This window comes from Ahrensia sp. R2A130, assembly GCF_000179775.1.
Lineage (GTDB): Bacteria > Pseudomonadota > Alphaproteobacteria > Rhizobiales > Rhizobiaceae > Pseudahrensia.
In genome coordinates this window covers 345,852-403,522 of sequence record NZ_AEEB01000022.1, presented here as the reverse complement: position 1 = coordinate 403,522, position 57,671 = coordinate 345,852, and the positions used below count along the sequence as shown (strand labels likewise).

Genomic DNA, 57,671 nt, shown 5'->3' with positions numbered 1-57,671 from the left:
CACACTAACCTGGTCTGAATAAGCGTCTGCAAAAAACAGTTCGGCACCGCCTTGCACGTCTGGCAGCACCACAGTGTCGAGACCGCCCCCGCTCTTGAACGTGACCTTGGTGTCGGCACCCATGAGAACGAGATCGTTACCAAAACCGGGAGCCGCTTCCGGCGCGGCAAACGGCGATGTCAGGTCAATGATGTCAGAACCGATATTGGTTGCACCCTCGCGCGCGATCGCGATGATATCGGTAAGCGCCAACACGTCACCGGATGGGAAGGCGAACTCTTCGACCAACCCACCAGCTTCACCGAGCATGGCGCCGCCAAGCACGACGATTGTCTGCCCGCTGTTCACCAGCGTCATCATCAGATCGCCATCGACTTCGCGGAAACTGATCTGGTCGCGGGTAACACCGGTACCAAATTCTATGCGGTCGATCCCACCTGTTTCGCGGATAACAGCGTTACCCTGACCGAAGCCGAAGGTGTACGTGTCGTCGCCCAAGCCGCCTTCCAACGAGTCCGATCCGGCACCGCCTTCGATCCGGTCGTCACGACCGTCAAAGCCCACGATGCGTTGGCTGGTTTCATCGCCGATCAACAGATCATCGCGGATTTGGTCCAGCGTTAGAACCGAACCGTCTGCGAATTCAAAATGCTCAACCGTCGTTGCACCCAGACCATCCACGATGGTCAACACATCGGTGCCATTGCCGATATCGATCAACAGGTCGTTATCGTTGCGGCGCAGGATGAGGCCATCGGCGTTCACCGACTGCCCGAAGACAATTCTATCGATCACGCCAGCCGCATCTGCGCGCTCTTCTATAGTGTCGAAATCAGAACCGATGCCAAAGGCATAGGTGTCAGCAGCTAGTCCACCGATCAGCAGATCATCGCCTTGGCCGCCGTCGAAAGAGTTGGGCTGGTTTTCAAGACCGGTGATTATGTTGTCACCACGGTTGCCCGCTTCAATCTGCAGAAGTTCTTCAATGTCTCTGCGATCAAGGAAACCATCACCGACGAATTCAAAACGCTCGATGCCGTTAATCTCGTCGGCGAACTGGTTGCGGATGCGCAGAATATCCGTGCGTTGCTCCACCGTGATGACGAGGTCATCACCACTGCGTGTGAATACGACATTGTCGCGAGTGATCTCATCACCGAATTGAACCACATCATCGGTGGGAACATCCGTACCGCGCCGGTCTTCCCAGCCCGAGCGTTCCTGCACATCAATGATGAGATCTTCACCGTAACCGACATCGAATCTATAGATGTCGCCGCCGTCCCGCCCGATCAGCGTGTCGTTGCCGGCACGTCCGTCCAGCACTTCGGAGAAATTCGACCCGGTGATCGTTTCGTCAGCTGCGGTGCCAACAAGGTCGATATCTTCCGGATTGAAATTGGAAAACAGAAGTGTCGCGTCACTGAACTCAAAGCGTTCAACAGCGTGTGTTTGCTGTTCTGCACGCACATACTGATCGCGAATGGTGATACTTTCACCAGTGTCGCGAACCGTGATGATAAGATCGAGATCGGTGCGGGTGAAGTCGACATCGGAGGCCGAAATGCCGTCGAAGACAAGCGTGTCTTCACCGGCCTTTTCAGTGCTCAGCGGTCCCTTGTCATAGGTGTCTTCATAGATCGTGTCGTGACCGCTGCCGCGCGAGAACAGATAGGTATCATTACCACCGTGCCCTTCCAGCGTATCGTTGCCGAGGCCGCCTTCGATGACATCATCAGAACGGAAACCGTAGATTGAATCGTCGCCATCTGTACGTTCGGCATCGATGAACTTCTGCAACAAATCGAGATAGGACCACTCGACATCATTGTCGAAGGTGATGGTTTCGATGACATTGACGAAGCCGATGAACTCGAAGTTCAAAAGGAAGTCGACCAGCGTGACCGCATCTTCCGTACCCACGATGGTGATGGTTAGCGTGTCTGTATCGCCATCGCGACTGAATTCGAGGTCAGTCCAATCAATTCCACCACGGAATTCCAGAGTGTCGGGCGTGTTGCCAAACAGTTTGCTGGCCGTGTCATTGTCTTCGATGACATCGTGCCCGTAGCCGCGCTCAAAGACGTAGGTGTCAGAACCGAAGAAGCCGGTGAGATAATCGTTGCCAGCGCCGCCATCAAGCACGTTGTCATTGACCATGCCGTAGATGGCATCGTCACCATCAGTTCGGGCGTTTTCCAGTACCCGATCAGCAATTTCGGTGAACTCCAGCGATGTGCCATCGCCGAATATAAAGCGCTCGATGAGTGCCGGAGAAACGTAGGTAACGCCTAGGCCAGGCGAGACTTGCTCCCAAGCCTGCAGATTAAGTTCGATGCCACCCAACTGCCCTACAACCTTGATCGTATCGCTGGTCTCGACGCCGTCCTTATCGAGCAATGTGATTAAGAGATCATCGCTTGCGCCATCGCGCACGAGCTTGAGGTCGCTAGAAGAAATGTCACCAACGAACTGGATGAAGTCGATACCAGCTTCTACCGGACCAAAGGAGAAGTTGCCGCGATCATTAACGACATCCTGCCCGTCACCACGAGTGAAGATGTAATAATCTCCACCGGCTCCACCGGTCAGCGCATCGTTGCCCTTGCCACCAAACAGCACATCGCCTGAGCCCGAACCAACATAGGCATCATCGGTATCGCGTGGATCAGCAACTTGGATTGCCATCTCGAAGCGATCCCAGATCTCGCCATCGGCGAACACGATGACGTTGACCCCGGTTTCCGCCTGCTCGCCCGACGAATAGTACTCATTCAACTCTCCCAGGAACTGGTCGATCAGCCGGATTTCTTCGCCGGTTTCAGTCACGGTGATGATCATGTCTTCGCCGTCGCGAAGGGACGTTACGTCATCGGCAGACAGTGATGAGAAGCGCAGATCGTCAAACGAACCCTGATCAAGATCGCGAATGATATCGCGGCCGAAGTCCTGGCCCACAACATAGGTGTCACTGCCGAGACCACCCGTGAACGTCTGGTCGCCTGACGAGATGTGGAACAGGTCCGTTCCATCGGTGCCAGCAACTTCGGTAGCATCCGCCAGATGTTGGCGCAGATTGCTCTCGTCTACCGCCAGCGCGTTCAGTGCTGCAGGTAGGTCGAGTTCTGTGTCTGTGGCCTCAAAGGCCGGCAGCATCATCTGTAATATGAACCGCTGGTCGATGGACACGCCCAGGCCACCGGCATTGGCGCCGCCTGCCGTTTCAAAATGTGAATAGACTTCGAAGAGAAGCTCGTTCCAGTCGGTCAGATAATCGAACGCCGCATCGTAGCCAGCTGGCATCGTTTCGAAGATCGCTTCGAACATGGGCGCAAGTTCACGGCCATCGCCACGGAAGACATCATCAGCTGCATCATACGTCACGCCACGAGCGTATTGAGACAGACCTGTCGCCAGTGCGGCGCGAACCGCGAATGAACTTTCGATAGCAAGATAGCCGTCCATCATCGTGCCCAACAGACCGATCATGGCGTCGATGCCCGACGTGTAGCCGACGTCAGACAGGCTAACGTCACCGCTGGAATTAACGGAGTAGGAAATGGCCCCCGTCACGTCATCAATCTCACCGGACAACATCGCAGGCTGGAAATCGATTCCAATCAAAGATGTGGCCAGGTGAAACTGGTTTGGAGACAGCAGTTCGACGCGGAATCGACTATCGGAGGTGGAATCCACCTCGTCCAGACGGTCGAAATCCACCTCGTAGTTGCGCAGGTTGAAATTGTTGTTCTCGCCCTTGAGAACCTGCAATTCCAATGCCCGATCAAGATTGCGCGCCCAGACGTAGAACGAACCGTCCTCGTCCGTCATCTCGACGGTGTAATCGACCACCTCACCATCAAGGAACCGCACTCCGATATTCTCAATATCGATGGCGGCAAACGGGTTGAAGCTAATCTCTTCGACGCGCCATTCCTGACCGTCGGCAGTTGCCTGAGCGGTGATGTCCGCCTTCGTCGCAGCTTCGATGATTGTACCCTGGGCGTCCAGAATCGGGGTGCCGCTCGCAAGCGTCCAGCTGCCATCAACGCCGCGAATACCATGATCGAGAACCACCGCACGCCCATCAACGATTTCGACCAAATATGGCACTTCGGTACGGTGTTGGAGATTATCCTGTCGGGAGGATGGCGAGAAAAGCTGTTCCAACTGCCAAACCGATCCGTCCGCAGTGGCTTGCGCCAGCACATCTTCCAATGTGGGTTCAGCAATAGCTACGCCGTTAGCATCGAGTATCGAAGCATCGGAGGCCAGCGTCCAATAGCCGGAGGCGTTGTTTTCGACGTAGACCGCACGATCAACCAGTTGGACCGTGTCGCTGTTGGTGCTCAATAAGACTGGCGTGAGTTCGCGGGTCTGCTCCAGCGTCACGCTCCACCGGTCAAGCACGGGGCCGATGGCTTCACGCAACGTTTTCAGATTTGGGATTGTAAGATCGGAAGAAGCGGCGCGCAGCGCGTCGGCCATATCCATGTCGTTGGATAGAGATACGGCCAGATCGGTAATCCGTCCAAAACCTTTGGCGTTGACCGGCAGATCGGCCAGCCAAGGCGCGATGCCGGTCTCGCCGAGATATTCCGTACGGATATCGTCTGTCGGGAAGATGGCTTCCAGCACTTCGTTGCGCGTGCCATCGCCATATTCGAAGCCACCCGCGCGGCGGATTTCGGTGCCCTGCGGAGTGAAACCAGTCAATTCGACCGAAGCGAGGTCGATGGTGACGATGTCGAGCTCATCCAGCGTGCTCAATTCGTCCTGATCGCCATCTTCGATGGTGCCGGATTTCCCGTCCTGATTCAGATCCTGCCAGATACGAAGATCAGCCCAGACCGCATCCGCCGCCGTGATCGCCCCATCACCATCACTGTCATAAACCGACAGCGCCTCGAAGCCACCGATGGTCTCGTCACCGAACAGTTCCTCGATCCCATCGATCCGACCATTGCCGTTCAGATCGATCGCCAGGAACCCATCATCCGCTGACAACCACCCCGTGCCTTCTCCGAACAGATCGCTATCGATATCGAAAGAAACACCGCTGGATCGAAGCGAGACGGATTCCAGACCGTCGCCATCCAAATCAAAAACGAGCGGGTCTTTGTCAGGTGACCACTTAGTAGCTTTGGCAAAACGTTTTGCTGCTTCTTCAAGAAACAGTGCGTCGTCAACAGCTGGGAGAATGTTGAACAGGCCGCCGGTACCCGGCAAAGGAGGCAACAGATTCAAAATTTCATAGAACGGATTAGCGTTCTTGAAGAACATATTGAATGTTCCCGTGCGATCGTCGCTCAAAAAATTCGCAGTTACTGGGTTCACAAAAGGGTTGAAACCAAAAACGTACCGAGGAACTGAAAAATTATCGATCGCCATCGCACCCGAACCGGTGCTCTCAATCGCGGTACCTTCGACGTCGCCGAAAGTATCCTCCGAAACGAAAAGCTTTGCGATCCCACCGAGAACACCTGATAGGGCGTTGACGACTGTCATCACACCGCTTTTTTCATCACGAACGTAGTAGATAAACGGAAACAGGTGGTCGAGAAAGATCGACTTGTCGAACGTTTCACCGCCGGCGCTCAAGCCGAGAGCACGGCTGGCTCCATTGTACAGAACAGGCAAGCTATTAGAGCCGCCCGTCAGCGGCAGACCGAAGAACTTCAAAAGGTCGTTGTGTGCCGCATCCCGAACTACGACATCCGGCCACCACCAGATTATGTCGCTGTCTCTAGACCAATCTCCAGCCGGTGTCTTCGCATACCGATCGCCATCGCGTTGCTGGGAAGGGAGGAATGGAGATGGCCCGTTCTGGCCTCGTGTCTCAGAACGGCCGTCGATTGTATCGCCATAGATCTCTGGGCGAGCGATAACGTTGCCACTCTCATCGAATACCGGACTCGTCGCATTGAATATCCAGTCATTGCCCTCGCCGCCGATGAGACGGGCAGCCTTCCCGTTACCCGCAATCAGCCAGTCATCATCAACACCTCCGTCGAGCGTCAGACGCGTGTCCGTAAACGCCTTTGGGCCATCGATAGGAACCTCCTCGCCATCAGGCAGGTCTGCGTTCCGCGTCGCTTGTGCGCGGTCGGCTTCATAAAGATATTCGCCTGCGGCCGCGAAATCCGAGTTATAAGCGAAAAGCCAGTCGTTCCCCGCACCACCACGTGCAGTTCCCAGCCCATAATGAACAAGGATGTTTCCTTGCTCATTGCCAAATAGCTCCGACGCGTCATTCCCGATAAGCCAGGCATTTTTGCCGGAACCGCCCGCAGCTATGTCAACTGTCATGGCGCTTGAGCCATCGACTGTGGCAACGGCAAAAACCGTGGCGTCAACGATCGGATTGATAACCTTCTTGACGCTCTCAGCGATGTAGCTGACCAAAGGCTGCTTCTCGATCCAGTCCAGACCGTTCAAAGTGAGCTGAATCATAGCTATGGTCGGTGCCAGTTCAGCGTTTTCGGCTTCTACTTTTACAAAATTCTCGAGCGCCTTCTTCATCGTCGGAAAGGCCGCAACCAGGCCAAATGCCACCAGTGCCATACGCGCCTGCGGAACATACTTTGCTATTCCATAGACAGCGCCTCCGAGTGGCACCACTAGAGGCAGAGCCGCCACCGCTTCGGGTGTCGACTCCACAGCCCAGTCAACGAACGACTTTTCGGGTGTATCGATTGTACTCGCGCGGTATTCGTAATGGACGGCAAAAACACTGGCTGCCAGCACCGCCAGAGACAACGCCCCATTCACTGAGACACTACCATTTTGATCGCCGAGAAAGTCTTTGACGTTTTGTCCAATGGAATTCGTATCGGCGAGCATTCGTGCATACGAAATCGGGTCGGCTTTCTCAAATAGATCTAGCGTCCCCTGAATAGCATTCGTGACCAATACTGCTTTTCCGGGCGCGTCGAGATCGGCAGAATTTTTGATCTGATCAAAATAATCCTCAATTTGGATCGGAAGATTATTTCTATCCGCAAAGAAATCCTTGTTGTTCAGATCTGATAGAATTTTGTCCCGAAGATCTCTGAATTTGTCCGAGTTGATAAACTTGCGGGCCTGATCGAGTTCTGCATCTGAGCGATCATACTGCCGCACGATTGCATCGCGCGCCAAAACGTCCGCACGTATCTTTAGTGCCTCAGGAGTGTCTTCGACCATCCATTTGAATTTACCCGCATCGTCACCGTCAGTGATTGTCGCCATACGGTCATTCGGCAAATCTTCGCCCGCAACACCCGCTCGAAATGCCGCGGTGCCGGTGTCGCCATCGACATAATTAAGCGGGTCGCCGGGCTTTTGCCTGCCTGCGATGTCGTCCATCGTAAAATTTTCAGCAGCCAACGCATTATGTTGATTGGCCCAGTCTTTACCTGCACCAGACGGCTTATGCGCGCTATTATTGTTGAAGACGAGGAGAGGTCTGCCGCCGCTATATTCAGCGATCCCTCCAACTTGGGTCGCCATCTTGAGATGAGCGTTTAGGCCTGCTTTTTCTCTTGCCATGTATTCTGTTGCGGTTGCCTCGGACAAACGTTCGGCTTCGACGTCGCTGTAGCCTTCTGCTTTCAGACGATCAAACTCAAAGCTTTCAACTTTACTCCCACGCCCTATAATCTCGCTGTCTTTTGCTTGAACGTAATTATCGTAGGCTGGGTGAGAGCCGTCATGGTTATCTACACCCATTCTGATAGCGTCAGATTTTTCCCGAACTACAAACTGACCGTTTTTTATAAATTCATTATGGATGTAACGGTAATCACCCGCATCGACTGACGCTATTCTAACGTACAGCGCTTCGGAATTTAAACCATCTTTAATATTACTTGGGCTGGTGTGGTGTGCCTGCGTTAGACCGGCGCGTTGAGACCCTTTTCCGGGACCGGCTGAAGTGTCTGGAATTTCCGGAGATAGGAAAAAATAATCATCCCCAAGTTGATAGCCCAGAACCTTATATTGCGGGCGCGCTGGAATATTAGTGAATAGATTACTTTCTGGTTGATCGGTCATTGTGTTGCCCTATATCTCTTTCCAGTGATGGACGACGTAGAAACCTTCCATGCCCTCGGCTTCGATGCGCGCCATTAGGGCATCGGAATAAAATGTGCGGGGTAACCGGCTGTCGATCCATGCCGCACGTCCGGCAACGCGATCCTTGTAGACGGCGAGTTTCTTGCTTGGGTTCATCGTGTAGGGATTGTACGGGTCGCTATCGTCCGGCTCAGGAACGCGACCCGGCAACCAGCCAGATTTTATATTCCATGTGAATTTTTCGTATTTTTCTTCGCGATGGTATTCCCATTCCTGCTTGTAGACACCGCCCAACTCGGGGCTGATGGAATCAACCAGCTGGCAAATGTTGAAAAACCACCATGGCTCGGAATATGGTTCACCATCGACGCCGATGACCTTCACCGGCAGGAATTGATGGACGCCAGGTTCAATTTCCTCGACCGCCTGCCGAAACCGTTCACTGAAAAGCGGCACGCCAACAAAGATGTTGCTATCGTAGAGCTTACCACCTTGCGTCAGGTGCACAGTGTCTGGTGCGATGTCTAGTGGGACAGGAACGCCATGAGGATATCTCATTTTGTGGCGGCGTTTGTAGTCCTTGTGCCAAGCAGAGAGGCCATCCTTATAACGCTCGCCCTTGACGTTCAGGCATTCACCCTTCGTTCTGTAAAACTTCCCACTATGTTGTAATTCAACCGTTGCAGCCATTTTGGTTTTACCCGTTCGAAAGAAAATGAAATCAGAGTTTTTGGGCACCGAGACGCTCAATTGTCTCACGATCGATAGTTCGCGCGACTGCAGGGTGAAGTTTCAAGTTACCTGAGGATGTCAGTTGCCCAAAGTTTGAAAGAACGGCGGTCGCGGCTTGCTCACTTGGAGCCACGATATCCAGCAACCAGTTGTTCTCCCCACTCACCCACTCTTCCCCACTTAATCGCACCGGAAAAGTTCCCGCCTCGATTTGCTCGCGTATTTTCGCGTCCACCTCATCCGACACGCTCGCCCAGATCGCGAAGCCGACCATGTCGCCAGTGGCATCGTCGGCTTTGCCCGGATAGGCCATCGCGATGCGGTCGCGGATGAGGGGTTCGAGCACTAGGTGCTGGAGGTCTGCGATGGACTGGTTGCGGTAACGCGGCAGCATCATCATTGCCATGGCGATCTTGCCGAAGCTTTCGCGCACATGCGACCGCAGCTTGGCGATTTTCTCCATCACCTCAGGGCTAGGCTGTTCGCCGCCTGAATTGTCGTCAGTCGCGCTTTCGCCGGATGGTTTTGAATTTTTCGTGGAAGTCATGGTTGCCCCAATTAAATTAGAGGCTGACGGCATAATGCCTTGTAGGAGCCCCCGCCTACGAACCGCATCTGTGTGAGACATCCCCCCGGACGCTACTGCGCTGCAGCTTCACAACGACATTATCCTATTTGCGGGGCTTGTTACAAACTAATCAAAGTAAAAAACACGGTGATTTCGCCGCAGTGCCAATATCGCAACATGATTAACTTTCGTTTGCACACAGGTTGAGGATTGATGCGGAATCTCAACGTCAAAAACAGCACAGCTCATCAAAAATAGAGTCGCGTGACTTTTAATTCGTCTCAACTTGTGACGTCGGTGTGGTCCAAATCCTCTCGAATAAGTTGCGATAGTCGCACGCGCGATGTGCCCAGCATCGGTCGATTGAGATCAATTGTCAGGTAGGTATCGCAGACGAGACGCAAAACGGCTGCAAATGCTTGTGCACGATCAGTTTGAGTCCTAGCAATCTCATCAATTACCAAATCACCGCCGTTCTCGACCAAGTGATCTATTATCTCAATCCGTTGAGAAACGGAGACGTGATTGGCATGGTGGTGCCAAATAGCACGAGCGTTGGAATAACGAGGTTCGTTCAGGACGAGGCTTCTCGACATCGAAAACTGAACGGGCCCATCGGCCTTCAACTCGATTGCATCCATCCAATCATCTTCAGTCAGATGAATGACTGCCGGTTGGCCTAGTCGATGAGCCAGAAGTTGAAGTCTCTGATCTTCCGATGGCCATCGTTTCGATGGAGCCGGAGACAACTCAGTGATTTCTGGATCAAGTGTTAGCTGAATCAACGCGTCCCGATGCCATCTACGCTGATAGAAAATAGTATCTCTAGTTTTCTAACTGCGAAATTTAGATCCACGCACAGAATGTTCATCGCATTTGAAGTCGGCTTTGGAGTTCATGACAGCCTCGTTTCATGGGGTAGCCAAGCAAACCAATGAACAAGCCTGTCGATCGCGATTGAGGCCCCTTCATTGACAAAGCCAAGAACCGATGAGTTCGGCTAGGGCCAGCCAAGTGCAAACTGATACCGGCGCCGATGCCAGCATCAAGGCGTCTGGACGTCCAAGTGCCTGCTGCCCTCTCTATGTTACGCCGCCATATTCGACATAAAACTGCTATCTGCTAATCTTAAAAAATGATGATCTGAAACCTACGTAAGTGAGATTGTATTGAGCACGGCCGCCGAGAACTCGACGAGCAGGATGAGCACTTTAAAGAACGGACGTCAGCCGATGACGATCTATCTCCGGACCGATTTAGCGAAGCGTCTCAAGGTGCTTTCAATTACGGAACGTAAGCATGCTTATCTGCTCATCGAGGAGATGATCGAATCCTCGTTGGGACCGGAATAACTCGGCTCTGCCATGTTCCACCAAATTTCCGTTAGGTTGGGACGTGCATGACAAGCGCTAAACATGCTTGACATTTATTCTTTTTTTATCTCGCAGTGAGCAAGCCTCCTCTGCCGATTGCTGAGGTTTGCCGGAAGCATGGTGTCAGCACGGCGTTGTTTTACAAATACAAGGCGAAGTTCGGCGGTATGGATGTGTCTGACGCCCGCAAGTTGAAGGCCTTTGAAGACGAGAACGCCAGGCTAAAGAAGCTGCTGGCGGAGCAGATGCTCGATAATGCCATGCTGCGAGGCATCAACGCAAAAAATGTTGACGCTCGCCGCCAGAAGGCAAGCCGTGGCGCACCTGTGCGAGACGCACGGCGTGAGCGGGCGGCGGGCGTGTTCCATTTTGGACATCGATAGGTCGACGGTGCGCTACACAAGTGTGAAGCCGAATGACGCCCATCTGCGTGAGGCCATGAAGGCGGTTGCGGCGGAACGCTGCGACAGCTGTATCGCGAGGAGAAACTTCAGGTGCGCAAGTGTGGCGGCCGCAAGCGGGCGTTGGGGACGCGTCGACCGATGGTCGTGCCAAGCTGTGCCAATGAACGGTGGAGCCTCGATTTCGTGTCGCACGCCTTCACCGATGGACGCAGGTTCAGGGTGCTGGCTGTAGTTGATGACTTCAGTAGGAAATGCCTGGCGCTCGTCGCTGATACGTCGCTGATACGTCGCTGTCCGGCCTGCGGATGACACGTGAGCTGGATGCGATCATCCAGCGGCGTGGACGACCACGCACGACCGTCTCTGACAACGGGACTGAGATGACCAGCATGGCGGTCCTCAAGTGGTGCCAAGAGACAGGGGTCGAATGACACTACATCGCGCCCATCGAGTTCGCCATGAAGACGGCATTGCAAAACCAGGCCGCATAGGGCCAACAATCAACCGACGAATTCTCCATATGACTGGAGGAAAGTCGGGTCGCAGGTCAACGGGCGATGCCGTTTGAATTACACCATGCTGCAGGTGTTTCTTGAATAATGTCACGTATTGAACGGAAGCGTACTTCATTGAGCACTGCCTTCAGCGATAGCTTTCGGAATCGGATTTAAAGTGCAAAAATTGCAGCATAAGCTGACAATGTAATCGGAAAATTTCCATCAGAAAAGACATTCATAATTCCGATATTCCCGTCCTCTGCCTGTCGTGCGAAGCGCGGCATAAGGGAATTTGCGGGGTGCTGAATCCCGAACAATTGCAGCGGTTAGCGAAGCACACTGTAAAAAGCGCGCATCCGCCCAAAACCGATTTGCAAACAAAAATAGATCCGCGCGAAACCTACTCAAATGTTCTCAGCGGCGTGGTCAAACTCACCAAGACCGCGCGTGATGGTCGCCAGCAAATTGTTGGTCTGCAATTCGCACCTGACTTCATGGGCAGGCCGTATTCAGACAATGACGACATGACTGCCACGGCATCAACCAATGTGCGGCTTTGTTCGTTTCCAGCCTCGGTACTTGCCGAGCTCATAGAAGAAACGCCAGCTATTGAGCGGCGTATGTTTCAACAAAAAATGGCTGAACTGGATGAAGCGCGTGACTGGCTGTTCGCTTTAGGACGCAAAACCGCACCGGAGAAGGTGGCGAGTTTTCTGTTGCTTATTGCCACCCACGCTGAACCGGAACGAACCGGCAATGAAGCTTTCGAAATTGATCTGCCATTGAAGCGGGCCGAGATCGCTGACTTCCTAGGTCTGACCATTGAAACCGTAAGCCGTCAGATGACCAAGCTGCGCCACGCTGGTGTCATTGATGTGCGGGACCGGAACACGATCCATATTTACCGCATAGACGATTTACGTCAGGCCTCTTGTGTCGAAACAGGTTAGCCGATCAAGCCGGTGCCTGTGACATTGCTTCTGCATCAAGCATCGGCAGAAATTGATCTGTTTCGTAGGCGATGTGCCGCCGTACACCACTGAAGAATCCGCGCAGCAACCAAGAAACTTTGTCAACACTTCCAACAGGTTCGCCACGCCCAAGCAGGCCTAGTGTCTGGCTGATTTCTTCAGCGTAGTCTTCGTCTTCCCAATGTTCGTAACGCAACCGTTCGATGCCCTTTGCCACACTTTCGCGGCCAGCACGCTGCTCCAGAAGGGGGAAAAGGCGACAACCAATTGATGGATTCTCCAATTGGCTGGAGGGAAATCGGATTGTAGGTCGCAAGTGCAGTTCACCAAGAACAACTGGTTCAACCTCGACATAATCTTTGGAAAAACCGGTGGACAATGACGAACTATCCCGATCAAGACATACAGCGAATTCAGCCAATCTGTTGGTACCCCGAGAGAAAATTGCCTGATTTGTGAGTTACAATTCCAGTTGCGCTACGTTTGAGTGGAGCGCGGAATGGGAAAGATGCAATAAACGACTGAGAAGGTTGAAACGCCCGGCCGAAGGTTCGTCACTACGGTACGAAGAGTGGAAAGTTGCTGCATCTTCACGGACAATCGCGTTTGACATGAAGAGACGCATCACTTTGCGGTGTAGCCACCATCCACACTTAATATCTGTCCGGTGACGTAGTTGGATGCTTCCGACGCGAGGAAGATTGTTGGTCCGGTAAGGTCTTCCAGCCCTCCATTGCGTCCGATGCATGTCATGGCTGCATGGTGACTGGCGACCGCATCATTTTCAAAAACAGCGGCAGTCAATTCGGTTGGAAAGAAGCCCGGCGCGATTGCATTGGCGTTGATACCTTCTTTCGACCAAGCTTCAGCCATGGCGCGGGTCAATTGGCTCACACCGCCCTTCGATGCCCCGTAGGCGATGCCGTTGGTAAAGGCGCGGGTGGATTGCAGCGAGGCGATGTTGATGATGCGGCCCCAGTTGTTTTGCTTCATGTGGGGCACGAAAATTTGGGAGAGAAAGAACGGAACGTTCAGATTCAGCTGAATGGTCTGCTGCCACTGTTCGGGGCTTATATCATCTGCATGTTTGCGCGGATTGAGGCCCGCTGCGTTGATGATGATGTCGGGTAGGGCGCCCGCATCGGCACAAGCATCATAAATTGCTTGCGGCGCAGCTGCAGCCAACAAGTCGGCGGCGATGACCATCCCGTCTCGCCCTTCCAAAGCCTCCTGCAGCAAGGCTTTGCGCCGTCCGACCAAAATGATAGACGCGCCTGCATCAGAAAGTGCATGTGCCATTGCTTTACCGATACCAGACCCGCCACCGGTGATGAGTGCGCGTTTGCCTGAAAGGTCAAAAATATGGTCGGTGGTCATCGTTAGATTGTTCCTCGGCTCAGCCATGTGAGCGGTGAACATGCACCGCACATTTGGCGTGACGTACGACCCATGCGGCGGTCGAACCGAGGAAGTAGTCTATCAGCCCTGGCTTATGTGAACCAATGACGATGCAGTCGATCTTGTTGGCTTTTGCAAAGTCGATGATCGAACGGGCCGTGTGACCTTTAACGATCTGTGCGGAAACATCACTCACGCCCTCAAGCTTTTCCTTCAGGAGATTTTCAGCGCGTTCGAACCCGGCTTTCACGGCTGTTTCGTCCACATAAGCACTCACCGAGCCTTGCAGCGCTTCATGAACGTGCAGCGCAATGATCTCTCCATCTGCAGCAACCAGCGATTTAGCGATCTTCAAGGTTGTTGGCGAAATTTGATGGTCGAGCGCCATGGGAACCAGGACTTTTTGATACATTTTGAAATCTCCTTGGTTGGCAGCATCACGTTTCAGTTTTTTCAAAACCAAAGCGTGTGCAGCAACACATGTGATTATTCGCTGGCTGAAAGATCGAAATTTTCGCCCGGAAAATACTTAGCCAAACGAACATCGGCGGCACGGGCATGGCCCTCCATGCCTTCCAGACGCGAGATGCGCGCTGTGGCCTCGGCAACAGGTTTTGAACCTTCGCGGGTCGCACGCTGCCAGGTGATGATTTTCATGAACTTGTGGACGCTCAAGCCGCCTGTGTAGGTGGCAGCGCGGGACGTCGGCAGAACATGGTTGGTGCCGGTTGCCTTGTCGCCATAGGACACCGTGGTTTCTTCACCCAGAAACAACGAGCCGTAACAGCTCAGGCGTTCCAGCCACCAATCCAGATCTTCGGCCTGCACTGTCAGATGCTCCGGCGCATATTCGTCGGACGTGGCTGCCATCTCTTCGCGGTCAGCGCACAGAATGACTTCGGCGTAATCGCGCCACGCTGCAAAAGCGTTCTCGCGGTTCGTATCAGGCAGATCGTCGATCAGGCCAGGCACGCGAGCCATGACATCTTCTGCCAATGCACGATCATCGGTTACGAGCCAGACCGGCGAGTTGTAACCGTGTTCCGCCTGGCTGACCAAGTCTGTCGCGACGATGTGCGGGTCGGCGGTTTTATCAGCGAGGATAAGGCTATCCGTTGGACCGGCGAACATGTCGATGCCGACGCGACCGAACAGTATGCGTTTGGCTTCCGCCACGAACTGGTTGCCGGGGCCGACCAGAATGTTGGCTTTTGGCAAACCGAACAGGCCGAAGGTCATCGCAGCAACGCCTTGGACACCGCCCATCGCCAGAATTTTATCTGCACCGCAAATGTGGGCGGCATAGATGATGGCAGGCGCTACGCCGATTTCCGGACGCGGCGGTGAGCAGGCTACGATGTTCTTGCAGCCAGCCACTTTCGCAGTCGTCACGGTCATGATCGCGCTGGCAATATGGCTGTAGCGACCGCCGGGAACGTAACAACCAGCTGCATCGACAGGAACAACCTTCTGGCCAGCAATCATGCCGGGTACGATCTCGAGATCGACGTCCGACACGGTGCCTTTTTGTGTTTCGGCAAAGCGTTTGACGTTGTCATGGGCGAATTGAATATCGCGTTTGATCTTTTCAGGAACCAATGCAGTTGCCGCTTCGATCTCTTCGGCAGTGAGAAGAACATTGCCTTCGTATTTGTCGAATTTCGCAGCGTATTCCATCGCCTTGGCGTCGCCACCAGCTTCGATGTCATCAAGAATATTCTTGACGATGTCGTGCACTTCATTGGCGTCGGACGTAGCGGTCAGGGCGGCCGTTTTTAGGTATTCACGAGACATGAATTGGCTTTCTATTGGTAGATTTCTGGAAGCAGGCTTGTCGACAAAGCCGGCACATAGGCGATCAGCAAAACGACGACGAACATGCACAACACAAACGGCACCGCGCGGGCCGCGATTTTTAGTATCGACTCCCCCGTTATGCCGGAGACGACGAACAGGTTGAGACCCAGTGGCGGCGTTATGAAGCCGACACCCAAGGCGGTGATCATCATGATGCAGAACTGGATTTCGTTCATGCCGATATTGTCGGCCAAGGGCTTCAGGATCGGTGCAAGGATGACGATGTTCGGCGTTGTTTCCATCACGCAGCCTGCTGCGATCAGGATGCCGATCATCAACAGGATCAGGATGTAAGGATCTTCGGTGAGCGCGGTAACGGAAGTCACGAAGCCCTGCGGAACACCCATGATCGCCAACGCTTCCGCCAGCGGCGCGGAGAAGGCGATGATGGGCAAAATGACACCGTTCACCTTTGCAGACGTCACCAGCATGGCGGGGAAATCGGACAGTCTCAGCGTCTTGAGAATGAAGCCCATGATGATGGTAACGACCACGGCCAACGCGCCAGCTTCGGTGGGCGTAAGCCTGCCCGAAAAGATGCCGTAGAAGATGATGCCGGGAACGATGAACGCGTACCAGCCCGACTTCAAAGAACGGCCCAGATTGGAAAGCCACTCACCAAACGACAGCGTGCCACCACCTTCATAAAGGTAGATGCGATTGACGATCAGGTTCGTGATGAGAATGGACAACAGGATCGCAATGCCGGGAATAACTGCAGCAAGGAACAGGGTCGAGGCGGATATGCCGAGGACCAGACCGATGATGATGTAAGCGATAGAAGGCGGGATAAGGATGCCGGTACACGCACCAGCTGCAACGAGCGCACAAGCGTAAGGGCGGGGGTAACCGCTCTCGACCAAGCGGTCGATGGTCATGCGGCCAACTGCGGCAGCGCCTGCAGCATCGGACCCCGAAATAGCAGCAAACATGCCGCAAACGAGAACCGTGGCCGAGCCGAAGCCGCCTTTGGTGAAGCATGTCAGCGCTTCGGCAACGTCGAGGAATTTTCGCGATAAGCCCGTTCGCACCAACACGTCGCCGGTCAAAATGAACAGTGGCACGGCGGTTAGTGCGAAGGCGTCGATGCCGGTGAACAGACTTTCACCAACAAGGCTGAGCGGCAGGTCACCGGACATTGTGAGCATGAGAATCGCTGTCGCGCCGATGGCAGCCCAAACGGGCACGGCCAATGCGATGAGCGCAACGAACAAGATGACAGGCAGGTAGAAATCCCAGCCCAATTCTACGGTTTGATTAACGGTGGTCCAGAGCATTTTCTATTCCTCAATCAAACAGTTTGTCGCCTTCGAAGACGGCAGTGCCGTCGCGAAGCGAGCGTAAATCACGAGTAAAAGACTGCAGCAGCCGCCAGAACATGAGGCCGAAGCCAACCGGCACAGCCATCAGAAACCACACTTTGGAAATGCGAAGCCCGTCTGTTACCGATCCGAATTTTGCAGAGACGTAGACCGTCTCAATCGACCAGTAGAGCGCTATGACGGCTACAACGAACATGACGATGTCGCCAAAGATATAGAGCAACGCTTTGGCGCGCGGGCTGAGATAGTGCATCAGCACATCGATACGGATGTGCGCGCGTTCTTTCACGGCAGCCGCAGCGCCGATCCAGGCCAGATAGATGAACGAGTAGCGAACGATTTCCTCACCCCAAATGGATGAGTAAGCGAACACTTCACGGCGCAGAACTTCGACCGCCATCGTGATGACCAGCATCACGTAGAATGTCAGAAGCAGCCATCGTTCGGCGTCTCTGTCGATTTTGCGAAGTAAATTCATGTCGAACTCCTCCCGTTCACTCGTGACTTAAGCGGTCACTGTGTTCGGCTCGTCATCAACTGGGTTTGGTTGGCATAGGTAGAACGGGGGCGCCTGATACAGGCGCCCCCAGGAGGAAACTTACGCGTCGTGGACGTAGTATTTTCCTTGGGTAGCTGCGGCTTCTTCCATTTTTGCAAAGGCATCCATGGAACCGGCAAGCTCGGTTTTGAACTCATCCCATTCGGAACGCTGGTAGCCACCGGCGTCTTTCCATTCGGCCAACTGGTCTTCGCTCAACGAGTGGAACTCAACACCGGCTTTGGCCAATTCGGCCATTGCGTAAGCACGCGCTGACGGCACTTTTGCCAGGTTCTGGTGAGCTGTCATTTCCGAACCCCACATGATGCCTTCCTGAATGTCGGCAGGCATGGAGTTGAACCATTCCAGATTGCAGGAATAGACTTGGCTGTCCGGCACGGCCTGTGTGAACGTGACGTGGCTCAAGATGTCCTTGAAGCCGAAGACGAACAATGCGCCGACCGATGGGTCGAGTGCATCGGCAACGCCCTGTTTGATCGCGGAAGGTGTTTCACCCCATGCAACCGGCGTCGGGTTTGCGCCGACCATACGGTAATATTGCTGCAGCATTTTCGAACCGGGAACGCGGAACTTCACGCCGGACAGGTCGGATGGGCTGAGCACCGCACCGGCACCGCCTTTGCGAACAGCCACAACGCGTGGGTCGATGTTTACGTAGAACAGGGCCTTGAAGCCAGCCTTCTCGACCTTCGGATGCACTTCCGTGTTCCAGAACTCGGAATTCACGAGGTTGGTGAAGCGTTGGTTGGAACCACACAGATACGGCATATTGATGAGGTCGACGGTGGAGGCGAAAGGCGCGAAGTTCGACACCGAATGCTGAGCTGCCTGAATGGTGCCGCCCTGAACTTTCTGGACCAGCGAACCACCGGCACCAAGCTGACCGCCCGGAGCAAGTTTCACGTAAACACGACCGTTCGTGGCGTTCTGAATGTTCTCTTTCAGGTCCAGCTGCATGATCGGATAGCTGCGCGATGCGCCGAGAACATAAGCGGTTGCGAGAACCATCGTGTGTTCGGCTGCTTTTTCACGCTGCGATTCTTCGCGTGCGCTCTGCGCAACAGCTTCAGATGACCAGAGCGTGCCTGCAGCACCTGCAACTACTGCTGCCGTAAAGGCACCGGTTGCGGTCAATTTCAGAAAGTTGCGGCGTTCAGCCGATGCAATCTCTTGTTGGTCTTTTGTCATGAAATACCTCCCAGGTTTTTTCAGTCAGCCGATTTCCGTTTTCCTTCGTCGGCTTCTCTTTTGATGATGGCCACGACGAACAAGATCGAGGCCGTGAACAGAACCAGCATTTCCCCAACGTCGCCAAGAAACGAGCTGCTCGCAAAAGCACCCAATGCAACATTGAGAAAATACAAAACGAAGATTGCGATTGAGGCAGCGAGAAACATGGCCGGGCCCTTGGTTGCCGATACGTGCGACAAAGTAAGCACTGTAAAATTTGAAATGCAAGCGCTTACATCTAAATATGCAAGCGTTTGCACTAAGAGCGCACGTTTGCTTGCATAACTGTTGCTAAAAGTGGGATATGACCGCTGTGAGACCAGGCTGGCCTCTCAAACTACGAGGCACCTTTTGGCAACTGGGCGATCCATTCCAACTCTGGAGGATGTAGCAAGGGGCGCAGGCGTCTCTACGGCTACGGTTTCGCGCAGCCTCAATTCTCCTGAACGGGTTGGAGAAAAAACGCGGGATCGCGTGCTCAAAGTGGTGGAGCAACTGGGGTACACTCCCAATTTCGCCGCAAGGGTCATGGCCGCCAAACGTTCTTTTACCGTGGGCGCGATCATTCCGACCATGGAAAACGCGATATTTGCGCGGGGCATTCAAGCTTTTCAGGAGGAGCTTTATCGCCGCGGATACATTCTGCTGGTCTCTTCCTTTCTTTATGATCCCACAATCGAGAAAGACCAAATACGAAATATGGTGGCACGGGGTGCTGACGGCCTGTTGTTGATCGGCCACGACAGAGACCCTGACATCTACACCTATCTGGAAAAGCAGAACGTGCCTTCTCTTGTTGCCTGGACATATGACGAAAGCGCCGCGCGCCCGTCAGTCGGTTTTGAAAACCGCAGTTCCATGGAGAAGCTGGCGCAAGAAGTTCTGAAATACGGACACAAGAAAATTGTTGCCATCATGGGAAGCAGCAAAACGAACGACCGGGTCAGGCAGCGTATCGAAGGCATCAAGGATGCCTTGGCGCAACATGGTTCGAACTCGGAATATCTTGAAGTGGTCGAGAGCACACATGACGTGGAAAGTGCTGGCGACGCATTCGAAGCTTTGATGCGAAGAAAGTCACCACCTACGGCCATCATTTGTGGCAATGACGTTCTCGCTGTCGGTGCAGTTCAGCGTGCGCGCAAGCTAGGTATCAACATACCCGAAAACGTTTCGATTACCGGCTTCGACGACATTGAGCTGGCGCGGATCGTCAATCCGCCATTGACCACCGTTCACGTGCCGCATCGCGAAATGGGCCGCAGGGCTGCCTGTGAACTTGTCGATATGATCGAAAAGCAGGTGCCAGGAAATTCAATTGAGCTTGAGACTACGATAATGCTTCGAGAGTCTCTGAGGTCGCCTCCGCCAAGTTGAAAACCGACTTTAAGAAATCAAGCGCATTCCAACCTGCCCGGCGGTTAGCGATAATCATGGCGCCACTCCCAATCGATCTTGTGCATTACGGTGGCGCGAGTGCGAGGGGGCGTTGTCAGAGGAGCGTTCTTGAGGTCGGTTCGTCGGCCATCTAGCATCTAGCATCTTGCAATCGCCCATCGCTTGCCCGTTCGCTATTTCAAGATATCATCACGGCGAGGTAAATGATCTCTGGCGATGAGTTGAAATACTTGAAAAATTTGGGTTTGGACACGGATCGGGCTCTCGCTTGAGCTGGAAACCGTCAAGTTGCTCTGACAACCCTCACTGCGAGCGCCGCCGGAGAAGGGCAGCGTTACCTCTATTTTGCGTCAATAATTTTGATGTAAAATAAAGGTAAGTTTGATTGGACCTTCAACCGTCAAGGCGCTCACCATCGGGTGACGTTCTTTTCAATGGAGATCCACGATGTTCGACCGTACCCGCCGTCGCCTTATCACTGCAGCCGCAGCACTTGCCCTTGCTGCCACCACAGGCACCGCGTTCGCTGCTGAAAGCTGGCGCATGGCCACCAAGATGCCGGTGGATTCACCCGAGGGCAAAATCTTCGCCAAATTCGCGGAGCTCACCGGCAAATATTCCGATGGCGAGCTGACCATAAAAGTCTTCCCCAACGAGCAGTTGGGCAAGGAAGACGCGGTGCTGGAGCAGCTTCAGGCCAATGTTATTCAAATTTATGGGGAAGGCTTTGGCTTCCTGAAAAAATGGGTGCCGGAAACATCGTGGACCAATGCCGCCTTCATGTTCGAAGACCGCGAGCACTGGGCGCGTTTCATGAATTCCGATCTGGCAAAGAGCTGGTTCAAACAGGTTGAAGACAAAGCTGGCATCACCCTGTTGGGCGACCCAACGCTTATTTTGCGCGGGCCATACCGCGTGATGGTGACGAAGGAACCGGTGAAAAGCCTTGATGATGTGGCGGGCCGCAAATTGCGGATGCACCCCAATCAGCTTGCCATCGCCACGTGGTCCCATCTGGGGGCCGAGGTCATCACCATGCCGTGGACGGAAGTCTATTCCGGTATCGACAAAGGCATCGTTGGTGCCGTCAATTCCCCCGTCGCGCTTGTGGAGTCCATGCGCTTCAACGAGGTGGCCCCGAACATTGCCCGCACAGACGAATACCACCAATCCATAGGCTTCATGGTCAACAAGGCAGCGCTTGACGGCCTCGACGACAAGCAGCGCGATGCGCTGATGAAAGCCTATAATGAAGCTGGCGCCATGAGCACGTCCGCCATGCAGGACGTTACCGATGCCTCGCTGAAGCGGATGCAGGAAAACGGCGTGAACTACGTCGAACTCGACACCGCTCCCTTCGTGGAGCGCATGAAGAGCTTTTATGCCGACCTGCAGGCCAAGGGCGAATTGCCTGAAGGTTTCGTTGAAGCGGTAGAAGCCACCAAGGCCAAGTAGAGGCCTTTGTGTCGGGGCGCAGCGCGATGGATCAGCATTCTCCCGCAGCATCTTTCGTGATGCGCCTCGATAAAATTTTGCGTGGCGTGGGCCATCTGTTTGCCGGCCTGTGCAGCGCCTGCCTGCTGGTGATGCTGTTCTTCACAGCGGCCACCATCGTGTTGCGCCCGTTTAATCTGGGTGCCTACTGGATTTTCCCATGGACGATGGTGCTGTTTGTTTGGCTGTCTTTTTTCGGCTTCTTCGCCGCGATGATTTTTGCCCGTGACGTCCGCATCGATTTCGTTGCCCGCCTGTTCGGTGAACGCGGCATGGCGGCGACCCGCGTGTTGGGTCATGTCACGGTGCTGGGTGTCGTCGGTATATTGATCTGGACCATGCCGCAGGTGCTTTCCGTACAGACGGGCAAGGTCGATGGCGCATTGTTGCCCGGTTCGCTGGAACTGCCGCGCTGGTCGCTCACCGTGCCGCTTGCGCTGTCCAGTGCATTGATCGGGCTGGCGATGCTGGTGGACGTGGCGAAGATGGTTCTCGGTCTGCCGGAATATCTCGGTGAGGGCCATTCGGCAGCGCCCTCTGCCCAAACGGCCAAGCCGGTTTAGGGGCGCAATCTTATGTCCATTATTCTTTTCGGCGTTTTCATCGCGCTCATCCTGCTGCGCGTGCCGGTGTCCATGTCCATCGGTGCCGCCGTTATTCTGGCCTTCCTGACGTCGGACTTTTCCGGTGCATTGCAGATCATCCCGCAGCAAATTCTGGAAGGCGTGAACAAGTCTTCGCTGCTGGCCGTGCCGTTCTTCATCATGGCCGGCAATCTGATGAACGTGACCGGCGTCACCGACCGCATTTTCAATTTCGCCAACGCGCTTGTCGGGCATTTCAAAGCCGGTCTGGCGCAGGTGAATATCGTGTCATCCATGATCTTCGCCGGCATATCCGGCGCTGCCGTGGCCGATTGCGCGGGCCTGGGCGCTATCGAAATCCGCGCCATGCGGGAGCGCGGTTACAAGCCGGAATTTGCAGCCGCCGTTACCGTGGCATCCGCCGTTATCGGCCCGCTCATTCCGCCTTCCATCGGCCTCGTTATCTATGCGTTTCTCGCGCAACAAAGCATCGACCGCATGTTTCTTGCCGGTCTGGTGCCGGGCCTACTGGTCGGTTTTTCGCTTATGATTTACGTTCGTGCCATCGCCCAGTTCCGCGATTTTCCGGTGCAGGAACGCGCGCCGGTTCGTGAGGTCGCCCGCACGGGTTTCGATGGTCTGCTGGCGCTCATGGCACCGGCCATCATTTTAGGCGGCATCGTGTTCGGCTTCGTTACTGCGACCGAGGCCGGCGTGCTGGCCTGTCTCTACTGCATCGCGGTGGGGCTGTATTACCGCGAATTGACCTTCAAGAAATTCTTCGCGGCCCTGTCGGAAACCTCCATGATGACGTCTGTCATTATGATCATCATCGGCTTTTCCATCGCCATGGGCTGGCTGCTGGCCATCGAACAGGTGCCGCAGCAAATCGCATCCGCCGTCTTTGCGCTGACGGAAAATGTGAATGTGTTTCTCGGCCTGCTCATCATCTTCGTGCTGTTGATCGGCTGCGTGGTGGAAGGGGTTCCAGCCAAGCTGATACTAGTGCCGACCCTGCTGCCGCTGATCGATGCTTACGGTATCGATCGCGTGCATTTCGGCATCATTTTGCAGCTCGCGCTCCTCATAGGCATCGCCACGCCCCCCATGGGCATCGGGCTCTATATCGTGTGCGAAGTGGGCAAGGTGCCGTTTGAAAAGGTCGCGCTCGCCACACTGCCCATGCTCATCCCGCTGCTGGTCACGCTGGTTGCGCTGACCTTCATTCCGGAAATTTCGCTGTGGTTGCCGAACTTTGTTCTCGGCCCCGACCCTCTCGCTAACTGACGGATCCTTTATGAGCTACAAGCTGAATCCACTGCCGGACGCAGTCGACCCCGCGTTGTTGGAGCGCCTTTCAAAACTGGAAACGGCCACCATCGGCCACACCCATCTGTTCGGGTTCGCCGACCCCGCACTACAGGCCGTTGTACCGGGCAATACGGTCGTGGGCACGGCGGTGACGCTTGCCGTTCCGGGTGCGGATTCCACCCTGCTGCACGATGTGGTGGGCAAGCTGCGGCCAGGTGACTTTCTCGCCATCGACCGCCTTGGCGATACCCGCCACGCCTGTTTTGGTGGCGGGGTGGCCAATGCGGCCAAGGCCTGCGGTTTTGCAGGCGCTGCCGTGGATGGGGCGCACACGGATACGGACGAAATAGCGGGCCACGGTTTCCCCGTCTGGTCACGTGGGCCGTCGCCCATCACCACGCGGCTTTACGACATCGGCGGAGGCTTCAACATTCCCGTATCTATCGCGGGCGCTGCCGTGCTGCCGGGCTATGCCGTGCTGGCGGACGATTCCGGCGTGCTGTTCATCGCGCCTGAAGATCTGGAAGAGGTGATCTCGGTTGCCGAAACCAAAACCGAGCGCGGCAATGCCAACCAACCGCGCATTACTGCTGGCGAGAAGCTGGGGGAGCTGTCGGGCGCATCTGCAAAGGTAGCCGCCAAAAGCCAAGCCGGCTGACCATGAATTTTCTCGACCAGTTGCGCGAGGCGGTGCCACCTCATGCGATCACGGACCTATCCGATGAAATGGCACCGCATCTCAGCGACTGGTTGAACCGCTATCACGGGCGCGCCCTTGCGGTACTGAAACCGGCCACCACGCAAGAAGCGGCGCGCATGGTGGCATTGTGCCAAGCCCATCGCGTGCCGGTATTTCTGCAAGGGGGGAATACCGGATTGGTGGGTGGCTCCGTGCCGGACGAAACCGGCGATGGCGTGGTGTTATCCACCGCCCGCATGACCACGATTCAACCGGCTGATACCGCCAACCGCAGCATCACTGCACAGGCCGGTGCAACGCTTTCTGCGGTGAAAGCAGCGGCTGATGATGCGGGCTTGCGCCTGCCCGTGGCGCTGGGGTCTGAAGGCACGGCGCAAGTTGGCGGGTTGATCGCCACCAATGCGGGCGGCTCCCACGCCATGCGCTTTGGCATGATGCGCGACCTCGTAGTGGGGCTGGAAGTGGTGCTGCCGGACGGCTCTGTCGAAAGCGATTTGCGCCCTTTGCGGAAGAACAATTTCGGGCCGGACCTGTCCGGCATCTTCGTGGGCACAGAGGGCGCATTCGGACTTGTAACGGCAGCGACGCTTTCGCTGGTGGACCGGCCTGGCGCACTCGTTTCGTGTTTGTTGGGGTTGGATGAACTCGCAGCACTGCCCGATCTGCTGGCGCGGGCGCATGAACGCTTCGGGGCCGGTTTCGAGCGGCTGGAATTCATGGGCAAGGCGGGCATCACCATGGCGCTAAAACATGTGCCTGCCGCACGTCAGCCGCTTGAAGGCGACTGTGCGTGGACACTGTTGCTGGAGGTGGCAGGCCGTGACGAGGACAAAGTACGCGTCGACCTTTTGGACTTTCTGGAAGAGCTTTTCGAAGGCGGTATCGTCGGCGATGGCACGATTGCAGAAAGCCTGTCGCAGGGCGAAGCGTTCTGGCTGCTGCGCGAGGCGGTGGTGGAAGGGCAGCGGCTAGCAGGGCCGCAATTGAAGCATGACATCGCGGTTGCCGTGTCCGATCTGCCAGGTTTCATCATTGATATGACGCAGAGGGTGGAGAGCCGTTTTGCGGGATGCACGGTGAACGCCTTCGGCCACGCGGGCGATGGCAATGTGCATTTCAACATCTCCATGCCCGCCTATGATACGGTACGCGATGCTGAAATTTCTGCGATGATCTATGATGGCGCGGACGCTATGGGCGGCACGGTGGCTGCCGAACACGGCATCGGGCGCACCAAGCGCGAGCGTTTCCGCGCGCAGGCATCGCCTGCCAAGCTGGCCTTGCTGGACGCGATGAAGGACAGTCTCGACCCACAACGCCTGTTCAACCCGCATATTCTGTTTGCCCAAAACGAGGGAACCTCTCCATGAGCATCAATGCCGATGTCGAACACTGGGCAGTGAACAAATCTGCCCTGCATCACGCGGGCGGAGTGGTCGCCGCACAGCACCATCTGGCTGCAAAAGCGGGTGGCGATGTTCTGGCGCGGGGCGGCAATGCGGTTGATGCGGCCATAGGTGCCGCGCTGGCGCTCGGCGTCGTCGAACCATGGATGTGCGGGCTGGGCGGCAGCGGTGCGATGACAATATGGCTGCAGGCGGAAGGCCGCGCGGTCACACTCGATTTTCAAGGCGTGCTGGCCGCCGCCACCCGCACGGAAGATTATCCGCCCAACCCCGATGCGCCCATCACGCTGATGGGTTTTCCCACCGTGCGCGACAATGCCAATGTGGAAGGCTATCGCTCGATCACCGTGCCGGGGGCGGCTGCCGGTTTCGACCACGCTGTCACGCGATACGGCACGATGAGCCTGGCCGACATCGCAGCGCCTGCGGTCGTCATGGCGCGCACCGGCATCGCGTCGGACTGGTTCACCTGTTTGCAATCGTCGCTGATGATGGCGGTGCTGCGACATGATGATGTGTCGAGCAAGATTTACCTGCCGGACGGCGCGCCGATATTGCCGGAAGGGCGGCTGTTCATTCCGGGCCTTGCCGACACGTTGCAGGCCTATGCCGACGGTGGCGCTGATGCGTTTTATCGCGGCGATCTTGCAGCGCGCATCGTCGCTGATCTTCAAGCCGGTGGTTCGACCATAACGGGTGAAGATCTTGCCGCTTATACAGTTACAGAAGAAGCTGCCCGTAGCGCTGAACATCGCGGCGCTGTGGTACACACACCGGGGGTCACCAGTGGCGGCGAACGGATGCGCGATGCGCTCGCTTACATAGCTGAACATATGCCCCTAAATGGTTCAGGGCCAAGCCATGTGGACGCGCCCGAAACATGGACGACCTATGCCGACGCGCTGGACGCCGCATGGCGCAAGCACAACATCCGCATCGGCCGCGTCACAGAACAGGGCTCGTGCACCTCGAACCTTTCTGCCGTGGACCGTGATGGCAATATGGTGGCGCTCACCCACACATTGCTGAACCGCTTCGGCTCCGGCGTCACACTGCCCAAGACGGGGCTGCTGATGAACAATGCCGTCTCCTATTTCGACCCGCGCCCCAGCTTCCCCACCACGATGGAGGGCGGCAAGCGCATCAATGCGTCCAACATTTGCCCCATGGTCGCCAGCCGCGACGGCAAGGGGTTGTTCGCGCTGGGTGCGTCCGGCGGCAACCACATCATGCCTGCCGTTACGCAGGTGGCCGCGCAGATGTTGGATTTCGGCTCTACGCTGGAAGAGGCCATGAACCACGCCCGCATCGATGCGTCCGACCGTGGCTCCACCCGCGTCGACCCTGCGCTTGGTGCGAAGGTCGTTGAGAAATTGCAGGAGCGCGGACCGGTGGAGCTGGCGCAACGCCTGACCTTCCCGAAACTCTACGCCTGCGTTTCAGGCGTTGCCCGAGATGATGATGGCGGTTGGTGCGGGTTGAACGATCCCTCACAACCCGTTGGTGGTAGCGCCGGGCCGGAGCGGTTGGAGTGGGATGAAGACGCCACCACCGCAACCGCATCCGTTCGGGCCTGACAATCAACCCGGGGGGGTCGTGCGGTAAAAGCGCGTGGTCTCGCTGTTGGCGGCGCAAAAATCTGCCGCCGCATTCTGCGCGAGTTTCAACACACGCCGCACCAGTGCCTCACGCTGTCGGGAGACATGGGAGCAATAGATCGTCAGCGGCGTAATCTTCTCTTCCGCCGGAACATGCACCAGGCGCCCGCTGCTGATGTCGTCTTGTACCACGGCCAGCGGAATGGCCGACATGCCGTAACCCTGCCGCAACATATCGCAGATCGTGGGCAACGAATTGGCAAAATGCCGCCCGCCGGATTGCGTGGATGATGTGGTCAGGATCGACTGCACCGGCGAGTAAAGCGGCGATGTTGGCGGATAGAGAACGAGGTCGGATTTCCGCAGTTGCGACACCGTCAACGGCTTGCCGTCTGCAGGCGCAAAATTGGGTGCACCCACCCAGCCGATTTCAAAATCCATACCGAAATCGCGGGTCGATGTTTCCTCGTGGGGCAGGGCGGACAGGAAGGCCAGATCGACGGTGCCGCTTTGAATATCGCGGGAAATCTGCACGTTGGACCCCACGGTGAATTCCAGCGAGATATCCGGCTCGTCGCGGGCGGCAACCAGCAGCCGCTCGCCCCAGCAGGTGGAGGCCGGGCCAACCATCGCAACACGCACCTGCGTTTTGCTATCGCGGCGCACGGTTTCCAGCATACCGTCGCGCAGCAGCAGCATTTGCTCGGCATGGTCGGCCACTTCCAGCCCCAGCCGTGTAAAGCCCAAGCCGCCCGGTGTGCGGTCGATCAACCGTGCGCCCAGCATCTCTTCCATGGTGGCCAGGCGCGCAGAGATTGCGGGCTGCGTGACCGATATGCGGTCAGCCGCCTTTTGGTAATTACCAAGCTGGCGAACCCAGTACAGCGCTTCGAGTTGTTTGAAATTGATCATGCTGCCTCCGCCCTTAGAGCATCAGAATAATTGATTTAAGGCAAAGAAAATTTTGGTTTGCTACCGGCGCATCGCTTGTCCACGCTCGGCATCAACACTCATGTTGGACGATGCACCCGTGAACCCACGCACAAAAGACAAGCTGTTGAACATCCGCACACGCATGGCGGCGGGCGAGCCGTTGCAGGCGGCTTGGCTGTTCATGGGCTGCCCGATCGCAGCGGAAGTGGTGGCGCACGGCCCGTTCGATTTCCTCATCCTCGACACCGAACATTCCCCCAACACCAACGAAAGCCTCTACGGCCAGTTGCGCGCTTGCGATGCGTGCGAAATGCCCGTGGTGGTGCGGGTGCCGGAAGTTTCCCCGTCGCTTATCAAACTGGCGCTGGATGCCGGTGCAGCGGGCATCGCCGTGCCGGATATGCGCCATGCCGATGAAGCCGCGAAGCTGGTGCAACACATGCGCTATTCGCCTGCGGGCCGCCGCGGCACGCACCGTGTGGCGCGCGCTGCCGGTTACGGTTTCGACTGGGCGTCTTATGTCAACGAGGTCGCGCCGGCATTGCTGTCCATCGCCTTGATCGAAAGCGCGCAAGGGGTGGAAGCCACCCCCGCCATTGCGGCGACAGAAGGCATAGATGCCGTGTTCATCGGCGCGGTCGACTTGGCCGCAGACCTCGGCCATTTGAACGATATGGGCCACGCTGATGTTGCGACCGCGCTTGCCCGTATAGAAGAGGCGGTTGCCGCATCGCCTGCTGTGCTCGGCGGTCTGGCCGGGTCCGTCGCACAGGCGAGGGAGAAAGTGGCGCGGGGTTATGGCATCACATCCGTAGGGTCAGACCTCGTGTGGCTGCGCGATAAGGTGATGACTGTGGCCAAAGAAATGGCCGCATCATGAGCGGCCACCACGATGTCACCCCGCAGGTGGAGAAACGCTCCGGCCGGTTCTACCTTGCCAATATCGAACTCTCCATCGCTATGGCGATCCTGCTCGGCTTTCTCATTCTGTGTTCGTTGCAGGTGGTGTCACGCTTCGTGTTCAGCCTGCCCTTCACATGGACGGAAGAGCTGACCGCAGCGCTCGTGATCTGGATGACATTCCTCGGCGCGATTGCGGTCGAACGTCGCGACAGCCAAATCCGCGTGGAGCTTGTGCGCGAGATTTTCAGCCCCCGCGTGGTGGCCGTCATCTACGGCATTTTCGATCTCATGATTATCGCTTGCCTGATCGCGATGATGATTGGCGGTTATCACACCCTATCGGAAACCTCGTATCAGAAGACACCGGCGCTCGGCATATCGTTCAACCTCATCACCGCAGCGGTGCCGCTGGCGGCGGTGCCACTTTTGTTCTTCGTGGTCCGCAACGGCTTGCGCCGCTTTCGCGACGGCTGGGCCCATAAAGGCGGAGCTGAGTGATGGGCGATCCGTTCACAATTTTCATCATCGGTGTCTCGATCATCCTCATCATCATCGGGCTGCCCATCGCCTATGCGATGATTGCGTGTTCGCTGATCTTCATCATCGTCAACCAGCTACCACTGTCGTTGATGGTGCATGAACTGGCCCTGTCGCTGAATTCGTTCACGCTGCTTGCCATTCCGCTGTTCATGTTTGCGGGAAAGCTGATGACGGTGTCAGGTATTTCCGATCGCATTTTCGATTTTTGCAATCAACTGGTGGGCCGCGTTCCCGGCGGACTGGGCCACGTCAACATCACCTCGTCGCTGGTCTTTGCCGGTATGTCCGGCTCCATGCTGGCCGATGTCGCTGGGCTGGGGGAGATCGAATATAAATCCATGACGCGACAGGGTTACGATCCAGAATTCACCGCTGGTGTGACATTGGCATCCGCCTCCATCGGGCCAATCCTGCCGCCGTCATTGCCGATCGTGCTTTATGGTGTGGCCGCTGGCACGTCGATTTCCGGCATGTTTTTAGGCGGCATCCTGCCGGGCTTTCTTATCGCGTTTTCGCTGATGGTCTATGTCTACTGGGTGGGCAAGCGGAAGGGCTACAAATCGGACAGTTGGGGCGGATGGCGCGCTTTGGGCCACGCTTTCCTGCGGGCATTGCCGCCCCTGTTCGCCCCGTTCCTCATCGTCGGCGGCATGGCGTTCGGCTGGTTTTCGCCGACTGAAGCTGCAACCGTTGCCGTGCTCTACGCGCTGTTCATCGCTGCCGTGATCTATCGTTCGCTCGGCATCCGCGAAATGCTGTCGGCGCTGGAAGAGGTGGCGCTGTCTTCTGCGCGGCTGCTCTTCGTCATCGCCTCCGCCTTTCTGTTCGGCTGGGTCGCCACCTTCGGGCAGGTGCCGCAAATGCTGGCCGCCACCATTGCCGAACACATCCACTCCGCTGCCGTGTTTTTGCTGGTGGTCATCGTGGTGAACATCATTTTGGGCGCTATCCTTGAAAACGCTATTCCGCTGCTCATTCTTGGCCCCATGCTGGCCCCGATTGCGGAAAACCAGTTCGGCCTCGACCCCATCCATTTCGGTGTGGTGCTGGTGTTCAACATCATGCTGGGCCAGTTCACGCCGCCCATCGGGCTGGCGCTGTTCGTGATGAGCGACATTACGGGGTTCCGCGTTTCGCGGCTGTTTCGTGCGGTGGCGCCCTTCCTTGTGCCGCTCGTCATCTCGCTTCTGCTGATGGCCTACATTCCGCAGATCATCCTCTTCATCCCCCGCCTTGCGGGTTTCTAAAGCAACCAAAATCCAAACGGGAGAACGACCATGAAACCGATCAAATTAGCCCTCGCCACCGCAATCGGCGCATTGATGACAGCGCAAGCATTTGCAGCAGACGTGACCCTTCGCATGGCCCATGTGCTGCGTGAAGGCGATCCGGCTTTCATCACGGCAGAAGCCTTCAAACAAGAAGTCGAATCCGCCACCGAAGGCCGCGTTGCCATCCAGATTTTCCCTGCCGCACAGTTGGGCAACAACCGCAAACTGTTTGCGCAAATCCAGTCCGGCGCGATCGACGTATCATTCACGCCCTACAACATGCTGTCAGAAATCGAACCGGCGTTGAACGTCACCGCTGCCGGTTTCATGTTCGATGAATGGGCGCAGATGAAATCGGTTCTGGAAGCGCCGGAGCTTGGCGCGAAGTGGAGCCAGACGCTGCTTGAAAAAGGCGGGCTACGCATCCTGTCGCCGTTCTTTTACGGCACGCGAAACCTCACCACCACCGACACGCCGGTGAGCAAGCCTTCCGATCTTGCAGGCAAGAAAATCCGCGCCGTGCCAAACCCCATGTCGCTGGCCAATGTGAAAGGTCTTGGCGCTGCACCGACGCCGGTGGCGTGGCCTGAAACCTATCAGGCGTTGCGCCAAGGCACGGTGGACGGGCAGGAAAACCCGATACCCGTTCTTTACGCGGCCAAATTTTACGAGGTTCAGAAATACCTCACCAAGACCCAGCATCAGATGAGCGTGTTGCCCATTTTGGTGCGCGAAGCCTCCTACCAGAAACTGTCCGAAGCCGATCGCGCAGCCGTAGCCAGCGCTGCGGTAAAAGCGGCTGATACCGGCGTGAAAGCCATGGTGGACTTCACCAAAAATCTGGAAGCCGATCTGAAAGCCAAGGGCATGACCATCGTGGAACTGTCCGATGACGAGCGTGCCGTCTTCCGCGATTCCGTCCGCAAAGTTTTGATGGAAGAGGTGGACGGCAGCGCCATTCCCGACGGCGTGATTGCCGCCGTGGAAGCGCATATCGGCAAAGGCAACTAAGCGCGGTGAGCATCGCTGTTTATCTGCCGAACCCGGAGCGGCGCGCCTGGTGGGTCGACCATCTGGGCGGCCTGCTGCCGGACCATGAAGTGCTGGATTACGAGGCGGTGACCCGACCGGGCGATGTGCATTACGCTGTAGCTTGGAAACCACCGACCGGCTGGGTGGCGGGCTTTCCCAACGTGAAAGCCTGCATCTCTATCGGTGCGGGTATTGACCATATCGCGGCCGATACGGACTATCCCGCAGATGTTCCCGTGCTGAAAACCAAAGGCACGGATCTTACGCAGCGCATGTGCGAATATGTGATGCTGCATGTGTTGCGCCATCACCGTGAACTGCCGCGCCTTGAAAAGGCGAGCAGGGAAGGGCGGTGGGATCAGGTGATGACACCAACCGCGCAGAACCGCCGTGTGGGCGTCATGGGTCTGGGTGAACTCGGCCGTTCTGCGGTCACCGCGCTCATCGCCATGGGGTTCGATGTTGCAGGCTGGTCACGCTCCGGCGCGCAGGTTGTAGGCATGACGTCATATGCGGGTAGCGACGCCCTGCCTGACTTTTTAGCCCGCACCGAAATTCTGGTCTGTCTGCTTCCGCTGACGCCGGAAACCGAAGGCATTTTGAACCGCAAGAACCTGTCGCAAATGCCGCAGGGAGCCAAAATCATCAACTGCGCCCGCGGGCCGCATCTGGTGGATGCCGATCTGCTGGCGCTCCTCGACAGCGGCCATCTGGCAGGTGTGACGCTGGACGTCTTTCATCAGGAACCATTGCCCACGGACAATGCGCTGTGGGGCCGTAACGATATTCTCATCACCCCGCACATCGCCTCTCTCGTCGACCCTGTATCCGGCGGAAAGGTCATCGCCTCCAACATCTGCAAGTTCGAAAATGGTGAAGATGTGCCGGACGCGACGTTTGTCTCGAAGGGATACTGATGGTCGGAAGGAGACATCGTGGACACCACGATACATCCTGAAAGAAGATGTTCAGTAGGTTGAACTCATACCTAAGAACCGTTTTTGACACGAGACAATGTGCACAGAATTGATTCGAATGCAGTCTATGACCTGCTTTGGAATGGGCGGAGCAAGGACCGCAATTCGGAAACTGCCGAAATAGTGGAGCCAGGCGCACAAACGTTCAAGTTTGCGTGGTGGGAGTAGCTTGCTGCATTTGTGACTTAACCCATGGACGGGTGAAGCGTTCAATGCACTCTAGTGGTGTCTTCGAACTTGAAGTAATGGATCAACGCCATCGGTTTGCTGCTTCCCACACCAACAGTTTCACAACCACCGACCATAGTCGGAAACGAGCAAATGACGTGGCGGCTCGTCTTCTTCGATTTCGGCGAAACGGCCTATGGGTTGTTCGAAGATGTTGTCGGTGTGGTCGTCGTTGACGGTGGAGACTTCGCCGATCAGAACATCACCGCCTTCGCCCCAGAATTTGTGCCAGTTGCCTGCCATCAGCGTGACGCTCTCTCCCGGTGCCAGATGGATGGTGCCGCCCGGCTGGAACTCGCGGCGGATACCGTCTGAGTAAACGATGACGGATTTTTTCTGGTCGATATGTCCGTCCGCATCACTTTCAAACATCTCGATAGCAAGGGTCGCTCCGCCGCGGTTGATGATATCTTCTGCTTTCACGATGTGACGGTGCATCGGGGAAATCTGGTCCTTCCGCGAAATCATGATCTTCTCGGCATAAGCCATGCCGCCGCCAGCTTGAAGATCGGATAGGCGACCATTTCTCGTGGTGAAGAGGAACAGACCCATCGTGTCGAATTGCCCCGCGCCATAATCGGTAATGTCCCATCCTAGGCGGGCATCGACGATGCCATCGATTTCTGCGCGTCGTGCCCTCATTTCGTCCGGCGACCAGTAGGCGAAAGGTGGCAGGACGAAACCGTGTGACCGGATAAAAGCGTCGGCGTCATGAATAATGGCGTTGATGCGCGAACGTTTCATTGTGCGTGTTTCTCCGATTGCGTTTCTAGCCATTGATCCACTTCGGCACGGTGCGGAATGCTGTTTGCTGCGCCTGCGCGGGTAACGTGGAGGGCTGCGGTGGCCGAGGCGCGAAACATCGCGTCGTGATAGGTTGCACCGCTATCGAGCGCTGCAATGAAAGTGCCGATATACGTGTCACCCGCGCCGGTCGTGTCCGCGGCTTGAACCTTGTGGGCAGACACATAAAGCGGTTCGGCTTGTGGGGCGAAGTAAGTGGCACCGGCAGACCCTGCCGTCACCAGTCGCTGAATCTCGTCGAGCCGTGTGGGGTCGATGTTGGAAGTTGAAAGCTGCTGCATTTCTGTTTCGTTGAGCACGATCAGGTTCACCAACGGCACCATCTGCTTGGCGATATCAGCGTCGTACGGTGCCGCTGACCAGATGATTTTCATGCCCCGTTCTCGACCGGCAGCCGCGAAAGCGGCGGTATCGTTGGTCTCGTTTTGCAACACCAGCGTGTCGGACGTCGATGCGCTGGATAATGCACGATCAATCCATGCGTGGTCGAGCATACCGTTTGCGCCGGTTTCCAAGGTGATGGCGTTTTCGCCTGCATCATCGACCTGAATGATCGCCTGTCCGGTGAGGATATTGTCCAGCACCGCAATGTGTTTCGTATCGACGCCGAAAGATTGCATCTGCGCCAACTGCGGACGTCCGTCTGTTCCAACTGCTCCGATGTGCACAACCGCAGCACCGGCACGGGCTATCGCCACGCTTTGGTTCGCGCCTTTGCCACCGAGTTGGCGGGTCACGCTTGTTGCGGCAATAGTCTCTCCAGGCGCAGGCAGATGCGGTACGCGAAAGGTCGTGTCGATGTTGATCGAACCGATATTGTAGATTGTCACGATGGCGCTTTCATTCGTTCATCACGCCGGAACGGTGTCCGGCGTCATCGCGCCCGTCATCAACGCCACAGCATCCGACATGGTGTATTCTTTCGGGTCCACGACGCAGAGCCGTTTGCCGAGACGGTGGACATGGATGCGGTCAGCGACCTCGAAAACGTGGGGCATGTTGTGTGAAATGAGCACGATCGGGATGCCCCGCGAGCGCACGTCCTGAATGAGATCGAGAACGCGGCGGCTCTCTTTCACGCCGAGCGCTGCGGTCGGTTCGTCCAGAATGACAACACGGGAACCAAAGGCTGCCGCTCGTGCCACGGCTACGCCCTGCCGTTGCCCGCCAGACAATGTCTCCACTGCCTGATTGATGTTCTGGATCGTAAGCAGTCCGAGTTCGGATAGCTTTTCACGCGCGATTTCTTCCATTCGCTTGCGGTCCAGCTTGCGGAACACGGAGCCCAAAATACCGGGATGGCGCAACTCGCGACCCATGAACATGTTGTCGGCAATCGACAGGGCAGGCGACAGGGCAAGGTTTTGATACACCGTTTCGATACCCGCATCGCGGGCCATCTGCGGTGCGGTAAAATGGACGGGTTTGCCTTCCAACAGCACCTCGCCCCCATCGGGAACAATGGCACCCGACACGGCTTTCACCATGGTGGATTTACCGGCTCCGTTATCGCCAATCACGGCGAGAATTTCGCCCTCGTGCAAATCGAAATCAGCACTGTCCAGCGCGGTGACGCGGCCGTAGCGTTTGACGAGATTGCGGCCCTGCAGAACCGGCTTCGTGTAATCGGGCGCGGTCATGCTGATACCTTTCTGATCCACTGGTCCACCGCAACGGCGGAGATGATGAGAAGGCCGATCAGCAGATAGGTCCATTGCGGGTCCGTGCCGATGAGGCGCAGACCAAGCGAGAAGACGCCGACTATCAACGCACCGAACAACATACCGAGAATGGAACCACGCCCGCCGAACAGCGATATGCCGCCGATCACCACCGCTGTGATGCTTTCGATATTGGCGAATTGCCCAGCTGTGGGCGATACCGAGCCGATCCGCCCGATAAGCGCCCAGCCTGCAAAGGCGCAGATAAGACCGGCGGTCACATAGACGGAAATAAGCGTGCGTTTGACGCGTATGCCGGACAGTTCGGCAGCCTCGGGATCATCGCCGATCGCATAGACGTGGCGGCCCCATGCGGTGTTGGCGAGCACATATGCCAGCACAGCAACGAGCACCACGAACCCGATCACCCCATAGGTGAAGACGGCCCCGCCAATGCGTATCTTCTCTCCGAAGAATTGCAGGATAGGTGCCGCTGCCGCGATATCCTGACTGCGGATGGTTTCGTTGGAACTGTAGAGGAAATTGGTCGCCAGGATGATCTGCCACATGCCCAGCGTCACGATGAACGGGGGCAACCGCACGATGGCAACCAGAACGCCGTTGATGAAGCCGCAGAATGCCCCGACAGCCAGACCACAAATAACGGCAAGCTCCGGCGGTAGCCCGTAGCGGAAAGTGAATTGCCCCATCACCACCGATGACAACACCATGATGGCACCCACCGATAGGTCGATACCCGCTGTCAGGATGATGAGCGTTTGCGCGGCACCGACGATGCCGACGATGGCAACCTGTTGCAAAATGAGCGTAAGCGCGAAGGGCGAAAAGAATTTCGATCCCAATAACAGACCGAACACCACGAGCGATGCGACCAGCACGATGAGGGGGACCAATGCCGGGTAGGAATGCAGCACATGCTGCACCGTTTCTACCGGCGACCGACGGCCTGTCGTAAACGAAGCCACACGGTTGTCGCTGCCTTTCAGCACGCTGTCGTAGTCATCATCCTTGCCTGCCATAGGCTTTCTCCCAAATGCCGTTCGCCTAACCGGTCGCAGGCTTCATGCCTATCTCGTCACAGGTCGGTTGATATGAAAAGGGGCGACCTGTGCCGCCCCTTTCGCAAATCGTGTTAGTGGCCTTAGCCCCAGCACAATTCCTTGCCCTTGACAGTGTCGATGGACTCCACGCCGTCAGCAGGTTTGTCGGTTACCAGCGCGACGCCGGTATCGAAGAAATCCTTGCCTTCGGTGGGCGCGGGTTTCGTGCCGTCCTTGGCGAAGGCTGCAATGGCTTCGATGCCTTTGGATGCCATGAGCAGCGGGTACTGCTGTGAAGTTGCGCCAATGACGCCGTCCTTCACGTTGGCCACGCCCGGGCAACCGCCATCGACGGAAACAATCAACACATCGCCTTCGCGGCCAACGGCCTTCAGCGCTTCATAGGCACCGGCTGCGGCTGGTTCGTTGATCGTATAGACGACGTTGATTTCAGGGTCTTTGGTGAGAAGATTCTCCATCGCTGTGCGACCGCCTTCTTCGTTGCCTGCGGTCACATCGTTGCCGACGATGCGGGCATCATCTTCATCACCCCATTTGGACACATCTTTCACATCGATGCCGAAGCCGGTGAGGAAGCCCTGGTCACGCAGCACGCCGACGGACGGCTGTGACACGGCGAGGTCGAGCATGGCGATCTTGGCGTTGGCGGCTTCGTCACCCAACGTGGCAGCAGCCCATTTGCCAATCAGTTCACCGGCGAGAAAATTGTCCGTGGCGAACGTGGCGTCTGCGCTGTCGATAGGTTCCAGCGGTGTGTCGAGAGCGATGACCAGAATACCGGCATCGCGGGCTTGCTGAACGGCTGGCACGATGCCTTTCGTATCGGATGCGGTGATGAGAATGCCTTTGGCACCATCGGCGATGCAGGTTTCGATTGCTGCGACCTGGCTTTCGGAATCGCCGTCGATCTTACCGGCATAGCTTTTTAGCGTGATGCCTAGCTCTTCTGCCTTGGCGGTCGCGCCTTCCTTCATTTTCACGAAGAACGGGTTGGTGTCCGTTTTGGTGATGAGGCAGGCCGATGTTGCGTGCGCATCGGCCATTGCTGCGGTGGACATTGCGCTGAGGGCCAGACCGGCCAGCGTTGAAGTGATGAGTGTGGTCTTCATGGTTTCTCTCCCGTTTAATGTCACGAACGAGCCTCTTTTGTGCCCGTGCGGACCCTTTCCTGTCATCACCAACGAGGGCGCGTCAATAAATAAATTCAACTGATTTAATAATTTTTGGCAATGCGGTCGCGATTTGCCGCGCGCTGTAAGACTGGTTAGGAAGCCACTATGGAACCGCTCGATAACGTACACCCCTTCACGCCAGCGACTGCCAAGCGCGGGGTAAAGCGCGGTGGTGGGTCGAACCAGATGCGGGTGGGTGCCTATAACGAGCGGCTGGTTCTGTCGCTGGTTCGCCGCCGTGGCGCCATGTCGAAATCGGAAATCGCCCGTCATTCCGGCCTGTCGGCGCAGACAGCCTCTGTTATTGTTCGGGCCTTGGAAGACAACGGCCTGCTGCTGCGTGGAGAGCGCCAGCGCGGTGGCGTCGGGCAACCGTCGGTGCCGATGCGGATCAATCCACGTGGCGCATTTTCTATCGGTCTGAAGATCGGTCGCGGCAGTGCGGATGTGGTGCTGATCGACTTCGTGGGGCGTGTTGTGGACCGCGCGCGTTTGGTGTTCGAATATCCGCGCCCCGACGACATCAAGTCATTTGCCATAACATCCATCTCACAATTCCGCTCTCGCCTCACGGCGGACCAGGACGCGCGCATTGCCGGGATCGGTATTTCCGTTCCCTTCGAATTGTGGAAGTGGGCGGTGAAGGTGGGCGGTCCCGCTGACGAGATGGAGCAGTGGCAGCAGCCTGGTTTCATGGACGGTATCGAAACGGCCACCGGATTGCCCGTGCATCCCATTAACGATGCGACCTCCGCCTGCGGTGCCGAACTCGTTTTCGGCTTGGGACGGGAACTGTCGGATTTCATCTACATCTTCATCGGCACATTCGCCGGTGGTGGACTTGTGCTCAACGACACGTTGTTTCGCGGGCGCACCGGCAACGCTGGTGCACTCGGGTCGTTACCCGTGCCGCTATCTGGCGGGTCCAGCCAGTTGGGCGATCATGCTTCACTGTTCGAACTGGAGCGGATGCTCGTGGATCGCGGTCTCGATCCTGCTGCCATATGGGCGAAGCCGGACGACTGGGGCGGCGCGCGGGACGTGATCCGCCGCTGGATCGAACGGGCGGCAGAAGCTCTTGCTGTGGCCGCGATTTCCTGCTGCGCGGTGCTGGACGTGCGCCACGTCGTTATAGACGGCGCATTTCCCCCGGCCATCCGCGCACGGTTGGTACAAGCCGTCGATCAGGCGCTGGACAGGCTCGATCTCAGCGGCATAGCCCGCCCCGAACCCCGCTCCGGTACCATCGGCCCGGATGCCCGCGCCATAGGCGGCGCAAGCCAACCTCTGCTACACCGCTATCTGCTGGATCGCGATGTTCTGTTCTCTCCAGGCGAAACGGCGCAACCATGGGGATACAGCCCTTAGGGGCGTGAGCGGAGCTTTGCATTCAGCGCGAACAAGCATAAGTTCGCCCGATGGCGTTGCCTCAGGAGCATTTCTTGGGATTGAACTGACAGCCATCTAGCGTCCTGCAATGACCAATCGCTTACCCTTTCATTATTTCGAAATATCACCCGAGATCATCTGCGTGGCGATGATGATGTATGTCCGGTTTTCGCTCTCACTGCGGAATGTCGAGGATCTGCTGCACGAGCGTGGCATCGACCCAAGCTATGAAACGATATGCTTCTGGTGTAATAGATTTGGTTCTCTGTTTGTTGCCGAAATCCGTAAACGTGGCGTCCAAAAGATGTATGCCTATTCGAATTGGCGGTAGCATCTGAACGAGGTGTTTGTGGCGATTAACGGCGAGACGCACTATCTGTGGCGGGCTATAGATCACGAAGGTGAAATGCTGGAATCCTACGTCACCAAACGCCGTGATCGTAAGGCCGCATTAAAGTTCATCAGGAGATCGATGAAACGCTACGGTCGGCCACACGTCATCGTAACGGACAAGCCTCGGCCTTACGGCGCTTCGATGAAAGTCATAGGCAACGCAGTGAATGGTCACACAGAAAACTGGAATCACTCATGCATTATCGCGATGAAATCCTTGAAGTCGGGGCCTTCTATTAGCTTCAGGCCCCAGTCGTAAAATGCACGCTGGGTTATTGAGATCCGCCGGATTTCAACGAGTCCGGAATGCCGTTTGTCGGATTTCAGCAAATCCATAAGCATCAGCACGTTTGCCTCTGGACCTTCCAAAATCTGACCGAAATTCTTGCCATTGAAGGACAGTGCGCCAGTGATGTCGTGCTCGACGTTCCATACGTTTGATTTCGTGACGATCTGGTCAATAGTCTTTTGATCAACAGATGCAGATGCAGTGCTCACGTAGAATAGCCTGATCACTTGGTGTCCTCGCAATTTTTCTGAAACCTGCCAGCCAATGGCGAGCCTCATCTTAATTGGATGGATACCTCACGGACGAACCAGTCTCAAGTTATGCGTAAGCGCATCCCATGCGGCACGCTGCTAAACCAACTGAAACAATACGATATATGCCGGCTGCCTTGCCAATTCTGTTAAGAGCCGAAAACTCCTAACGCGATGTGTTGCGCTTCTTCTTCAAGACCTTTTTCAACCGGTGCTGAACGTAGTCACCGTAGCGTACCTTCCGGATTTCATCCTTCATGCGCGTGGGATTGTTCTTGAAAATGTACCACTCTCCATCGGGCTCCCGGCGTTGATAGATGCGCCGACCGGCAATATGATGGGAAAAGCAAGTCACCGCACGCGCTGAGCCGCCACCGCCATGCCAGATGGCGCGAAAGCACATTTTCCCTTTGCCGGGCAGATACCAGTTGCCCTCACCATATTTTCCTTCACGGACAGAAATGATGGAGGTGAAACGCCTCTTGCTGTTGGCCATAAAGCCCGCGCCCCGCCCCCAGATCCAGGATCTGTTATGGTAGAGCTTGAACAGTTCGTTGATCGACATTGGTCTTGCCGCTTCTGCTCGTTCAGCCACGCTTGCAGCCGAGGCTGCCCCAGTTCCCAATGCGACCGAAGCCGCCAAAAATACCGTTGCTATCAAATACCTCATTGTCGTTTCTCCCCATTTCCCATTTAGTTTGCGTAGCAGCGGCTAAAGCTGCTTGATGTTGAGTGGTTTAATTCAGAACCCTTGAGCCCACGCGCCAGTCTGGAAAACCGTAGTTTTCCGGCCACGGGTAAACTTCTTTCTGGTTGAAATAGATGACAGCGGTCAGGGCTGGAAATTCGGCGTGCTTTTGGCGCACCGTGCTTTCCCAAGCCGCAACATATGCGGTGTCGCCCACATACCCGAGCTCGGCAACAATCACTGGCTTGCCGAGACTTGCCGCCAGATCATAGCGGGGTTTGAGGATTTCCTTGAACGTTCTATCGCGACCGAATTTATCGTTATCCCACTTCTGCAGGCCGAAAATAGTTAGGCCGACAACGTCAACGTAGTCGTCTCCGGGGTAGTATTCCTTCAGGTCTTCACGCCCAAAGGGCGACCACATGTATTGCACATTTGGCGCTGTCTTTTTGCAAGTGTCGATGACTCGGCGGTAAGCTGCGATATAGGTTTCGTGATCCCAACCGGACCAGATGAATTGACCTTCGGAATCGTCCATCTCGTGACCCCAGCGAAGGGTTACGTTGCTTTTTAAATTTGCCAGACTGGAGCAGACCTGTCGGACGTTTTCATCGTAACGCCCGTTTGAAATTCCGGTCTGCAAGGCCTCGGCAGTATTCCGCTCATTTCGTGTCCATGTCCAAGGTTCGAGCGTGACCAGCAGTGAGCGTCCTCGTTCAATGGCATAGGCATCTGCAGCGGGCAGGCTGGCGAGATCGACATCTTCCCAGGGTAGAAATAGGTGTTCGATCTGCACGTCAGTGTCTGACGAGAAATCGCCTCCGGGGTCATACGCCCCGAAATTGAGAGAGCCTGGCGGGGCTGCAACAGTAACTGCGGTGAAGGTGAACACCACGGATGCTATCAGGCCGGACAGTATTTTGAATTTAACGCTTGGCATTGTGAAACGTGCGAACATTATCTAGCTCCTTCTTCGATGATCGGTGGCACAGAACCGGATGGCGCAAGGTTTGAAGCGGGTCATCGGTCTGCTTCCTTTTCCCATCGCGGTTGGAAATAAATACGCACCGTGCCTGCCGGTGACCGACCTGCGCCGGATGCAAGGAATTTGGTTTGGGTCAATACGAGTGGCTCCAACCCCTTTGACAGAGCATCAAGGCCGTCCAAACCTCTTTGGGAAATTGCCGACACAGACATCGCGACCAGACCTGCTGCTAATGAGGTTTGGCCAATCTGGTGCAGGGGGGTCGTGCTCCAGCCAATGTCGTTTTCGTGCCAGTGCTTGAACAGGATCACGGCAAATAGCGCGGTGTAGAGGAGCGCATTCACCGTCGCGAGCAGATAGAAACCCCGTGCCTCGCGCACATCGTGAAATAACAACACCGGCAACAGTGAACCAACCGCCAAGACGGCATAGGGCAGCACGACACGTAGCGGCAGCAGATCAACTTCACCAGTCCCCTTTGGGGTGATGCGAAAATCGACGAAACGCCCTGTTATGCGATCAGCGACCGCCATCAGGCAGCCCCACAGAACCCAAGGCCATTGCGCGCACGGGAAAAGCATTTTTTCCCAGCTGATGACCTTGGCATCAAGCGGTCTGAAGAGACCGTCGCGGCGCATTTGGTAGGCTGCTAATACCAGCACTACAGTTGTTGGTAGCAGATGTCCGAGAAATGCTGGGTAGGTTACGTTTGCAAAGCGTATGCCGAAGCCGAGCGCCGCGATGGGCATCAGATACATTGTTGCCATGAAAAGTGCGAACAGCGGATACCAGAGCTGAGAGAAAACGAACTGGAATTTGAGTTTGCCCGGTAGGGCCGTGAAAGAGCGCGGCGTATAGCTCATCAAGAGCGTCAGCAGACTTCGCGACCACTGAAACTCTTGCGTCACCATGTCAGCGAAACTGGACGGGCCGGCTCCAATTGCGCTGGCATTGATTGCGTGAACGCCGCGCCAGCCACCCGCATTCATCATCATGGTTGTGGAATGGTCTTCCGCCAGTTCGGGCCCGAGCCCGCCGATATGTTGTAGCGCTTGCGTGCGAACCGCATAATGAGAGCCGATACACATAGGAGCCCAACGGCCGGTGTAGCCAGACTGCAGAACGCCATGGAACAGTGCTTCGCTGTGCAAGCGTGCCCTTGCCGACCAGCTTTCTGTCTCATTGCTGGAACAGACACTCGGCGCCGATACATAACCAACTAGCGGGTCTGCAAACGGTGCGACCATCGCGGCAAGATAGCCCGGTTGAGGCACATGGTCGGCATCCAGTTGGGCGACTATGTCGTAGTTTTCGTATCCGTACCGGTCATAGAAAAATGCAAGATTGCCTTCCTTGCAGCGTGTTCGGCGAGGCCATGCTGCGCGATGATAGTCAGTGCAGCCGTGACGTGTCGAAACCCTTACATCGTTGTCGTGACACCAGCGAAGTGTGTCCTCTGTCGGGTTCTCGTCTGCGAGCCAGGTATCGTGAGGATGGTCCTGTGCAAGCATGGCCAACAACGTGGAACGAACGATCGAGAACGGCTCTGTCGGCGTCTTGGTCACCACCATCGCAACTCGTGGCACGGATTCAAACTGCGGATCGGACCGGCTGGTTTTTGCCTGCATGAACATTGCCAGGAAATAGAACTGCAGGAAATAGATCCAGCCCATACCCAGCGAGACAGCTGCAAACCGAACGCCGCCGATATTGTGTTCGGGCGTCAACCACCAGTTCCAAAAGAACGTTGCACAACCGAGCCATAGCGCGAATAGAGCGCCGTATTTGACCCGCTGACGACCCGTCAGAGCGTGTTCCAGATACTGCCGCGGCCTTTCTGCGGGCAATTCAAGACCGGGTCGCATCATGTCTGGTAACGGGATGTGCTCACGCGTCTGCATGATCGACCAATTCCAGCCCAAAGCTTGGACCTGCAGTTCGCACGATAGACTCGATGTCAGACATCTGAGGCACGAAGCCTAGCGTCTCACGCGCTAGCGAGGCATCAGCATATAGGCATGGTGGATCTCCGGGGCGACGTGCATTCAATTGCACAGGTACCGTACGATGCGTGGCTTTCTCAATTTCGCTTACGACGTCTAGCAGTGACAGGCCGGTGCCGGTTCCCAGATTAACGGCAAGGTTCTCACCACCATCGCATAGGTGTTCGAGTGCCAAAATATGAGCGACAGCAAGGTCGCAAACGTGGATGTAGTCACGGATGCAAGTGCCATCGGGCGTGTCGTAATCGGTTCCGTAGATTAGTAATTTATCGTTCGTGCCCGCTGCAGCACGCAGGGCGAGGGGGATAATGTGGGTCTCAGGGTCGTGCCACTCTGCAAGCTCCCCGTCCGGGTCTGCGCCGCACGCATTAAAGTAGCGCAGAATGACATACCGCAAGCCGTAGGCTGCCGCGTAGTCGGCCAGCATTTCTTCACCGATCAGCTTGGTTCGTCCATACGGATTGATCGGCTTTTGCTGTTCCGTCTCCCGGATAGGGAGCGTTGTTGGAATGCCGTATGTCGCGCAGCTGCTTGAAAAAATTATCTTGTCGACGCCTGCCACTGTGCACGCTTCGAGTAGCGAAACCATGCCAGCAACATTGTTACGGTAATATTTGCCCGGGTCCGTCATAGACTCGCCGATATAGGCTGAAGCCGCAAAATGAATGACCGTGTCGATGTTGTTTGACATAAGCGTGGCCGCCACACGTTCCGTGTCTTGCAAGTCCGCCTCAATCAGAGGTCCCCACATCACGGAACCGGCGTTACCGGTGCTTAGGTTATCCAGGGTAATAGGTTTATAGCCCAAAGCGGCGAGCGCTTTGCATGTGTGACTGCCAATGAAACCCGCGCCCCCTGTCACCAGGATAGGAGCATTGGTCATCACGCCGACTCCGATATGGCCTGTGGTTCGGCTTGCAACTGAGATGCGAAATAAGCCGTTGTCCGACGCACGCCTTCAGCTAGCATGATAGACGGTTCCCAATTCAGCGTCTGTTTGGCTTTGGAAATGTCCGGGCGACGCTGCTTGGGATCATCGACGGGCAATGTGCACATCTTCAAATGTGATCCGGTGCCGGTCTGCTCAATGACCAGTTCTGCCAGTTGACGGATCGTGAATTCGACCGGATTTCCTAGGTTTACCGGAGTCGTGACACTGCCATCGGAGCGGATGAGTTTAACGATGCCATCAACGAGATCATCAACATAGCAAAACGATCGTGTCTGTGAGCCAGAACCGTAGATAGTAATCGGCTCGCCCCGTAATGCCTGAACGATAAAATTGGAGACGACGCGTCCATCATCGGCCAGCATTTGTGGGCCGTAAGTATTGAAAATGCGGGCAACTTTGACGGTCACATCGTAACGCTCCGCAAAATCATGGCAAAGAGCCTCCGCCGCGCGCTTGCCCTCATCGTAACAAGAGCGGGGACCATACGGATTGACGTTCCCAAAATACCCTTCCGACTGCGGGTGAACGACAGGGTCACCGTAGACCTCCGATGTCGAAGCCTGAAAGAAGCGTGCTCCCTTATCGCGTGCCATGTTGAGCAAATTGAGTGTGCCGTTTACGCAAGTCTGCATCGTATGGATGGGGTCTTGCTGGTACTTTGGCGGTGATGCGGCGCAGGCGAGATTGTAGATCTCGTCCAGAGGCCCAGCCAGCTTCAACGGCTTTATGACGTCGTGACGGATGACCGAGAATGAAGAGTTCGTCGTCAACTCCAGCACGTTTGCGGATCGGCCTGTCTGAAAATTATCAGCGCAGATGACCGTGTGGCCCTCGTCCAGAAGGCGCTTGCAGAGGTGGGAACCCAGGAACCCGGCTCCACCTGCAACCAGTATCGTTTTTCTACTTTGTTTCTTTCCAGACCGGCCGATTGAGCTCAGTGAAATCTTCGTTCCAATATTTTGAATCTTACGCATGTCAGCACCCTTACGGGTTGCTGTGCAGCATTCGAAAAACTCGAAGGTAGCCACCAAACACTAGAGAATTCAAACAGCTAACCGCTTTCGAACTGCCCATCCCTCAGCATTTTAGAGCCCCGGCATACCAATACGCACAACAACCGCCCTCTATTTATATCGCTTAGAGTGAGTGGCAGATGATTGGAGAGTCAATGAAATGTATAATAATAAGTTAATTTATCTCGAAAATTACAATATAATAAAATATTAGGTAAATATTATTTCATGTAAATGTCATTATCGAGAAATATTACAATTTCTTGTAATAATAATTATTCATTTTTTGTTTGATTTTTTTATCCGCGTGTCGCGTAGTGTTCGCGCAATACTAGATTGCGCCCCGCGCAAAGCATCGTGATTTTCTGCCGAAGCCAGCGGGTGAACAAATATAAGATGCGCGGCCTATGTAAGCCTGTCTGGTACGTTTGGGCGCCACCGACTTTGAAGCTGAAAACGAGCGCTGTGACCTTTTCACATTTACACCCCGCACCGCCAGTTTTCTGGTCGATGGTTTTTGAGCGGCGTATCCCGCCGATGTTTTCTCCAAGACCTGCGGACTGTAGGAGCTCTTGCTTTGTAGAGCACAGGCTGAGGATGTCGCAGCTAAGCACAGTAGGCAAAGGATGGTTGTCAGATGTTTGGGATTCAGCATGGGGCCTCGCCGAGCAGTGCTTGGGCACAACAAAGGCAGGCCGTACTGACCGAGTTCGATACGAGTCGACGGTGCCGTGTGCGTATGTCTCAACACTGAGGGAAATATCTAAAAATCACGTTAACGATCAGCAGCAGCTAAGACTTGAATAAGGCTAGGCGTAGGTGACGCTGATCACGTCTTATATCCATAAAGACGATCTTTGGATGATAGCATATTTCGGAATATCTAATAAGGAATTTCATCAATTCTCTATTCTTAAAATTTTTAATTTGATTTGGAATTCAATGAAAATTGAATTTTATGACGCAAAAATTCTACAATGATAATGTGAGCACTAAAATTTTGGGGAATGGCGTTGAATTTATCTCACTCTGAAATAAATAATGGTCATATCCACGATTATATTGTGGCGTTTATCGCTCTCGTAATAGTCGTTTTTGCATTTATTCATATCGTTGTGGAATTTTGTTGGATTAGCCAAAACTGTGGTGGCTGGACAACGCCCGTCAACAATTACGGGTATCTGTTCGATGTCACGAAAGAGAACAGCATCCCCAATTGGTATTCGGTCGTGCAACTGTCCCTTGTTGCCCAATGCCTAGCGTTCATAGCGTACCAACAGCGTAAGCGACTTGCGCCGTCAGCTGCTTGGTGGGGTTTAGCGCTTATATTCGTGTACATGTCATTGGACGAAGCCACCGACATGCATGGCTTATGGCGGCTTGCCATAGGCGACTACACGATCCCAGGAACGCTGGATGCTCGTTTCGCTTGGGTTATTCCAGGTGGTATTGTCGTACTTGTGGTAGCTGCGGCCTACATGCGCTGGTTGCTGGCCCTGCCTAAAGAAACGCGGTGGCGGTTCGTTCTCGCGGGCTGCGTTTTCCTGACTGGCGCATTGGTTTTGGAGACTGTGGGCGCATTCGTGGCCGACAGCACGTTTCGCAACACGCCCTATTTGATCATCAGTGCCTTGGAAGAGCTGCTGGAGATGGCCGGTATACTGATCATGTTACATGCAGTGCTGCGCGTCATTGAAACGAAATACCGCATCGTAGAGGTTGCGGCCTGAACGGAGTGACGAGTGTTGGGCAAGCGGCCTCTTGCTATCCCTCATCTGGCGATGGGCGTCTCTACACACCCCACCTTGCGATAACTCATGTGCCAACCTCAAAATCCAACGAAGAAAGTGGGAGGCCAAGTTAAGCCAACTTCATCCCAGCACGTAGCCTGTACCGCGAATGGTGGTAAGGAGCTTGTGGCTTTGGCCTGAATCAATCTTCCGTCGCAGCCGGTGAATATGCACCTCAACGATATTGGTGCCAGGGTCATGAGCTATGCCGAACACCTTCTCCAGCAGCTCGGCCCTGCTAACGGCTTGGTTTTTTCTGGCTACCATATAGCGGAGAATTTCCATCTCCTTGCCTGATAGCTGGATCGGGGTGCCTGCACGGAATGCTATCCGGGAGTCCCGCCAGACTTGCAAATCATCAACAGACACATCGGTAGATGATGGCGTGGAGCCACTCAGTATCTGTCTAAGCCGGGCCTCCATCTCCTGAGGTGAGCAATCGGAGCGAATGAAGTGGTCAGATCCGCTGTCATATGCCGATGCGATATGAGCCGGTTCATTGTCCCGACCTACCACCTGTATTGTGAGGGCCGGAAAGTCGGACCGGGACCGCGTCAGGAATTCGACCGCGGCTGGAGAAGCATCCCAGTTGCGAAGAGTGAGGCATCTGATCGGGCCGCCTGAGAGAATTCTGCGCCCCTCATCAAGGTTTGGCGCTAAACTTGCGCAAGCGCCCAGCTTTGAAAGCAGACCGATAATTTCTGCACCGGACCAAGCCCCTTCGGCCCCATTATAGTCAACGACTAGCATTGCGGTTCTCCCCAAACCTACATCACAGCATTGCCAATTCCGTCGCCCGCTTACGGAACTCCATTCCTCATTCCAATATGCCGCGCTCACAGGAATTTACGTGAAAAACGTTATTTGTCAATGAGATGACAATATTCGCCACCAATGTGATATTGAGAGATTGATCTATATTTGGTTTATTTCAATATTTGTAATATTTCATTTCCGTATTTTATGGGGAATTGAATTTCTGTAATCATGAATTTTTGGCTCTGGAGTAAAAAGAAGTAATTTTTCTATTTTTATGCCCTGCAGCCGCTTGTGAAGCGAGGCTTCTCAACCTTGTTGGGCATGTTGGCCTGAGCCCTCACGCAAATGCATGTTGATCAGCAATTCAGGCGTTCGATAAGAACGGGGTTTGAACTTTTCAATTTCAAGAGATGACATCAGCACCTTAGATTACAAATTTTATAAAAGTTACGAAATTCTTAACGTGACAGTTTATCCATCGTTACAAATACTGATTTCAGGATCACTCCTACCTTGCCGGTGATGGGGCAATTATACCGTCGGCAAAATGTGGAGCGGGTGGGGACTTAACTTCCGCTTTACGAGATCATATTGCCCGTACAGAGCAATTATGTGCCCGTAGTCGATCCTTCATAGTTCACGTTTCTTCGCGCCGTGAAGAAACGAAAGCCGTTGACGTTCGATCATTGTTGATCGGGGCGGGGTCTTCGTTTGGCCCTCTGTCAGTGGATTTGAGTAGTAGCAGGGAGTAAATAATCATGGTTGCCAACATCAACATCGCCGATCTTCTTTTCCTCAACGAGCAAGTCGTTTTGGGTGCAAATCCACCCCCAGGAGGAGACGTTCTCAGCCCGCTTGGCATTCGTGCCATTGAAGGTTCCAATAACAACATTACGCATCAAATGATCGTCGATCAGTATGGTCGTATCGTTGATACCGACACGTTTGGTACGGTCGATCAGCCATTCTTGCGTTGGGTTGATACGGACACATCACCGCTTGCGCTGACGCCGGATCAAAACTTCGTCTACGGCCCGGGCAACGCGATGACCGCAGGCTTCTCTCAAGCCAATCTTGGCAACAATCCACGCACGGTTTCCAATCTGATTGCAGACGAATCCGCTGCTAATCCAGCTGTTCCAGCCGACCTCACCAATGCAGGTGATCCTGGCCAAGGTACTTTGCCGTTCAACACGCTGATGACCTTCTTCGGTCAATTCTTCGACCACGGCCTCGACTTCGTGAACAAGGGTGGCAATGGCAGCGTCCTGATACCAATCCTGCCGGGTGATCCACTTTACAACTCGGACCCAGGCGCTTTCAATTTCATGCCGCTAACGCGCGGTACGCTGGATGCCCAAGGCGAACTGACCAACTCAACAGCACCATTCGTTGAGCAGAGCCAGACCTATGGCTCACGCGCTTCCACCACGTTCTACCTGATGGAATATGACGTTAACGGCGATGCGACCGGTGATCTGGTGCAGGGTGCTGATGGCGGCATGGCCACGTGGGCAGACATCAAGGCCAACGCAAATATGTGGGCGCAGGCACAAGCCGGTGCTGATCCTGCCACTGTCATGCTGACAGACGCGCATGTCCTGAACATTCCAGATCCCGCGATGTGGGACCCGGCAGCCAATGGCGGGTTGGGTGAATTTGCACCGGGTTCAGAAACCGGACAGCCGTTCCTTGCTGACATCGCGCATAACGCAAACCCAGGCGGCGGCTTGATTGCGGATGCAGATTCGATCATCAACCCCAACGGTTTCGGCGCGCCGCCACCGGCCGCTGGTGAGTATGACAACGAGCTTCTTGATGCCCACCGCATAGCTGGCGATGGTCGCGTCAACGAAAATGTCGCGCTGACATCCATTCACCATGCCTTCCATGAAGAGCATACGCGCATTCTGGAAATGGTGCGCGATTACGTGGAACAACAAGATCAGATCCAGAGCGGTTTTGCCGCTGGCTGGACAGGCGAAATGTATTTCAATGCTGCCAAGCTGATCAATGAGATGCAGTACCAGCACATGGTGTTCGAAGAATTCGGCCGTCGTATCAGCCCGAACATTGATGAGTTCGGCAGCTACAATGTGGAGGTCAACCCGATCATCACAGCCGAGTTTGCCCATGCTGTTTACCGCCTTGGCCACTCGATGCTGACTGACAACGTCACAGCAGCTAATGCTGCAGGTCAGGTGACGACGGAAACGCTGGTCGACTCATTTCTCAATCCGGTCATGTTCGATGAAACTGGCGCTGCCGATTTCGTCAAAGGCGCCCAAATGGAAGCGGGTCACGAGATTGATGAGTTCGTCTCCGGCGGTCTGCGTAACTTCCTTGTGGGACTATCCCTCGACCTTGCCGCACTGAATATTGCGCGCGGTCGTGAAGCTGGTCTCGGTTCGCTGAACCAGACGAGAGCCGAATTGTTTGCAGCAACCGGTGGTGACACGGCGCTGAAGCCTTACGAAAGCTGGACCGAATTCGGCAATAACTTGCTTAACCCGGGCTCCTTGGTGAACTTCGTCGCTGCCTATTCCCATGATATGGCCATTGATTTGGCCCGTGCGGAAAACAGGCTGGATGACGCTCGCACCCTGGCACAGGACAAGATCGACAACGATGCAGCCTTCATGGGCTCCGGTGCCGGACGCGATATGGGTCTGGAAGACATTGACCTTTGGATGGGTGGCCTTGCAGAAGCCAAGGTCGTTGTCGGCGGGGTTACCGGTATGCTCGGTTCCACCTTCGACTTCGTCTTTGCCAATCAGATGATTGCGATGCAGGATGGTGATAGGTTCTACTATCTGGGCCGGGTCGGCGGGAACATTCTCGACCAGATCGAGGGTCAGACCTTCTCCGACATCTTGATGCGCGGTACTGGCGCAACCCATATGCACGGCGACGCTTTCGGTACGCCGGACTCATACCACGAGCTAAGCAGTCTGGGTCAAACGGACTTCACCGCCTCCGACGTAACGGCAGAAGACCATGAGGTTATCGGTGGTACCAACGATGCCAACATCATCCGTGCCGGCAACGGCAATGACACCGTCTGGGGTGATGGCGGCGACGACGAAATCCATGGCGGCCTAGCCGACGACCACCTTTACGGCGGCGACGGTGATGACGTTATCTTCGGTGATGATGGCGTGGACTTCATCCGCGGCGACGATGGCGACGATGAAATCCACGGTGGTACCGAGGACGACGCCATCACGGGCGGTAAAGGCAACGACGTTATCTTCGGCGATGCCGGTTTCGACGCTCTTCTGGGTGGCGACGGCGATGACGTAATTCATGGCGGCACGCAGGATGACGAAATCCTCGGCGGCGAAGGTCACGATCTTCTCTTCGGTGACAACGGCAACGATGCACTTGACGGCGAAGCAGGCGATGACATTCTCATCGGTGGCCGTGGCGATGATGCTCTGGTCGGTGGCGCTGGTGACGATCTGCTGATCGGTGGCCAAGGCGCTGATGCGATGGATGGTGGCGTTGGAGGCTACGACATCGCTTCCTACGAAACGTGGAACTCCACGTTTGCAACCGGAACACCGGGCATTCAGGGTCTGACGATCGACCTGGACGACTCGGCTCTTTCCACCGGTCACGCACGTGGCGACAGTTATCTGGACATCGAAGAGCTGCGAGGTACGCAACACAACGACATCATCTTCGGTTCCGCTGACCCAGCCGCACCTGACGCCATCTTTGGCGGTGCCGGGAACGACACCATAGATGGTCGCGACGGCGACGACGTGATCTCCGGTCAGGAAGGCAACGACAATATTAACGGCGGTGCCGGTGTTGATCAGGTCATCTTTGCAGGCAACCGGGCGGATTACACAATCGCACCGGGCACCTTCGGCGGACTTGTTGTGACAGAAATTGCAGCTCCTGTAGGGACCAACACCGATACATTGAACGGCGTTGAATTCCTCGTCTTTGACGATCAGATCGTGAATGTGAGTTCTGGTGCAACAGCACCGCTCATCTTCCTCGATGATACGGAAGCACGCAGCCAGTTCGGCACCGATGTGGATGGCGCGGTGATGAGCGATGTCATCATGGATGGCGATGCGATAAACTCGGCCACTGGTCGCTTCATCAGCACCATCCGGATCGAAGATCCAGACGGTATCATCACAAGCAACGTGGTCACGCTGGCCGGTGCCGATGCGGCTGCATTCACTTTAGTGAACCAACCGGGTGGAACTCAGAACCTGCACTTTATCGGTGGCGGCGCTGGTACAAACGCCAACTTCGAGGCCAAGCCACAATATCATGTGACCGTAGAGGTCGCGGACAATACCGGTGGTGGCTCGGCACTGAACCTCACGCTGAACATTCAGGACGTGAATGATAACGAAGCCCGCTGGACGTCTGGCGAACGCGCAAATGTTCAAGAGAACACAGCAAACGGCGTGGTGGTCTACCGCGCTGAGACCGATGACAATGATACAGTCGGTCCGGACCATACATACACTCTCAGTGGTCCTGATGCTGGCCTGTTCAACCTCGTGAACGGCGAACTTCGGTTCAACTCGGCGCCCGATTTCGAAGCTGCAAACGATATCGGAGGTGACAACATTTATAACGTCACCATCGGTGCTCAGGACGGGCCCGGTCGCCCGATTGTTACGCACGATGTAGCAATTCACATTACTGACGTTGATGAAACATTGAACACTGCGCCGGTTGCGGTTGATGATATGGCGTCCACTACGCAGGACGTGACTGTTGTCATCACTGCTGCCGAACTTCTTGGCAACGATACCGATGCAAATGGACATGCTCTCAGTGTGGCGAACGTGGTCAGTGGCCTTGGTGGCACTGCAACGCTCAACCTGAACGGTTCGGTCAGTTTCGTACCGGATACGGGTTACCAAGGTCCAGCTAGCTTCACGTATCAGGCCAACGACAATCAATCGCTCGACAACCTCAGCAATGTCGCAACCGTGAATGTGACCGTCGGACCACCCGTCAACACTGAGGCTCCGGTCGCGGTGGACGATGCGCCTGACGCAATCATTGAAAACCAGGCAGCAATCTTCAACGTCACCGGGAATGATACCGATGCAGATGGTGGACCGCTTACCGTCACCGTACTTGGTGCCTTGACCGCGGGTGATGTTACGGGGCTCGGCGTGTTGAGCGCTGGTGAGCTGGCAACACTGCAGAGCTACTTCTCTGCTGCCGGCTCCAACGTTTCCTTTGATCCCGGAGCGGGTCTGCCCGGAATGGAGTCCATAATCGACCGAATGAACCCGGGCGAAGTCGCCACGATCGCGCTGACCTACACGGTCGAAGATCAAGGCGGCCTGTCAGACCAGGGTGTCGTCACTGTCACCATCAATGGCGCCAAGGAATTCGTCATCGGTACACCGATGGTCGATAACCTCATCGGCTCTGCATATCAGGATCACATTGTGGCCCTCGGTTCAGATGACACCCTTATCGGTGGGGGCGGTAATGATAACCTCATTGGCGGCGAAGGTGCTGACAGCATGTCGGGTGGCACTGGAGACGATATCTATTCCGTCGACAATGTCGGCGATCTGGTAATCGAAGCCGTTGGAGAAGGCATCGATACAGTCTACGCCACCTCGGACTTCACCTTGGGAGCTAACGTGGAAACCCTAATCGGAGTGGGTAGCATTGCTCAGGAACTTCACGGCAACGCGGGCAGCAACGCTATTTATGGCGGCGCTTTCAACAGTATGCTGTTCGGTGAAGGTGGCGATGATGCGCTTCTCGGTGGTTCGGGTGACGAACGACTCGATGGCGGCACCGGTGCAGACTACATGGCTGGCGGTGCCGGGAACGACACCTACGTCATTGACGATATAGGTGACGTAATCGACGAGACCGCCGGATCAGGTGGGTCCGGTATCGACACGGTAGAAATAGAGTCGACTTACACGTTGTTGTCGGATTTCGAGAATCTGACCCTCACCGGCTCGGGCAACTTTGACGGCAATGGCAACGCACTCGACAACATGATCACCGGTAATTCGGGAAACAACTTCTTGTTGGGTCATGATGGCGCCGACACTCTTATCGGGGGTGCAGGTAACGACATTCTCGGTGGCGGTGCCGGTATCGATACCATGATCGGCGGTCTCGGTGACGATCTCTACTCCGTGACTGAAAGTGCTGACGTGATCGTGGAACTTGCTGGAGAAGGCACCCAGGACACGGTCTATGCAGCTGTCGACTACACTCTTGCCGATAACATCGAGAACCTCATTCTTCAGAACGCAGGCCTTACAGGTACCGGTAATGCGATGAGTAACTCCATGTACGGATCGGCCGGTGATGACCGCATCAATGGTGCGGGCGGTGCCGACTATCTCGTAGGCTTGGGAGGCAACGATACCTATATATTCGTCGCCGGTGATAGTGGCGTGGACTACATCGCTCTCGGCTTCGACGGTGCTGGAGCAGCTATAGGCGACAGTATCGAATTGTCCGGCTACGGCGCCGGTGCCACGTTAACAGAGGTTGACCGCAACGCCGGTGGCGCTGCTTACGAAGTGACCGATGGCACGACAACTGACTATTTCGTACTTCTCGGCACCTATGAGCTGACGACCGACGACTACCTATTCGTCTAGGATCGGGGCCCAACCCCTGCCCATGCCCAACCGGGCCACGAGTGGACGAAAAAGTGGGCCACGGCGATCATTTTTGATCGTCGTGGCTTCGCGGTATCAACGGACAGCCGTTGAATTCACGTTAAGCGCACCACCGCCATCGACGCTTCATGACTCAATTGGCGACTGGCTAAAACGCGGTGGCGATGTAGCTTAGTTTCCAGTGAAGACAATTTTGAATGCTCTTTGAGGCGCTTTGACTTTGATGTTGGCGCGAGCAGCGGCATGTCATTGCTCAGACGGCTGAGTTCCGTAGATCGGTGAAATACCCGCGCGGGTTATGCGATGCTACAGGCAAGATCATCTCCAGAAAATATGTAGTTCACTACGTGCCATGTTGAGCGGATGCTGTGCCGCTTCTGCGATTCGAATGGATGTCCAAAGGGCGTAGCTCAGCGATAGAGCGAACATGCCAAAGCCAACGGCTTTGAGCACCTTGCCCGTTTGGACACTGTGAAATGATATAGAAATCACTTTGAATGAGGGCATGAGCTGTGAATCAGCTAGAGCTACGATTCACTTGCAAGCTTTTGAAAAATTGGAGCGGGCGATGAGATTCGAACTCACGACCTAAACCTTGGCAAGGTTTCGCTCTACCCCTGAGCTACGCCCGCTCGGACGGCTTTGGCATTTGCCGCAGCGGCGCGGTTATGCTTCACCACCGTGGCGATTGCAAGACCAAATTTCAGGGATTTTCGTCAATAACCGAAGTCGCCATTCCATAAGGCTGCGGTGGACATCGCGCTCGGTTGACCCCATCTGTTCGTGATAGCGCAAACGCTGCGCCAAGAACCGATACCCTGCGACGAATCATGACCGATCTGCCTGCCCTTCCCCCCGCTCCCGTCGATGAGGCCGCATTGCTGGCCTATCTCGACGCTTGTGGTTTCGACACCATCACAACCCGCCACGAAGCGCTGTTTACGGTGGAGCAAAGCCAGGCGTTGCGGGGCGAGCTTGAGGGTGGGCATACGAAAAACCTGTTTTTGAAGGACCGCAAGGGCAACTTCTTCTTGCTGACCGCGCAGGAAGACAGCGATGTTCCGCTCAAAATTCTGCACAAGCTGATCGGCGGTCAGGGCAAGTTTTCTTTCGGCTCGCCTGACATGATGCAGGAATTGCTGGGCGTGACGCCAGGTGCCGTGACAGCTTTTGGCGTTATCAACGACCGCGAAGGCAAGCTGCGCTTTGCCATCGACAAGCGGTTGCTGGAGCATGACAAGATCAACTGCCATCCGTTGACCAATGAAGCGACAACGACGATTGCGCGCGACGATCTGCTGGCCTTTGCAAAAGCCACCGGCCACGATCCGCTGATCGTTGATCTGGACGCCGACCCCGAGAATTTGGAGAACACCCAATGAGCAATGATGATTACGGTTTTGGTGGCGGTGGTGGTTACGGCCAAGGTGGCGGTTACGGGCAGAACCTGAATGTGTCCGCAGGTGGCGCGCCTGCGCCTCAAGATGCGGCACCTGCGCCCGTGACATACACATCTGGTGGCCGCCCCGTTGGCGAAGAAGCGCCAGCCGCTCCGGGCGTATTCCCCGTACTCGATGCGACCACCGAGACTTTCATGAAAGACGTGATCGACGCTTCCATGGACCATCCGGTCGTGGTGGATTTCTGGGCGCCTTGGTGCGGTCCGTGCAAAACGCTTGGCCCGATCATCGAAAAGGTAGCAAGCCAGACGCCGGGCGTGCAGCTGGTGAAGATGGATACGGAAGCCAACCCCGAAGTCGCGCAGCAGATGCGGATTCAGTCCATTCCTGCCGTCGTGGCATTCGTGAACGGTCGTCCTGCGGAAGCCTTTATGGGCGCAAAACCTGAAAGCGAAGTGGCAGCGTTTTTCGACAAGATCGCGCAGGCCGCCGGTGTTGGTGGTGAAGACCCGATGAAGGAAGCGCTGACCGAAGCCGACCGACTGGCCGGTGAGGGCGACCACGGTGCAGCATCGGAACTGTACGGCGCGATCCTTGGCCGCGAGCCGGGTAACCTCGATGCTATCGTCGGCCTCGGCCAATGCTATGTGGCGGTGGGCGAAGCGGATATGGCGCAACAGTTGATCGATCAGGTGCCAGAAGAGTACCGCAGCGAAGCCTCTATCGCCGCACTGATAAAGGCTGTCGATCTGGCGCAGGCCGGTGCGAAGCTGGGCGAGCTTGCCCCGTTGAAAGAGGCCAGCGAGGCCGACCCGAAAAACCATCAGGCGCGCTTCGATTACGCCATGGCGTTGAACGCTGCCGGTGAGCGCGAAGAGGCCGCCGATCAGCTTCTCGATATCGTTCGTGCAGATCGCACTTGGGAAGATGATGGTGCGCGCAAGCAACTGGTGGAGTTCTTCGAAGCCTGGGGCAATGCCGACCCCGCAACGTTGGCCGGGCGGCGCGGACTGTCTTCGGTGCTGTTCAGCTAGGCAGCGTTCGCCATCAAA

Annotated in this window: 45 protein-coding genes, 1 tRNA gene and 1 pseudogene (2 of these 47 cut by a window edge); 20 read left to right on the top strand and 27 right to left on the bottom strand. The window is 55.7% G+C overall.

All coding sequences use genetic code 11. The annotated features are described in order from the left end of the window. The 4 genes from R2A130_RS18560 to R2A130_RS15220 all read right to left on the bottom strand — a co-directional run. On the bottom strand, nt 1-7,710 hold the 5' portion of the coding sequence (locus R2A130_RS18560; protein WP_009758714.1) for a tandem-95 repeat protein. The gene continues 14,292 nt to the left of window position 1, outside the view; only the first 7,710 of its 22,002 coding nucleotides appear in the window; its start codon is at nt 7,708-7,710; its stop codon lies off the left edge, out of view. A gap of 333 nt (nt 7,711-8,043) precedes the next feature. Next, nucleotides 8,044-8,613 carry an imm11 family protein gene (locus R2A130_RS15230; protein ID WP_083804354.1) on the bottom strand — a complete coding sequence of 190 codons (570 nt, stop codon included), beginning with the start codon at nt 8,611-8,613 and terminating at the stop codon, nt 8,044-8,046. 163 nt (nt 8,614-8,776) lie between these two features. Further along, nucleotides 8,777-9,334, bottom strand: coding sequence for a toxin-activating lysine-acyltransferase (locus R2A130_RS15225; RefSeq protein WP_009758711.1), 558 nt, complete (start codon nt 9,332-9,334; stop codon nt 8,777-8,779). A gap of 302 nt (nt 9,335-9,636) precedes the next feature. Beyond that, entirely contained in the window at nt 9,637-9,996 is a 360-nt protein-coding gene (locus R2A130_RS15220) for a hypothetical protein (RefSeq protein WP_040306126.1), read from the bottom strand. Nucleotides 9,997-10,820: 824 nt separating this feature from the next. Between R2A130_RS15220 and R2A130_RS18970 the strand changes: the two are divergent. Together R2A130_RS18970 and R2A130_RS15205 are read left to right on the top strand one after the other, a co-directional pair. Then, nucleotides 10,821-11,560: pseudogene (locus R2A130_RS18970) on the top strand (DDE-type integrase/transposase/recombinase); the annotation flags it as partial. A gap of 368 nt (nt 11,561-11,928) precedes the next feature. Continuing rightward, on the top strand, nt 11,929-12,579 hold the full coding sequence (locus R2A130_RS15205) for a Crp/Fnr family transcriptional regulator (protein WP_009758705.1): 651 nt from the start codon (nt 11,929-11,931) through the stop codon (nt 12,577-12,579). Nucleotides 12,580-12,583: 4 nt separating this feature from the next. On the opposite strand, the gene R2A130_RS17810 is transcribed toward R2A130_RS15205, so the two are convergent. The 8 genes from R2A130_RS17810 to R2A130_RS15165 form a co-directional block, all read right to left on the bottom strand. After that, a complete protein-coding gene (locus tag R2A130_RS17810) occupies nt 12,584-13,021 on the bottom strand; it encodes a hemerythrin domain-containing protein (RefSeq protein WP_050786179.1) in 438 nt (145 codons plus the stop codon). 203 nt (nt 13,022-13,224) lie between these two features. Then, nucleotides 13,225-13,977: an SDR family NAD(P)-dependent oxidoreductase gene (locus tag R2A130_RS15195; protein WP_009758703.1), complete on the bottom strand. Its 753-nt coding sequence runs from the start codon at nt 13,975-13,977 to the stop codon at nt 13,225-13,227. A 19-nt stretch (nt 13,978-13,996) separates the two neighbouring features. After that, a complete protein-coding gene (locus R2A130_RS15190) occupies nt 13,997-14,410 on the bottom strand; it encodes a universal stress protein (protein ID WP_040306278.1) in 414 nt (137 codons plus the stop codon). A 74-nt stretch (nt 14,411-14,484) separates the two neighbouring features. Beyond that, the gene (hisD, locus tag R2A130_RS15185) at nt 14,485-15,792 is read right to left on the bottom strand and encodes a histidinol dehydrogenase (protein ID WP_009758701.1); all 1,308 of its coding nucleotides are present in this window, start codon (nt 15,790-15,792) and stop codon (nt 14,485-14,487) included. 11 nt (nt 15,793-15,803) lie between these two features. Then, the gene (locus R2A130_RS15180; protein WP_009758700.1) at nt 15,804-17,132 is read right to left on the bottom strand and encodes a TRAP transporter large permease; all 1,329 of its coding nucleotides are present in this window, start codon (nt 17,130-17,132) and stop codon (nt 15,804-15,806) included. 10 nt (nt 17,133-17,142) lie between these two features. After that, nucleotides 17,143-17,655, bottom strand: a complete 513-nt coding sequence (locus R2A130_RS15175; protein ID WP_009758699.1) for a TRAP transporter small permease — start codon at nt 17,653-17,655, stop codon at nt 17,143-17,145. A gap of 120 nt (nt 17,656-17,775) precedes the next feature. Continuing rightward, nucleotides 17,776-18,924, bottom strand: a complete 1,149-nt coding sequence (locus R2A130_RS15170; RefSeq protein ID WP_009758698.1) for a TRAP transporter substrate-binding protein — start codon at nt 18,922-18,924, stop codon at nt 17,776-17,778. Nucleotides 18,925-18,944: 20 nt separating this feature from the next. Then, nucleotides 18,945-19,133, bottom strand: a complete 189-nt coding sequence (locus tag R2A130_RS15165; RefSeq protein WP_009758697.1) for a hypothetical protein — start codon at nt 19,131-19,133, stop codon at nt 18,945-18,947. A gap of 184 nt (nt 19,134-19,317) precedes the next feature. Here R2A130_RS15165 and R2A130_RS15160 point away from each other — a divergent pair, with 184 nt between their 5' ends. The 7 genes from R2A130_RS15160 (at nt 19,318) to R2A130_RS15130 (ending at nt 27,436) form a co-directional block, all read left to right on the top strand. Continuing rightward, nucleotides 19,318-20,343: a LacI family DNA-binding transcriptional regulator gene (locus R2A130_RS15160; protein WP_040306119.1), complete on the top strand. Its 1,026-nt coding sequence runs from the start codon at nt 19,318-19,320 to the stop codon at nt 20,341-20,343. Nucleotides 20,344-20,811: 468 nt separating this feature from the next. Then, entirely contained in the window at nt 20,812-21,819 is a 1,008-nt protein-coding gene (locus R2A130_RS15155) for a TRAP transporter substrate-binding protein (protein WP_009758695.1), read from the top strand. Nucleotides 21,820-21,845: 26 nt separating this feature from the next. Further along, nucleotides 21,846-22,421: a TRAP transporter small permease gene (locus tag R2A130_RS15150; RefSeq protein WP_009758694.1), complete on the top strand. Its 576-nt coding sequence runs from the start codon at nt 21,846-21,848 to the stop codon at nt 22,419-22,421. Nucleotides 22,422-22,433: 12 nt separating this feature from the next. After that, nucleotides 22,434-23,729: a TRAP transporter large permease gene (locus R2A130_RS15145; protein WP_009758693.1), complete on the top strand. Its 1,296-nt coding sequence runs from the start codon at nt 22,434-22,436 to the stop codon at nt 23,727-23,729. A 10-nt stretch (nt 23,730-23,739) separates the two neighbouring features. Then, nucleotides 23,740-24,411 carry an RraA family protein gene (locus R2A130_RS15140; RefSeq protein ID WP_009758692.1) on the top strand — a complete coding sequence of 224 codons (672 nt, stop codon included), beginning with the start codon at nt 23,740-23,742 and terminating at the stop codon, nt 24,409-24,411. Between the two features lie 2 nt (nt 24,412-24,413). Further along, nucleotides 24,414-25,823 carry an FAD-binding oxidoreductase gene (locus R2A130_RS15135; protein ID WP_009758691.1) on the top strand — a complete coding sequence of 470 codons (1,410 nt, stop codon included), beginning with the start codon at nt 24,414-24,416 and terminating at the stop codon, nt 25,821-25,823. Next, entirely contained in the window at nt 25,820-27,436 is a 1,617-nt protein-coding gene (locus R2A130_RS15130) for a gamma-glutamyltransferase (RefSeq protein ID WP_009758690.1), read from the top strand. Before R2A130_RS15135 ends, R2A130_RS15130 begins: the two co-directional genes overlap by 4 nt. A 3-nt stretch (nt 27,437-27,439) precedes the next feature. On the opposite strand, the gene R2A130_RS15125 is transcribed toward R2A130_RS15130, so the two are convergent. After that, nucleotides 27,440-28,369, bottom strand: coding sequence for a LysR family transcriptional regulator (locus R2A130_RS15125; protein ID WP_009758689.1), 930 nt, complete (start codon nt 28,367-28,369; stop codon nt 27,440-27,442). A gap of 100 nt (nt 28,370-28,469) precedes the next feature. Here R2A130_RS15125 and R2A130_RS15120 point away from each other — a divergent pair, with 100 nt between their 5' ends. The 5 genes from R2A130_RS15120 to R2A130_RS15100 are packed head-to-tail and all read left to right on the top strand — an operon-like array spanning nt 28,470 to nt 33,053. After that, nucleotides 28,470-29,270 (top strand): HpcH/HpaI aldolase/citrate lyase family protein, encoded by an 801-nt coding sequence (locus R2A130_RS15120; protein ID WP_009758688.1) that lies wholly within the window; start codon nt 28,470-28,472, stop codon nt 29,268-29,270. Then, the gene (locus tag R2A130_RS17805) at nt 29,267-29,791 is read left to right on the top strand and encodes a TRAP transporter small permease (RefSeq protein WP_009758687.1); all 525 of its coding nucleotides are present in this window, start codon (nt 29,267-29,269) and stop codon (nt 29,789-29,791) included. The genes R2A130_RS15120 and R2A130_RS17805 overlap by 4 nt, the downstream gene beginning before the upstream one ends. Beyond that, nucleotides 29,791-31,080, top strand: coding sequence for a TRAP transporter large permease (locus R2A130_RS15110; RefSeq protein WP_009758686.1), 1,290 nt, complete (start codon nt 29,791-29,793; stop codon nt 31,078-31,080). The genes R2A130_RS17805 and R2A130_RS15110 overlap by 1 nt, the downstream gene beginning before the upstream one ends. Nucleotides 31,081-31,110: 30 nt before the next feature. Then, a complete protein-coding gene (locus R2A130_RS15105) occupies nt 31,111-32,115 on the top strand; it encodes a TRAP transporter substrate-binding protein (RefSeq protein ID WP_009758685.1) in 1,005 nt (334 codons plus the stop codon). A gap of 5 nt (nt 32,116-32,120) precedes the next feature. Next, nucleotides 32,121-33,053 carry a glyoxylate/hydroxypyruvate reductase A gene (locus R2A130_RS15100; RefSeq protein ID WP_009758684.1) on the top strand — a complete coding sequence of 311 codons (933 nt, stop codon included), beginning with the start codon at nt 32,121-32,123 and terminating at the stop codon, nt 33,051-33,053. A gap of 348 nt (nt 33,054-33,401) precedes the next feature. Here R2A130_RS15100 and R2A130_RS15095 read toward each other — a convergent pair whose 3' ends face one another. From R2A130_RS15095 to R2A130_RS15075, 5 genes are all read right to left on the bottom strand, one after another. After that, the gene (locus R2A130_RS15095; protein WP_009758683.1) at nt 33,402-34,085 is read right to left on the bottom strand and encodes a D-lyxose/D-mannose family sugar isomerase; all 684 of its coding nucleotides are present in this window, start codon (nt 34,083-34,085) and stop codon (nt 33,402-33,404) included. Next, nucleotides 34,082-34,975: a ribokinase gene (locus tag R2A130_RS15090; protein WP_009758682.1), complete on the bottom strand. Its 894-nt coding sequence runs from the start codon at nt 34,973-34,975 to the stop codon at nt 34,082-34,084. The genes R2A130_RS15095 and R2A130_RS15090 overlap by 4 nt, the downstream gene beginning before the upstream one ends. Nucleotides 34,976-34,996: 21 nt before the next feature. Then, on the bottom strand, nt 34,997-35,785 hold the full coding sequence (locus R2A130_RS15085; RefSeq protein ID WP_009758681.1) for an ATP-binding cassette domain-containing protein: 789 nt from the start codon (nt 35,783-35,785) through the stop codon (nt 34,997-34,999). Beyond that, on the bottom strand, nt 35,782-36,846 hold the full coding sequence (locus R2A130_RS15080) for an ABC transporter permease (protein WP_009758680.1): 1,065 nt from the start codon (nt 36,844-36,846) through the stop codon (nt 35,782-35,784). Before R2A130_RS15080 ends, R2A130_RS15085 begins: the two co-directional genes overlap by 4 nt. 122 nt (nt 36,847-36,968) lie before the next feature. Next, nucleotides 36,969-37,946, bottom strand: coding sequence for a sugar ABC transporter substrate-binding protein (locus tag R2A130_RS15075; protein ID WP_371179399.1), 978 nt, complete (start codon nt 37,944-37,946; stop codon nt 36,969-36,971). Between the two features lie 219 nt (nt 37,947-38,165). Here R2A130_RS15075 and R2A130_RS15070 point away from each other — a divergent pair, with 219 nt between their 5' ends. Then, nucleotides 38,166-39,428, top strand: a complete 1,263-nt coding sequence (locus R2A130_RS15070) for an ROK family transcriptional regulator (protein ID WP_009758678.1) — start codon at nt 38,166-38,168, stop codon at nt 39,426-39,428. Nucleotides 39,429-39,792: 364 nt separating this feature from the next. After that, nucleotides 39,793-40,101 carry a DDE-type integrase/transposase/recombinase gene (locus tag R2A130_RS19155; protein ID WP_371179397.1) on the top strand — a complete coding sequence of 103 codons (309 nt, stop codon included), beginning with the start codon at nt 39,793-39,795 and terminating at the stop codon, nt 40,099-40,101. On the opposite strand, the gene R2A130_RS15060 is transcribed toward R2A130_RS19155, so the two are convergent. From R2A130_RS15060 to R2A130_RS15035, 6 genes are all read right to left on the bottom strand, one after another. Beyond that, entirely contained in the window at nt 40,032-40,409 is a 378-nt protein-coding gene (locus R2A130_RS15060; protein WP_009758676.1) for a BLUF domain-containing protein, read from the bottom strand. The genes R2A130_RS19155 and R2A130_RS15060 overlap by 70 nt on opposite strands. 139 nt (nt 40,410-40,548) lie before the next feature. Continuing rightward, a complete protein-coding gene (locus R2A130_RS15055; protein ID WP_040306117.1) occupies nt 40,549-41,052 on the bottom strand; it encodes a DUF995 domain-containing protein in 504 nt (167 codons plus the stop codon). Between the two features lie 67 nt (nt 41,053-41,119). Further along, complete coding sequence (locus tag R2A130_RS15050; RefSeq protein WP_009758673.1) at nt 41,120-42,028, bottom strand: glycoside hydrolase family 26 protein; 909 nt, start codon at nt 42,026-42,028, stop codon at nt 41,120-41,122. A gap of 62 nt (nt 42,029-42,090) precedes the next feature. Next, complete coding sequence (locus R2A130_RS15045) at nt 42,091-43,956, bottom strand: glycosyltransferase family 2 protein (RefSeq protein ID WP_009758672.1); 1,866 nt, start codon at nt 43,954-43,956, stop codon at nt 42,091-42,093. Continuing rightward, a complete protein-coding gene (gene galE, locus R2A130_RS15040; RefSeq protein WP_009758671.1) occupies nt 43,943-44,941 on the bottom strand; it encodes a UDP-glucose 4-epimerase GalE in 999 nt (332 codons plus the stop codon). Before galE ends, R2A130_RS15045 begins: the two co-directional genes overlap by 14 nt. Further along, complete coding sequence (locus R2A130_RS15035) at nt 44,941-45,984, bottom strand: UDP-glucuronic acid decarboxylase family protein (RefSeq protein ID WP_083804353.1); 1,044 nt, start codon at nt 45,982-45,984, stop codon at nt 44,941-44,943. Before R2A130_RS15035 ends, galE begins: the two co-directional genes overlap by 1 nt. 1,052 nt (nt 45,985-47,036) lie before the next feature. Between R2A130_RS15035 and R2A130_RS15030 the strand changes: the two genes are divergently transcribed. Beyond that, nucleotides 47,037-47,753: a hypothetical protein gene (locus R2A130_RS15030; protein ID WP_211098056.1), complete on the top strand. Its 717-nt coding sequence runs from the start codon at nt 47,037-47,039 to the stop codon at nt 47,751-47,753. A 141-nt stretch (nt 47,754-47,894) separates the two neighbouring features. Here R2A130_RS15030 and R2A130_RS17795 read toward each other — a convergent pair whose 3' ends face one another. Further along, nucleotides 47,895-48,563 (bottom strand): winged helix family transcriptional regulator, encoded by a 669-nt coding sequence (locus R2A130_RS17795; protein ID WP_009758667.1) that lies wholly within the window; start codon nt 48,561-48,563, stop codon nt 47,895-47,897. Nucleotides 48,564-49,330: 767 nt separating this feature from the next. Between R2A130_RS17795 and R2A130_RS15020 the strand changes: the two genes are divergently transcribed. Beyond that, nucleotides 49,331-55,198, top strand: a complete 5,868-nt coding sequence (locus R2A130_RS15020; RefSeq protein WP_009758664.1) for a peroxidase family protein — start codon at nt 49,331-49,333, stop codon at nt 55,196-55,198. A gap of 578 nt (nt 55,199-55,776) precedes the next feature. Here the strand turns inward: R2A130_RS15020 and R2A130_RS15015 are convergent. Continuing rightward, nucleotides 55,777-55,851: transfer RNA gene (locus R2A130_RS15015), tRNA-Gly, on the bottom strand. Between the two features lie 198 nt (nt 55,852-56,049). Between R2A130_RS15015 and R2A130_RS15010 the strand changes: the two genes are divergently transcribed. Further along, nucleotides 56,050-56,601 (top strand): prolyl-tRNA synthetase associated domain-containing protein, encoded by a 552-nt coding sequence (locus R2A130_RS15010; RefSeq protein ID WP_009758661.1) that lies wholly within the window; start codon nt 56,050-56,052, stop codon nt 56,599-56,601. Next, nucleotides 56,598-57,653 carry a thioredoxin gene (gene trxA / locus R2A130_RS15005; RefSeq protein WP_009758660.1) on the top strand — a complete coding sequence of 352 codons (1,056 nt, stop codon included), beginning with the start codon at nt 56,598-56,600 and terminating at the stop codon, nt 57,651-57,653. Before R2A130_RS15010 ends, trxA begins: the two co-directional genes overlap by 4 nt. On the opposite strand, the gene R2A130_RS15000 is transcribed toward trxA, so the two are convergent. Further along, on the bottom strand, nt 57,650-57,671 hold the end of the coding sequence (locus R2A130_RS15000; RefSeq protein WP_009758659.1) for a bifunctional enoyl-CoA hydratase/phosphate acetyltransferase. It continues 899 nt past the right edge of the window; the window shows 22 of its 921 coding nt (coding positions 900-921); its start codon lies off the right edge, out of view; its stop codon occupies nt 57,650-57,652. The two genes, trxA and R2A130_RS15000, sit on opposite strands and share 4 nt — an antisense overlap.

What these genes read in the sequence shown, in the direction of transcription:
- R2A130_RS15140 (WP_009758692.1), top strand. Translation starts at nt 23,740, where the DNA reads ATGAGCTACAAGCTGAATCCACTGCCGGACGCAGTCGACCCCGCGTTG.
- R2A130_RS15045 (WP_009758672.1), bottom strand. Translation starts at nt 43,956, where the DNA reads ATGCAGACGCGTGAGCACATCCCGTTACCAGACATGATGCGACCCGGT.
- R2A130_RS15050 (WP_009758673.1), bottom strand. Translation starts at nt 42,028, where the DNA reads ATGTTCGCACGTTTCACAATGCCAAGCGTTAAATTCAAAATACTGTCC.
- R2A130_RS15150 (WP_009758694.1), top strand. Translation starts at nt 21,846, where the DNA reads ATGGATCAGCATTCTCCCGCAGCATCTTTCGTGATGCGCCTCGATAAA.
- R2A130_RS15190 (WP_040306278.1), bottom strand. Translation starts at nt 14,410, where the DNA reads ATGTATCAAAAAGTCCTGGTTCCCATGGCGCTCGACCATCAAATTTCG.
- R2A130_RS15220 (WP_040306126.1), bottom strand. Translation starts at nt 9,996, where the DNA reads ATGGATGCAATCGAGTTGAAGGCCGATGGGCCCGTTCAGTTTTCGATG.
- trxA (WP_009758660.1), top strand. Translation starts at nt 56,598, where the DNA reads ATGAGCAATGATGATTACGGTTTTGGTGGCGGTGGTGGTTACGGCCAA.
- hisD (WP_009758701.1), bottom strand. Translation starts at nt 15,792, where the DNA reads ATGTCTCGTGAATACCTAAAAACGGCCGCCCTGACCGCTACGTCCGAC.
- R2A130_RS15135 (WP_009758691.1), top strand. Translation starts at nt 24,414, where the DNA reads ATGAATTTTCTCGACCAGTTGCGCGAGGCGGTGCCACCTCATGCGATC.
- R2A130_RS15180 (WP_009758700.1), bottom strand. Translation starts at nt 17,132, where the DNA reads ATGCTCTGGACCACCGTTAATCAAACCGTAGAATTGGGCTGGGATTTC.
- R2A130_RS17795 (WP_009758667.1), bottom strand. Translation starts at nt 48,563, where the DNA reads ATGCTAGTCGTTGACTATAATGGGGCCGAAGGGGCTTGGTCCGGTGCA.
- R2A130_RS15175 (WP_009758699.1), bottom strand. Translation starts at nt 17,655, where the DNA reads ATGAATTTACTTCGCAAAATCGACAGAGACGCCGAACGATGGCTGCTT.
- R2A130_RS15145 (WP_009758693.1), top strand. Translation starts at nt 22,434, where the DNA reads ATGTCCATTATTCTTTTCGGCGTTTTCATCGCGCTCATCCTGCTGCGC.
- R2A130_RS15225 (WP_009758711.1), bottom strand. Translation starts at nt 9,334, where the DNA reads ATGACTTCCACGAAAAATTCAAAACCATCCGGCGAAAGCGCGACTGAC.
- R2A130_RS15155 (WP_009758695.1), top strand. Translation starts at nt 20,812, where the DNA reads ATGTTCGACCGTACCCGCCGTCGCCTTATCACTGCAGCCGCAGCACTT.
- R2A130_RS15110 (WP_009758686.1), top strand. Translation starts at nt 29,791, where the DNA reads ATGGGCGATCCGTTCACAATTTTCATCATCGGTGTCTCGATCATCCTC.
- R2A130_RS15125 (WP_009758689.1), bottom strand. Translation starts at nt 28,369, where the DNA reads ATGATCAATTTCAAACAACTCGAAGCGCTGTACTGGGTTCGCCAGCTT.
- R2A130_RS15075 (WP_371179399.1), bottom strand. Translation starts at nt 37,946, where the DNA reads ATGTCCACCGCAGCAATGGCCGATGCGCACGCAACATCGGCCTGCCTC.
- R2A130_RS15070 (WP_009758678.1), top strand. Translation starts at nt 38,166, where the DNA reads ATGGAACCGCTCGATAACGTACACCCCTTCACGCCAGCGACTGCCAAG.
- R2A130_RS15095 (WP_009758683.1), bottom strand. Translation starts at nt 34,085, where the DNA reads ATGAAACGTTCGCGCATCAACGCCATTATTCATGACGCCGACGCTTTT.
- R2A130_RS15035 (WP_083804353.1), bottom strand. Translation starts at nt 45,984, where the DNA reads ATGCGTAAGATTCAAAATATTGGAACGAAGATTTCACTGAGCTCAATC.
- R2A130_RS15105 (WP_009758685.1), top strand. Translation starts at nt 31,111, where the DNA reads ATGAAACCGATCAAATTAGCCCTCGCCACCGCAATCGGCGCATTGATG.
- R2A130_RS15010 (WP_009758661.1), top strand. Translation starts at nt 56,050, where the DNA reads ATGACCGATCTGCCTGCCCTTCCCCCCGCTCCCGTCGATGAGGCCGCA.
- R2A130_RS15195 (WP_009758703.1), bottom strand. Translation starts at nt 13,977, where the DNA reads ATGACCACCGACCATATTTTTGACCTTTCAGGCAAACGCGCACTCATC.
- galE (WP_009758671.1), bottom strand. Translation starts at nt 44,941, where the DNA reads ATGACCAATGCTCCTATCCTGGTGACAGGGGGCGCGGGTTTCATTGGC.
- R2A130_RS15080 (WP_009758680.1), bottom strand. Translation starts at nt 36,846, where the DNA reads ATGGCAGGCAAGGATGATGACTACGACAGCGTGCTGAAAGGCAGCGAC.
- R2A130_RS15060 (WP_009758676.1), bottom strand. Translation starts at nt 40,409, where the DNA reads ATGAGGCTCGCCATTGGCTGGCAGGTTTCAGAAAAATTGCGAGGACAC.
- R2A130_RS15085 (WP_009758681.1), bottom strand. Translation starts at nt 35,785, where the DNA reads ATGACCGCGCCCGATTACACGAAGCCGGTTCTGCAGGGCCGCAATCTC.
- R2A130_RS17805 (WP_009758687.1), top strand. Translation starts at nt 29,267, where the DNA reads ATGAGCGGCCACCACGATGTCACCCCGCAGGTGGAGAAACGCTCCGGC.
- R2A130_RS15230 (WP_083804354.1), bottom strand. Translation starts at nt 8,613, where the DNA reads ATGAGATATCCTCATGGCGTTCCTGTCCCACTAGACATCGCACCAGAC.
- R2A130_RS15120 (WP_009758688.1), top strand. Translation starts at nt 28,470, where the DNA reads ATGTTGGACGATGCACCCGTGAACCCACGCACAAAAGACAAGCTGTTG.
- R2A130_RS15130 (WP_009758690.1), top strand. Translation starts at nt 25,820, where the DNA reads ATGAGCATCAATGCCGATGTCGAACACTGGGCAGTGAACAAATCTGCC.
- R2A130_RS15170 (WP_009758698.1), bottom strand. Translation starts at nt 18,924, where the DNA reads ATGACAAAAGACCAACAAGAGATTGCATCGGCTGAACGCCGCAACTTT.
- R2A130_RS15055 (WP_040306117.1), bottom strand. Translation starts at nt 41,052, where the DNA reads ATGAGGTATTTGATAGCAACGGTATTTTTGGCGGCTTCGGTCGCATTG.
- R2A130_RS15020 (WP_009758664.1), top strand. Translation starts at nt 49,331, where the DNA reads ATGGTTGCCAACATCAACATCGCCGATCTTCTTTTCCTCAACGAGCAA.
- R2A130_RS15165 (WP_009758697.1), bottom strand. Translation starts at nt 19,133, where the DNA reads ATGTTTCTCGCTGCCTCAATCGCAATCTTCGTTTTGTATTTTCTCAAT.